Raw genomic sequence first — 57,671 nt, 5'->3', positions numbered from 1 at the left:
CAAGACAATTTCACTTGTAATAGCGAATTATTATACCTATTGCATTAAACAGATGACCAGATATTGCAACAGATAAATGGCTTTGGGGCTGTTGATCTTTGAGATATGAATTTTTTAAATCAAGTGCTTTCATTATGTGAAATGAGTAATGCAGCATAATAGTTTATGTTCGCTGCGAATGACAAAGTAGTGGAGGCCTTTAGTTGAAGCTTTTGGGCAGCGGTATATAGTTATTTATTCTATGTGAGTCATTTAGCTCGCTAGAATGATCAATATTTTAATAATAATTGGTATTACTAACAGTTTGGTTATAAAAAAGCCCACACTAAAAAGTGCGGGCTTTTTAAACCAGATAGGTTTGTATTTATTTACGCAATTGACGGATAACACGTAGCTGAGCAATTGCCTCAGCTAACTGTGCAGCTGCAGCATAGTGATCAAGTTCACTTGCTCCACCAGATTCCATTTGTGCTTGCGCTTCGCGTTTAGACTGCTCAGCAGATTGCTCGTCCAAGTCTTCACCACGTAATGCAACGTCCGCAAGAACGGTTACAATATTGGGTTGAACTTCAAGTGTGCCACCTGCAACATAGATGATTTCTTCTTCACCATCTTGTTTTACTAAACGCACCATACCAGGTTTTAGGCCAGTCAATAATGGGGCGTGACCTGGGTGAATACCCAGCTCACCTTCACTACCGGTCACTTGGATAGTCGAAACAGCGCCAGAGAATAAGTTCTGCTCTGCACTTACTACGTCAAGATGTACTGTCGAAGCCATATCAACCCCCTAAATTACATGTTTTTAGCTTTATCAACTGCTTCGTCGATAGAACCAACCATGTAGAAAGCCTGCTCTGGCAATTCATCAAAGTCACCATTTAAGATGCCTTTGAAGCCTGAGATAGTGTCTTTCAGTGAAACGTATTTACCAGATGCACCTGTGAATACTTCAGCTACGAAGAACGGCTGAGATAGGAAACGCTGGATTTTACGTGCACGAGATACAACTTGCTTATCTTCATCAGAAAGCTCGTCCATACCTAAGATTGCAATGATGTCTTTAAGCTCTTTATAACGCTGAAGAACTGTTTGAACGCCACGTGCAGTGTCATAGTGTTCTTGACCAATTACTTGAGGATCAAGTTGACGAGATGATGAATCTAATGGGTCTACCGCAGGGTAAATACCTAAAGATGCGATATCACGTGATAGTACAACTGTTGCATCTAAGTGAGCAAAGGTTGTAGCAGGAGATGGATCCGTCAAGTCATCCGCAGGTACGTATACCGCTTGGATTGAAGTGATTGAACCAGCTTTAGTAGACGCGATACGCTCCTGAAGTACACCCATTTCTTCAGCTAGTGTAGGCTGGTAACCTACCGCTGATGGCATACGACCTAGCAGTGCTGATACTTCTGTACCTGCAAGTGTATAACGGTAAATGTTATCTACGAAGAAAAGTACGTCACGACCTTCGTCACGGAACTTCTCTGCCATAGTAAGACCCGTCAAAGCAACACGTAAACGGTTACCTGGAGGCTCATTCATCTGACCGTAAACAAGCGATACTTTATCAAGTACGTTTGAATCGTTCATTTCATGATAGAAGTCGTTACCCTCACGAGTACGCTCACCAACACCTGCGAATACTGAGTAACCACTGTGCTCGATTGCGATGTTACGGATAAGCTCCATCATGTTTACGGTTTTACCTACACCGGCACCACCGAATAGTCCAACTTTACCACCTTTAGCGAACGGGCATACAAGGTCGATTACCTTGATACCTGTTTCTAGTAGTTCGATTGAACTTGATTGATCTTCATAAGAAGGCGCTGCACGGTGAATTGACATACGCTCGTCTTCACCAATTGGACCTGCTTCATCGATTGGCTGACCCAATACATCCATGATACGACCTAGGGTCTTTGTACCTACTGGAACTTTGATTGGCTCGCCAGTACCTTCGACTGCAGTGCTACGACGCAAACCGTCAGTAGTACCTAGTGCGATTGCACGAACAACGCCGCCACCTAGTTGTTGTTGAACTTCTAGAGTCAAACCAACTAAGTCGCCTTCTGTAATTTTTACTGCTTCATATACAGCTGGCACGCTATCTTGTGGGAACTCGATGTCCACAACGGCGCCGATAATTTGGACGACCTTACCTAAACTCATGTCTATTCCTCTCGTTAAACTTTGCCGAAGCGTTATACCGCAGCCGAACCACTCACAATCTCACTGATCTCTTGTGTGATTGCAGCTTGACGTGCTTTGTTGTAAACAAGTTGCAGCTCATCAATTAGGTCACCGGCATTATCAGTTGCGGCTTTCATCGCAACCATACGGGCAGCCTGTTCAGAGGCAGCATTCTCAACTACACCTTGATACACTTGTGATTCAATGAAGCGTACTAACAAAGTCTCTAAAATAGACTCTGGGTTTGGCTCATACAAGTAGTCCCAAGCGTGAGCTGATACTTCTTCTTCAGCTTTTGGCAAAGGTAATAACTGATCGATTACTGGCTCTTGCTTCATGGTATTAACAAAATTGTTGTATACCACAAATAAACGGTCAATTTTGCCTTCTTCGTATGCTTCTAACATCACTTTTACAGGACCAATTACATCCTGAACAGAAGGCGTATCTCCAAGACCTGCTTTTTTAGCAAGTAGTTGACCACCAAAACGTTTAAAGAAAGCAGCAGATTTACCGCCTAAGGTTGCAAATTCTGCAGTTACACCTTTTTCTTTCCACGCTTGTACGTCTTGTGTCACTTTTTTGAACTCATTGGTGTTCAAACCGCCACACAGACCACGGTCAGTAGAGATAACAATATAACCAACTCGCTTCACATCACGCTCAACTAAGAACGGATGGTTGAAGTCAAGATTAGCTTGAGCAATACGACCGATCACTTTGCGTAAGTTCTCAGCGTATGGACGGCTTGACGCTACGCGCTCTTGTGCTTTCTTCATTTTAGAAGCAGCTACCATTTCCATCGCGCTGGTGATCTTTTGAGTATTTTTAATACTCCCGATCTTGCTTTTAATCTCTTTTCCGCTGGCCATGACTCTCTCTCCGAATCAAGGTGAGTGTTAGCGATAACACCCACCATGCATAACTAAATTACCAAGTTTGCGTTGACTTGAACTTCTCAAGAAGTTCTTTCAACTGCGCTTCGATCTCGGCGTTATAGTTACCTGTTTCATTGATTTGAGCCATTAGCTCTGCGTATGTGCTATTCGCGTAACCGATAAGACCTTCTTCGAAATCACCGATTTTCGCGATTTCAACATCTTTCAAGAAGCCTTTTTCAGCAGCAAATAACGACAGAGACATTTCAGCAACAGACATTGGTGCATACTGTTTCTGTTTCATTAGCTCTGTTACGCGCTCACCGTGCTCAAGCTGAGCTCGAGTTGCATCGTCAAGGTCTGAAGCGAACTGAGAGAACGCCGCTAGTTCACGATATTGAGCTAGCGCTAGACGGATACCACCACCTAGTTTCTTAACGATTTTAGTTTGCGCAGCACCACCTACACGAGATACCGAAATACCAGCATTTACTGCCGGACGGATACCTGCGTTAAATAAGTCAGTTTCTAAGAAAATCTGACCATCGGTGATTGAGATAACGTTAGTAGGTACGAATGCAGAAACATCACCACCTTGAGTTTCAATGATTGGCAATGCCGTCAATGAACCTGTTTTACCTTTCACTTCACCATTAGTGAACTTCTCTACGTAATCAGCGTTTACACGTGATGCACGCTCTAAAAGACGCGAGTGAAGGTAGAATACGTCACCTGGGTATGCTTCACGACCTGGTGGACGCTTAAGTAGCAATGAAATTTGACGATAAGCAACAGCTTGCTTAGACAAATCATCATATACGATTAGCGCATCTTCACCGCGGTCGCGGAAGTATTCACCCATAGTACAACCAGCAAATGGCGCTAAGAATTGAAGCGCAGCTGATTCAGAAGCAGATGCAACAACAACGATTGTGTTTTCAAGTGCACCGTGCTCTTCAAGTTTACGTACTACGTTCGCAATAGTAGATGCTTTTTGACCAACCGCTACGTACACACATTTAACGCCTGTACCTTTTTGGTTGATGATAGCATCGATTGCTAGTGCAGTTTTACCAGTCTGACGGTCACCGATGACAAGCTCACGCTGGCCACGACCAACTGGTATCATTGCATCGATAGACTTATAACCAGTTTGTACTGGCTCATCTACTGATTGACGTTCAATTACGCCTGGTGCAATTTTCTCAACTGGTTCAAAGCCGTCATTATCTAGTGCACCTTTACCATCGATAGGCTGACCAAGTGTGTTTACAACACGACCTAATAGACCACGACCAACAGGTACTTCTAAGATACGACCAGTAGATTGTACTTTTACGCCTTCTTTAAGGTCTGCGTAAGGACCCATAACTACTGCACCTACTGAGTCACGCTCAAGGTTTAGTGCAATAGCATAACGGTTGCCAGGAAGCTCAATCATCTCACCTTGCATACAGTCAGCTAGACCATGGATGCGGATGATACCGTCAGTAACAGATACAATAGTACCTTCGTTACGTGCTTCACTTACAACTTCAAACTGCTCAATACGTTGTTTGATCAGCGCAGAAATTTCTGTGGAATTAAGTTGCATGCTCTTTTTCCCAATTACGATTGTAGCGAAACCGCTAAGCGGTCAAGTTTGCCTCGGACAGAGCCGTCAATAACGGTGTCACCAGCTTTAATAACTAGGCCGCTAACTACGGCTTCGTCAATGCTACAATTCAGCTTAACTTTGCGTGCGAAACGTTTTTCAAGTGCCGCGACCAATTTGTCTTGTTGCTCAGCAACAAGCTCAGTTGCAGAAACCACATCAACATCGATTTCTTTGTCATATTCTGCTTTAAAATCAGCAAAAATATCAGCAACTGCTGGAATCGCGGCTAAACGCTTATTTTCGGCCATCAGCTTGATAAGATTCTGACCCTGTTCGTTGAGTTGCTCAGCACACACTTTCAATAAAATGTCAGTTTGTTCTGATGCAGTCGGCATACTTGAAAGCAAGGCTGACACTTGTTCATCGCTGGCCACTTGACCGGCGAAGAACAACATCTCATTCCAAGCTTCAACACTACCTTTTTCAACGGCAAGTTCAAAAGCCGCTTTAGCGTATGGGCGAGCGATAGTAGTCAATTCAGACATGCTCATACCCTCCTAATTACAGCTCAGCGACAAGTTTTTCAACGATGTCACTGTGTGCGGCTTGATTGATTTCACGCTCTAAAATCTTCTCAGCGCCAACCACTGCCAGAGTAGCAACCTGCTTACGCAAATCCTCTGTCACACGGCTACGCTCTGAATCAATTTCAGAGTGTCCTTGAGCAATAATTTTTTCACGCTCTTGCTGACCACGAGTTGTCTCTTCGTCAACAATTAACGCTGCACGCTTTTTAGCTTGTTCAATGATATCGGCCGCTTGAGATTTTGCTTCTGTCAACTGCTCTGCAGCTTCTAGGCGCACACGCTCAAGTTCTTGTTCGGCTTTATCAGAGGCAGCTAAACCATCTTCGATTTTTTTCTGGCGAGCTTCAATTGCACCATTTAGTGGTGGCCATACGTACTTCATACAGAATAATACGAAGACCGTAAATGCAATTAATTCACCGATAAGAGTGGCGTTTAAGTTCACAACCGCTCCTCCTTAAATAGTAAGCTGTTCAAAAAATAAAATTAAAGTACGAACAACAATACCATCGCGATACCAACACCAATCATTGCTACCGCATCGATTAGACCAGCTAGGATAAACATCTTAACCTGTAGTGAAGGTGCAAGCTCAGGTTGACGCGCACATGCTTCTAAAAATTTACCACCCATGTTACCGAAGCCAATCGCAGTACCGATAGCGCCGAAACCGATAAGTAAAGCTACAGCGATGTACTTAAGACCTAATACTAGTTCCATTTTTTTCTCCAAAGTTTCAATTGTAAATTAAAGTTAAAAAGTTAAATTATAAATATAAAAATTAGTGGCTATTATTTGAGCTTGCCATGCTTAGGTATACCACTGTAAGCATCATAAATACGAATGCTTGAAGCCAGATAACCAACAAGTGCAAACATGCCCAGATAAAGTGCAACGGCAATTGCATTAAACCTACAGCGCCAATCAAGATGAAAATCAATTCACCAGCGTACAAGTTACCGAATAAACGTAGCGCTAATGAGAAAGGCTTGGTAACAAGTGCAATCGTTTCAAGTAACAAGTTAAACGGGATCAATAAAATTTGAACCATCTTATTGTTTGAACTAAACGGATGCAAAGTAAGCTCAGCAATAAAACCGCCGATACCTTTCATTTTAATCGAATAACCGATCATCAATATGAACACACCAATTGCAAGCGCAGCTGTTAAGTTAATATCAGTGGTAGGTACAATTTTCATGTACACATCATGTGAATCCATACCGAATGCGCTCTCGCCGACAAAACCAGCAAACGCAGGTAAAAAGTCAACAGGGATCAAATCCATTAGGTTCATTAAGAACACCCAAACAAATATTGTTAGGGCTAACGGTGCAATTAACTTGCTATTGCCGTGGTATGTGTCACGTACGTTGTCACCAACGGACTCAACTATCATTTCAATAAAGCACTGAAATTTACCAGGCACACCGGTGGTTGATTTTGAAGCGGCACTTCGGAAGATCCATAAAAATACTAGACCTAAGCCGATTGACCATGCGAGGGTATCTATATGCCATGTCCAGAAACCACTGTCCGCACATGCTTTGTTGAAGGCCAAACCGGTATCGGTCGAACACATCTTAGCATTGGTCAAGTGGTGCTGAATATGGCTTGATAGAGTAACTTCTTCTGCAGCCATGTTTTATCCCAAAAGTTAATGATTAAAAAAAATCGGTGCAAACCATTGTGTGAACAACACCAGTATGTAGCAGCAAAAAAATGGCACAGCCATGACTGAAAAATACTTAAATACCAGTGTAAACAAACACACAGAAAGCAAAAACTTTAATCCATTGCCTCGTTTTATCGAGTCAAATACTTGTTCTGCTTTACTTGCGCCCATATACCGAAACGCATACAAAGCAAAAACAAAATTAGGAAGTACCGAAACAAGCCCACCAGCAAATGCTGAAGCGCCAGCTTGTACTCCCCAACCAACAAAAACGGTTACTGCTGCGACTACTGTCACGATTCCCTGAAGCATTATGCCTTTTAATGCGGCCCGGCGATATGGGCTGGCTAACGATTGAGTCACTTTATATTAACCTTTATGGCACTGTATTGCATCAGGGCATGAAAAACTGGCGAAATTATACTTATTTTTGGTGATTTTGCAACTTGAAGGGGACAAATGAAGCGCTTTTTCGGCGCTACATTTGCGTATTTTTCACACTTTAGGAAGGTTGTTGCATATCAGATTGAATACGACCCAATATACCGTCTAATTCATCCAAATTTGCATATGAAATAACTAATTTGCCCTTGCCTTTTTGGTTGTAATTTATTTCTACCTTTGCCCCCAGGTTTTCGGCCAGCTGTTGTTCTAACAGTTTGACATCTGGATCTTTTTCTTTTGCTTGTTTTTTATCCACCGGTTCTAAAATAGCACGCACTAGCTTTTCAGTCTCTCTTACCGTCAACGCTTTGGCAACTGCCGTTCTTGCAGCTTCTGATTGCGGTTCTCCGGAGAGTGCTAATAAGCAACGCGCATGGCCCATTTCGATATCACCGTGCTCCAACAAAATTTTAACATCATCATTAAGATTATTGAGTCTAAGTAAATTGGTGACCGTAGTACGAGATTTACCGACAGCCTCAGCAACTTGCTGATGGGTCAATTCAAATTCATGTAGTAACCTATCCAATGCAACGGCTTCTTCCATGGCATTTAAATCTTCTCGCTGAATATTTTCAATTAAAGCAATAGCGACCGCGGCTTCATCTGCTACATCTTTTAAGATACACGGTACGACATCAAGTTCAGCTATTTGTGCTGCACGCCAACGACGCTCACCCGCAATAATTTCAAATTGATTTTTAGTTACACAGCGCACAACGATAGGTTGAAGCACGCCTTGAGCTCGAATTGAACTGGCTAGCTCTTCTAATGCCTGCTCAGACATATCTTTACGCGGTTGGTACTTGCCCGGCTGTAAAAACTCTATAGGGACATGCTGTAATTGCCCATCACTAAATCGCTCTACTGTAGTATCAAGTTCTTTACTATCGTGATGAACCGCAACAGGCTCTTTATCTGGAGCTGGCTTTGATGAACTGAGTAGGGCGTCCAAGCCTCGGCCTAAACCACGTTTTTTTACCGACATGTTATTATTATCCTCTTAGGCAACCGCTGCGGATTGTTTTTCTTTACGACGTAACATTTCGCCTGCCAAAGCTAAATAGGCTTTTGCACCACTTGATGCCCGGTCATAATACATTGCTGGCGCACCAAAACTTGGAGCTTCCGCTAAACGCACATTACGCGGGATCACCGTGCGGTATACCTTATCTCCAAAGTGCTGTTTTAGCTGCTCAGACACATCATTCGCTAAACGATTTCGTGGATCATACATGGTGCGCAAAATACCCTCTATCTGCAATTGAGGGTTCACTAGCTTAGCCAGTTGAGTGATAGTATCCATTAAGGCCGTTAGCCCTTCCAGTGCATAATATTCACATTGCATAGGAACTAATATTGAATCAGCCGCAGCCATCGCATTGACAGTCAGCATATTCAGCGAAGGGGGGCAATCTATAAAAATAAATTCATATTTATCTTGAATAGTATCCAATGCATTACGCAAACGCACTTCACGGGCAAACAACTCCATCAACTTTACTTCTGCTGCAGTAACGTCTCCATTTGCTGCAATAAGATGATATTCACCAGACGTTTCTTTACAGATGACATCATCTAATGATTGCTCTTCTATTAATAAATCATAAATGGTTGCGACATCACCATACTTGTCGACACCACTGCCCATCGTCGCATTACCTTGCGGGTCTAGGTCAATTAATAATACCTTGCGCTTAGTTGCCGCCATCGATGCTGCTAAGTTAACAGCCGTCGTGGTTTTGCCAACGCCACCTTTTTGGTTTGCAATTGCAATGACTTTTGCCACGTTGCCCTCGAATACTAATCTTTAGAAAGAATAATTAAATGACGCTCAGCATCTAACTCTGGCACGTTAAGATGAATATCTTGCTGCAATTTTACGCCTGCAGGCAATTGTTCAAGTTCTTGCGCCGGGAATTGCCCTTTAAGTGCCAAATAATTTCCAGACGGGTCTATTAGGTGTCCACACCAATCAACCATATCTTGCAATGATGCAAAAGCACGACTAAGTACCCCATCTAATTTAACACTTGGTTGATATTCTTCAACACGAGACTGCACAGGAGTTACATTATCTAGTCCAAGTGCATGTTTTACTTGCGTTAAAAAACGTACACGTTTACCTAAACTATCCAATAATACAAATTGCGTATTAGGCAGTGCAATCGCCAATACAATACCCGGTAACCCAGGGCCTGTACCAACATCAATATAGTGTTGACCGTCTAGATGAGGCGCAACCATTAAAGAATCCATGATGTGCTTAACCATCATTTCCTTAGGACTGCGTACTGAGGTTAAATTGTAAGCCTTATTCCATTTGTCTAATAACTCAACATATTGCACTAATTGCTGTTGTTGATGTTCACTTAGCGCAATGTCCGTTTGCGCTAATAAAGAAGTTAGTTGTTGCTGTAACACAGTATTCCTATGCTACTACGCAGACTTGCGTAGTAGCCCTTGCTTTTTCAGATACACTAATAATAACGAAATAGCGGCCGGGGTGATACCAGAAATACGCGAAGCTTGGCCTATAGTCTGTGGACGCACATCCGTTAACTTGGCGACAACTTCGTTAGATAAGCCACTTACTTGTGAATAATCATAATCTGTTGGCAATAGGCTTTCTTCGTGACGAAGCTGTTTATTTATCTCGTCTTGTTGACGTGCAATATAACCGGCATATTTAGTTTGGATTTCAACTTGCTCAAGTGCTTGAATATTAGTTGAATCAGATGCAAAACCATCGATAGCCATTAGATCATGATAAGCAACTTCAGGGCGACGAATAAGATCTTCTAAACTCGCTTCGCGGGCTAAAGGCGTTTTAAGTAAATTGTTAACTTGATCAATTGCATGATGATCTTTGTGGATCCAAGTTGATTTAAGTCGTTGAGATTCAAGTTCCATCACCTCTAACTTATCGTTATAGGCCGCCCAACGATTATCATCAACAAGGCCAAGTTCTCGACCTTTTTCAGTTAAGCGCAGATCAGCATTATCTTCACGTAATAATAAACGATATTCAGCACGACTAGTAAACATACGGTACGGTTCTTTTGTACCAAGTGTTGCTAGGTCATCGATCAATACACCGGTATAAGCTTGGTCTCGACGCGGTGTCCAAGCATCTAAACCTTTTACTTGCAGTGCCGCATTCATACCTGCAATTAAGCCTTGTGCAGCCGCTTCTTCGTAGCCTGTTGTGCCATTAATTTGACCCGCAAAAAACAATCCATTAATAAATTTAGTTTCTAAAGATTGCTTTAAATCACGAGGGTCAAAAAAGTCATACTCTATGGCATAACCAGGACGACAAATATGTGCATTTTCAAAGCCTTTTATTGATTGAACTATTTGTAATTGCACATCAAACGGTAAACTGGTAGAAATACCATTTGGATATAATTCATAAGATGTCAGCCCTTCTGGCTCTACAAATATTTGATGCTTATCTTTGTCTGCAAAACGTACAATTTTATCTTCAATGGAAGGGCAGTAACGTGGACCAATGCCTTCTATTACACCTGCATACATAGGAGAACGGTGTAAATTTTCCCGAATCACATCATGCGTTTGTTCATTTGTATAAGTGATATAACATGGGATCTGTTGTGGATGATCTGATTGTTTGCCCATAAATGAAAATACCGGCGTGGGTGTATCACCTGGTTGTTCTTGCATCACGGAAAAATCAACAGTACGTGCATCAATACGAGGAGGAGTACCTGTTTTTAAACGATCCACTCTAAACGGTAATTCACGTAGACGTTTTGCCAGTGCAATTGAAGGTGGATCACCTGCACGACCCCCTTTAAAGTTTTCCATGCCAATATGAATTTGACCACCTAAGAAAGTACCAACGGTTAAAACAACCGAATTGGCAGAGAAACGTAGTCCCATTTGAGTTACTACGCCTTTTACTTGATCTTGTTCAACAATCAAATCATCACAAGATTGTTGGAATATTTTTAAATTTTCTTGTTTTTGCAAGATATTTTGAATAGCTGCTTTGTAAAGCACTCTATCAGCTTGTGCTCTAGTGGCTCGCACCGCAGGGCCTTTAGATGAATTAAGAGTTCTAAATTGAATACCGCCTTGGTCGATGGCTTTCGCCATAGCTCCACCTAGTGCATCAATTTCTTTTACTAAATGACCTTTGCCAATACCACCAATGGCAGGATTACATGACATCTGACCTAAGGTGTCCATATTGTGAGTTAACAATAATGTGTTCATGCCCATACGAGCTGAAGCCAATGCTGCCTCGGTGCCTGCATGTCCACCACCTACTACAATTACGTCAAAATGTTCATGATAAATCATTTACGGGATCCTACTTAAAAACAACCAGCAAATTCTGAGAGGGAGCGTATTCTACCTAGAAATGCGAAGAAGTGAAATGTTTAAATAATGAGCAACACATAAAAAGGTTAAATTAGATCTCTAATAATATATAAGGATCTTTTTAAAGATCTTTTATTAGATCTTATTATTAGTGATCCCATTATCTGTGGGTAAGGCTGTATTTACAATACAAATCAATCATTTATAGCTGATCAATAGGTGTGAATTAGATCGGATCAAAGGGCAAATAAGCTCTGATCAAAACGGCTACTTATACACAAGGGGAGATCCGAAGATATTTATCCCATGGATAACTATGTTTAGATCACCCTTTAGATCAAGTGTTATCCACAATTAGAAATTATATAAAGTAAAATTGTGCATAACTTATTGACAAGATCTTTATTTACCTTGTGGTAACACTGTAACAAGCTGAGGAAGCCAAGCTAATGCAGTATCTTCTGGCAATGCTTCATCTAACACATTGATCTCTAAACTTGGTAATAGCTGTTTAGCACCCTTATTGCTAAGCAATTGTTCGCAATTTCTAGCTGCATGGTTATAGGTGTCGTAGCTTGTGTCACCCAGACCGACAATTGCAAACTGAATGTGATCTAAATTATCTTGCTGATCTAGTTGGCTAATAAAAGGTAATAGATTTTCTGGGTAATCACCTGCTCCGTATGTTGAGGTAACCACCAGCCAAACTGGCTGGGTGATATCATTCAACATCGGTGTTTCGTGTAGAACTGCATTAATATCTTGATCTTGCAGTACTTCTTTAAGCTGCTCTGCGACATATTCAGCCGAACCCATTTGACTACCAATGATGATCTCTAAATGTTGCATGCGTTAAACACCTTCGTTGCGAATGTCGACATCATAAAGACCTTGTGGAAGAAGTAAAGAGGCGTCAATTCTAATTGGATAAAAAATAACGGTCAAAAAACCTTCTAAATTGGTTTTTTATATGTAACTATATGAAAAATAAAGGGTGTAATAATTTATTCTTACGTGGTTTTGGGTAAGAAATTTGTGGATAAGCTGCCTGTATGTTCTCTATAAAATTATCACTTCACCTTATATTTCTGAAAGAATTAAACGTACTCTAGCTTAAACTTGTGTATATAAAGATTAAAAGTGGCTATGTGGACAGTCTGAGTGTGTATAAACTTTAAGTTGATAAATATGATCACGTTTTTAGATCTATTTAATTTGATCTATATAAGAAAACAATCTAAAAAAAGTATAAAAAAGATCGTTTCTCAAGGTTTGTTTATAAGAGATCGCTTACTTAAAGTGCTTTTTAACTTTATTTATATAAGATGCGTGTCAATTTTCGGCACTAAAAAAGCACTGTTAAGCGTTTTAAAATGGCAACTGGAGCGGTTGATGTTGAAATAGCGCACTATGATCTTGGTCATTGAGTGCAGCAACTGTCATTTTTTGTATTAAATCTATACAGTTATCTGACAGAGTATTACCAAAAGATAGCCGTTTTACGCCCCAATTATGCAATTGTTCGTTGTGGTTACAATACGGTAATGCCAATATATTTAATGGAATATGGAGTTGCCGACTTAGTACTTTTATATCGTTTCTGTTAATGATACCGGGTACAAATACACCATCGACTCCGCTATTTTCATAGGCTTTTGCGCGAGAAAGAGTGTCTGTAAAATGACGAACAGGTGATAAGTGTGTATCGATACGCGCATTTATAAATACCTGTGAGAAACCAGCGCTGTGTAAAGTGCGTTTGATAGCCCTCAAAATTTCACTTTGTTGGTCCAGATCACGTAATTGGCCGGTTACTTTGGAGCTATCTTCAATGTTAATGCCCACAGCACCTAGCTCTACGATAGCTAAAACATGCTCACAGATGGCTTGGATGTCATCAGAAAACCCTGATTCGATATCAACGCTTACACCGATGTCTACCGCATTAATGATCTGTTTGGTTTGCATTAAAAAAGTATTAAAAGCACATGATTCACCATCATTTTGTGTTCGTTCATTAGCCATTCCCCGGCTAGTTGTCCCAATTGCTTGGCAACCTCCTTGCTGTAGTAATACTGCAGAGAGTGGGTCCCATGCATTAAGTAATTTAAATAGTGTTGTTTGACTGTGAAGCTGATGAAAGTGATGGTATTTATTCATAGTTACGAGTTCCTTATAATTGTTTAACGACAATATAAAGAGCCGTTTGTATGTGTGCTGGCTGTAATTGGAACTGAACCATAACCATATAGCTCAATAGTAGAAAGGGTCAGCAAGGTTGCGCTTGTCATTTATTAGCGCTAGGCTTGTTTTTAGACACATAAACCAAGGATAAAAAATGGCCGAGCAATCAATAAGCTGCAAGCGTTCTAGTTGCAGTAATTGTGATAATGCAGATTCGCTTGGATTTGATTTTACCATGGCATTTCAGCCAATTATCGATGCTGAAAAACAACAGGTATTTGGCTATGAAGCGTTAGTTAGGGGTATAAATAATGAATCTGCTTGGTCTGTTATATCGCAAATCAATAACGATAATAGATATACCTTTGATCAACTATGCCGAGTTAAAGCCATTGCCCTTGCTGCAAAACTAGACATAAAGAGCTACCTCAGCATTAACTTTTTACCTAATGCTATTTATAAACCCGAGCGTTGTATTCGCACCACATTAGAAGCTGCAAATAAGTATAACTTTCCAACCAATCGCATTATGTTTGAATTTACTGAAGTTGAAAAAGTTGAAGATTCTCAACATGTTAAACTGGTCGTAAAATATTATCAGTCATTGGGTTTTTTAACTGCTACTGATGACTTTGGTGCTGGCTATTCGGGGCTAAATTTATTAGCGGATTTTCAAACCAATATCGTTAAATTAGACATGGCACTGGTGAGAAATATTGATAAAGATAGTGTACGCCAAGTGATTGTTAAAAATTGCTTGAATATGTTTAATGAACTCAACATTACCGCTTTGGCAGAAGGCATTGAAACGTTAGGAGAATATCAATGGCTACGCGATGCGGGAATCGTCTTAATGCAGGGCTATTTGTTTGCCAAACCCGGATTTGAATGCTTGCCTGAGGTAGATTTTTCGACTCTTTAGCTGCAATACACCGAAAAATATATCAGTGCCAGTTTAATGCGAGGCTGGACAGCCTCGCATGTAAGTTGAATTAACTTTATTATTTACCGATACAAAACGAGCTAAAGATTTTACCCAATAAATCATCTGAACTAAATTCACCTGTGATCTCATTAAGGTGTTGTTGAGTGAGACGCAACTCTTCTGCCAAAATTTCACCGGCCATGTGCATCTCTAATTGGGTCTGACCAATGTCTAAATGTTCAGCGGCGCGCGCTAGTGCATCTAGATGACGGCGACGGGCCATAAAGCCGCCTTCAGTAGCACCTTGAAAACCAATACATGCCTTAAGGTGCTCTCTAAGTAAATCAATACCTTGAGTATCTTTGGCACTTAAGCGAATAAGCGTATGTTCATCAGCGTTATCAATCCCGACAGTTTCACCGCTTAAGTCTACTTTATTGCGGATCACGGTAATATCCATACCTTGCGGTAGCTTGTTAATAAAATCGGGCCAGATTTTGGTGGGATCAGTTTCTTGGGTGTCTGTACCATCAACCATAAATAGTACGTGATCAGCTTGGCGAATTTCATCCCATGCACGTTCAATGCCTATTTGTTCTACTTTATCAGGGCTTTCTCGTAACCCAGCAGTGTCGATAATATGTAACGGCATGCCATCTATATGAATGTGCTCACGTAGTACATCACGCGTAGTACCTGCAATATCGGTAACAATAGCCGCTTCTCGACCAGCTAATGCATTGAGTAAACTTGATTTACCTGCATTAGGGCGACCTGCTATTACTACCCGCATACCTTCACGTATAATACTGCCTTGTTTGGCTTGTTTACGTACCTCAGCCAATTGTTCAATAATGGTATTTAAGTCACCACTGACTTTACCATCAGATAAAAAGTCGATTTCTTCATCGGGAAAGTCAATGGCGGCTTCTACATACATACGTAGGTGAATAACTTTTTCAACCAGTGTATTAATATGCTTTGAAAAGTCACCTTGTAGTGAGTGCAGGGCACTTTTTGCAGCTTGCTCACTGGTAGCGTTAATTAAATCAGCAATAGCTTCTGCTTGTGTTAAATCCATTTTATCGTTGATAAACGCGCGCTCAGAAAATTCCCCAGGTTGCGCTAAACGGACCTTTTCTATTTGGCAAATTTCTTTTAGCAACATGTCAATCACCACTGGACCACCGTGGCCTTGCAGCTCTAATACATCTTCACCTGTAAATGAGTTTGGGCCTTGGAAAAATAGCGCAATACCTTGGTCGAGCTGTTCACCTTGTAAGGTATTAAATGATAAATATTCGGCATAACGGGTTTTTGGGCATTTTCCCACTATTTGCTCTGCCACGTTGCGTGCTAGAGTGCCTGAAACGCGAATAATACCTACACCGCCACGCCCTGGAGCGGTAGCTTGTGCGACTATGGTGTCTTGTGAATTCATGGTGATATAAGATTTGCAGTTATTATTGAGCAAATTGTACAGCAAAGCGACAGGCTCAGCCATGCGCTAAGGTTGTTTATCTTTATACTATGTACTGTGTTGGTGTGCAAACATGACAGCAGAGCTCGGTTTTTGTATATTAGTGGGTAGGATAAACCCTGATTAGCCAAGGAATGCCACGTTAGTGTATCAATTCAAGCAGTTTCAATTTAACCCCCAGTTAGAGACACTGAAATGGGATGATCAAAGCCGTATATTACGGCCAAAAGTTGCCCAGCTATTGGCTTTTTTTTTAGCAAACCCGAATCAGTTGCTTACCAGAGAACATCTTCTCAGTAGTCTTTGGCTACATGGTGAATATCGAGATGCGGCGTTGACACAAAGTATTCAAGAATTAAGAAAGATATTGTGCGATAACGCGCAGCAACCAGAGTTTATTAAAACGGTGCCGCAAAAAGGCTATATGTGGGTTGCCCCAGTAAAAAGTGTGCTATTGCCTGCGGAACAAAATAACACTAAGTTTTGGAAAATAAAATATAGTCTGTTGGTATTGGGTTTTATTTCGGTGATCGGGATTGCAATTGGGTCGGTGTATTACACTAAGCAGCAAGCACCAATAGCATCTTCTGAGCAGCAGTTACCGCGATTATTGGTTGCATCAGTTGAAAATTTAACCGGGCAAACGCAACTGGATTGGTGGGGATATGCTTTGCAGCAGCAGCTTAAACAAGCCGCTCATCCGTATTTTTCGGTACTCGATGAAGTTAGTTTTTCTGATCAATCTTTGCTTGATGTGATGCGTCATAATGCAGATATCGGTTTTAGCGCCAAGCTTACTCAACAGCAGCAGCGTTATGTTCTACATTATCAAATTAACCGTCGTGAACAACCACCACAAAAAGGCCAGCTGATAAGTGAAGACTTACATACACCTATTAATGAAATTGTAAATCAATTGGTGGCTATTTTAAGTGGCCACACCGAATCGGTATGGACTGAGTCAGTCTCTGATGTTAGACAATCGCGACAAAATTACTTAGCGGGACTCCATGCGTTAACGTACCAAGGAGTAGGGGCTGCATTACCATATTTTAAGGCAGCTTTGGCGCATGATGAAAATAATCATGCGGCACAGCTTGAACTGGCTAATGGGTTATGGAAAGTAGGAAGCTGGCAAGCGGCGCTGGCGCACTTTGAAAACATTGATAACTTAGAGCCAAATAGTTACTTATTTATTCGTTATCATCTTTACCTTGGCCGCTATTGGTTATATCGAGGAGATTTTGCGCAGGTAGAAGTTTCACTAAAGCATGCCATGGCAACAGCCCAAGCATTAAACCACCAGCGGTTACTCGCACGTAGTTATCAACTTCAGGCGGACTTAGGCTGGTTACAGCTTAATTGGCAAAAACACAGTAAAGCGATGCACAGTGCTAAAGTTTTACTGGGCGCTGGTGCTTTTAGCAATTCGGAGTCGCAGCGTGCTTTTTATCTAGCGAATCCACCTCAAGCGGGGTTAGAGCAAAGTGCAGAGCTAGATATGGTAGATAATTTAAAGGTAGTTACAAAGGCGATCACTTATTATCACCAACAAGGTCAACAGGCGTCATTAATGTTGAGTTATTTTGCATTAGGGCAGAATTACTTGGCAACCCTGTCTGTACGAGAAGATGCACTAGCTCAGGCATTGGATATGGCGATACAACAAAATAATCAGTACATTAAAAATAGTATTTTATTGTATATGGCATTTTATGCTATTCAGCTGCACCAAGGGGAGCGTGCATTAGCCTACTTGGCTAGGCTCTCGCTTGATGAACAAGCTAATGCGCAATTGTTAGTACAACAGCAGTTTTTAAATGCGATGGCTAATATGGATATTGCTCTGAGTTCAACCATGGTTGAACAAGAGGCTTGGCATCGAGCAACTACTGCCTTTGAACTTTTATTATTGAGGTCGCAGCTTGACCCAATAACACGTGCAAATACACAGCTTATGCTTGCGTGGTTATTGATTGCTAAGCAAGACTACGCACGAGCACTGAAGTTAATTACGGCAGCTCGTTTAGCATATAAACAATATGAATTAACCGATAGCCGTGCTTTTACACGTTATACGCAAATGTATATACAAGTTGCGCAAAGTAATTACCTGCATGCCATTGCAATGATGGGTGTTGAGCCCGAACAAAAGCTTGAGGCCCTTTATGGTAGTTATGCATATGCTCAGTTAGGGCAGACTGATAAAGCCTTTACTTTACTTCGTAACACTAAGCGACAATTTAGCCGACAGTGGCAACCGCAAGACGAGGCATTAGCTGATAAAATAGCGATTAGGCTGAATAATGGCGGTGGCAGATCGTTAACTCTAGCACAATTGCCGCCACCATATAGTGTGTATTGTCAGTCTGAATGGGTGTTGGAGTAGGGTGCTAGTAAACGTTTACTGGGTGCCGACGCGCCTCGATATAGTACCTCATTGTTTTTATCGAGTAACAACCAGTAAGGTAAACTAGTGATATTAAAGCGTCTAAACAGTGCATTATATGTATCAAGTAATACGGGGTGCTTTACATTGAAACGTTGTTGATAGGCTTTTAAATCAGCCAATGATATGTAAAACGGTTTGATCACGGTGAGTTTTTGTATTGTATTTAGTGGTGCAATACTATTGTGTATCTCGGCTTTTTGCTCGCAATGGGGTAAATGCCGAGCAGGGCACAATGCATCAGCAAATAATATTAACTGTTTTGTTAAGCTGGCATTGCTAAAGTTATGTGGTTTAGAGTCTAAATCGTATAATTGTAGATGCTGTGCTTTTATTTCTATGTGCTCTTTTGGGGGCATACTTGGTGGTTCACTTAATCGCTGTTTATCTACGACTTTCCCTTGTTCGATACGGATAATAGTGGGGGTATTACGCACACCAAAGCGCATCCCCAATGTATTTTCTTTATCAATTTTCAGCGATTTATATTGTGGGTAAGCAGTCACGAATTTGGCAATATCAGCAGGCGTTACATTCATATCTGGTTGTAGAAATTGCCTTGGATAATCACTCGTTGGCAACGTATTTAGCTGAGCATATTCACTCCAAATATCGATAAATACCAGCTCTTTGGTGTTATTTAACTGAACTTGTAAGGCAAAAACAGTGTGGTTATACAAACATAGTAGTAACAATAGCATAGCTTTAGTCATGATTGTTCTCCTTGGGTAAATAAGCCGATAGTGCGCTGTTTAGTTCATCATTTATTAATGCAGTGCGGTAGATTTCTTGTCCTTGCTCATCAAGCAAAATATGAGTGGGGGTACCAATGACGTTAAATTTTTTACTCAAGCTGCCATCATGATCAAAGGCTGTGGTAGTGTGATAGTCGTGCTTGTCTAAAAACCGCTTTACCAGCTCTGGCGATTGGTTTAACCCTATATTCACTGATACCACATTCAATTTTGCTGATCGGGTTTTAAATGTTTGCTCTAGATGTGGCATTTCTTCAATACAGTAGCGACACCAAGTTGCCCAAAACTTTAAATAGGTTACTTTACCTAAGGTGCTAATCTTCTCGCCTTGTAGCGTGGTTGTTTGTATTTGTAGCGGTTCAGCTTGGCAGCTCAGATTGTATAGACCAATTAGCAAAGCTATGAGTGGGTAGTGAAGTTTCATCGTTCTCTCCTGATATAAATAGTTAAAAGTAAATACTTTGTCCGGCCTTAATGAGGTAAAACTGTGCCACCAGCACCAGCATTATGGCGAATAAATTAGGGGCTAAGGTGAGCCATTTACCTGATTTTGGTAAGTGCTTAAGTAAGTGACTCGATACGCCAATAGCGAACAGCAAAGCGCTCATACCCAAGGCGAAAGAAAATAATAACCCTGCACCTAGCCAAGCTTGTTGTTGTTCGGCTGCAAAGAGTAGAAGCGCTGCTAATACTGGAGATGTACAGGGGGCTGCAACCAAGCCACTGACAGCGCCCATTAAAAAAGTATGATGCTGGTGGTTAGACTGCTCAAAAGGCAGTGAAGGCAATCGTGCCCAGCCTTTGATGACGAGTGCCATATATAAGAGTAAATTTGCAAAGCCAATTTGCAGCCACGGATTACTGGCAACCTGTCCAAATAGCTGACCAGTTAACGCTGCGAGTAACCCTAATGATGCGTATAACAGCGCAAAGCCAAGACAATAATAAGCGGCGTTGCGTATATGCTTTGCTTGGCTGTGACCTTTTGGTGCGAGTGAAGCTACAGTGATTGGAATTAAGGGGTAAACACAAGGTGATAGGCTGGCTAACAGGCCTGCAAAAAAAGCGCCGATTAATAGCCACCAGCTATGATCCATAGATTGTAATTGTGCTAATAAAAAGCCGTTATATTCGTCAAACATACTTAACTTAGAAATAAAAATTAGGAATGACGAGTATTCAAAAAAGTCCGCAGTGGCACCATCAAAAGGGTATAAAATCGAGATAAAAAAACATCAAATGATTGATATATATAGTTTTTAAATGAAGAGTATTTTTGACAGAAGGTGAGTTAGTAGAGGTCAGAGAAATAAAAACGCCCGCAAAGCGGGCGTTCATAAAAAGTGCTAAAAGGTTATCTTACTTTTAAGCCTTTTTTCTCCATACCACGGTAGATAATCAGCATTTGTGCGATAGTGATTAAGTTAGATACTAACCAGTACAACACTAAGCCTGATGGGAATGGGAAAATAATAAAGAAGAAGGTAAACACCAATGGCATATACGTCATCATCTTTTGCTGCATAGGATCTGTGACCGTCATTGGTTGCAGCTTTTGCGTTAGGAACATACTAGCACCAAATAATAATGGCAGCACATAGTATGGGTCTTTTGCAGATAAGTCGGTTAACCACAGCATAAACTCAGCATGGCGTAATTCTGTTGATTCTAAGAATACATAAAATAAAGCCAAGAAAATTGGCATTTGTAATAATAGGGGTAAACAACCACCCATAGGGTTTACTTTTTCTTTGCGATATAGCTCCATAGTTGCTTGACCAAACTTCTGACGGTCATCACCATAGCGCTCTTTTAATGCTTGCATCTTAGGTTGTAGCATACGCATTTTAGCCATTGAGGTGTATTGCGCTTTGGTAAGTGGGTATAAAGCAGATTTAACTAAAATGGTGATTGCAATAATAGCCACACCCCAGTTACCTACAACACCATAGATTAGTTTAAGCAGTACAAACAAAGGCTGCGAAATAAAGAATAACCAACCATAGTCGACTGTTAAGTCTAAGTCAGCATGGATAGCTTCTAGTGCATCATTGTCTTTTGGTCCCATATAATAAGTAGAAGTGATTATGCTGTTGCTACCTGCTGCGATAGTCATCGGTTCGTTCTTAATACCAACAATACCTTGGCCATTACGCAGTAAGGTATAAATGGTGTTATTAGTCGTTTGATTTGGCACCCAAGCACTTACAAAATAGTGCTGGATAAAGGCAATGTAGCCTCCTTGGGTACTTTTATTTAGCTTTGCATCGCTCATATCATCAAAGCTGTATTTTTCATACGGCTCTTCTGATGTACCATAAGCCGCACCTAAATAAGTTTGATCTACCATACTGCCTTTATTTTCAATAGTGCGCTTTACTTGAGTATATAGCTGTACTTGAATAGGGTCAGTTGAGGTATTGTTTACATCATACTCTAGCGCAACATCGTATTTGCCAGCTTTAAATACATACGTTTTAGTAAAGGTAACCCCTTTGTTATCAACAAAGGTCAGTGGTACGCGCAGCTCATCACCATTTAATGTATAAGCAGTTTGTGCACTTTGATAAACAGGACGGCCATCACGAGAAGCATCAGGTCCATTTTGGCCAATCAAACCACTTTGTGAAATGTACTGTTTGTTTTTAAATTCGCCCAGTAATAAGTAAGGTTCCTCGCTGCCGTGGGTTTCAGCATGCTGGAGAAGTTTAGCCTCAACAATATCACCGCCCTTAGTATCAATTTTTACTTCAAACACATCTGTGATCACTGATACGGTTGAACGAATGGCCTTAGTTGCTGCAACAGGCACGTCTCCTTGGGTTGAAGCCGGGACGTCATCCGATACAGGGGGTGATGAAGGGGTGGTCACTTGCGTGGTGGCACTGGTATCGACTATTGGTTGGTTGTAAGTATTGTTCCATTCTTGAAACAACAAATACGATACAAGCAATAAACCGATAAATAAAAACGTGCGTTGTGATTCCATAACAGCTCTTATTTCTCGTGTTGGTGTTTAACTTGGGTTGATTTATCAGGCACGGGATCACTCCCACCTGCGCTTAAAGGGTGACATTTTAATATGCGTTTAACCGCTAACCAACACCCTTTTCGCAATCCATGACAATTAATTGCCTCAATTGCATAACTAGAGCAGGTTGGGTTAAATCGACAGTGTGGGCCCAACATAGGGCTAATAAAGCGTTGATAAACCTTAATGATAAAAACTAAGGCAGTTTTTGGTAACGCAATTAATTGTGTATACCAACACTGAAACACTTTATTTGTCATTGCCACATTAACTATGTTCAAAAGGTGAGCTAAAGATACCTTAAATACCGTTTTAAAGCTATGAACTGGGGGGATTATCGCGCTTTTGCTGTTTATTTGCAGGCGATTTATTTGCTTTGGTATTGTTTGCTGGACGCTTTTTGAACGGTTTAGGTTTTGGTGCACCAGGTTTACAACGCTCATTGATTTTTCGCCACAGTTTATCAAGTTGCTTAGTTAGCTCTTCATTACTTTGTTCGGCAATACCACTTTTAACCATTAAAACAATATCAATGTTATCAAGTTGGTGTTGGCTTAAACGAAAACTTTCGCGAGCAAGTCGTTTAATGCGATTACGTTGACAGGCGAGTTTGCAGCGTTTTTTAGCCACAGTTAAGCCTAGACGAGTACGTCCAACATCATTAGGTTTTGCAAGTAAAGTAAAAAAAGGAGTTGCTGCGCGAGCAGGTTCTTGAAATATTCGAGAGTAATGCGAGGGAGTTAACAGACGTAACTCCCTGCCAAAGCTAAAGCTTTCCACTTATATTAAGCAGAAAGTACTTTGCGGCCTTTAGCACGACGACGTGCTAGTACTTTACGGCCATTTACAGTTGCCATGCGAGCACGAAAGCCGTGAGCACGTTTGCGTTTAAGAACGCTAGGTTGAAAAGTTCTTTTCATAACATTTCCGTCCGATCGGTTAAGTTTAAAACATCCTATGCAGGTCGCGATCCTGGCACAGGTGCCATTGCGAGCGCGAGATAGTAATGCCGACAGGCCCTAAAGTCAATCATAATCTTACGCGCTGGTGGTTTTTTACTCTGCACGCACAAATAAGCCTGTTAGTTAGGGTTGCCACTATTATATAGCAAGATCTTGCAACTCACCTAACAGATCGTGATCGATCTGATCTAATTGAAGTTTTCCACAGGCCTTGGGCGAAATATGGCACAAAGCTATGGAAAACTAAAATAGATCGTAAATTACAGGTGAGATCTTGATGGATTTTTGCTATGATCTACTTCTTGGATCTAAAATAAAATTGATATAAAAACAATAGCTTGTATTTTTTTATCAACAAGATCCTCATTTTTAAAAAAGTCAATATTGATGTTGTGGATAAGATCACTTCATAATACTCGGCTTCCACGAATAATTTTATGATAATAAACGGTAATTCCTGATTATATTGATGCCTTTAAGGTGTCCGGGAATATTAACTGCTTTTGGAGTTCAGAGTGTATCTGTCGGTTTGGCAAAGTTGTTTATATGTATTGCAAGATGAATTACCATCACAGCAATTTAGTATGTGGGTTAGACCACTACAGGCAGAAAGTACCGAAGATACCTTAACGATTTATGCGCCTAATCGTTTTGTATTAGACTGGGTCCGTGAGAAGTATCTTAATCGTATTAACGAGTTACTGATAGAAATTTGTGGTAATGAAGCGCCAGAGTTGCGCTTTGATGTGGGTAGTAAGCCTATTTTAGGGCAAGCAGTATCTAGTGATAAGCCTGCACAAGTGCAAACTGCAGTACATCATGCAGGTCATGCCCCTACGCAGCCTAGAGCACCTGAAAAGGTAGAGCCTGCGCCAAAATCAGCTTATAAACCGAATATCAAAGAAAATTACACATTTGATAGTTTTGTTGAGGGTAAATCTAACCAGCTTGCAAAAGCGGCTGCAACACAAGTTGCTGATAACCCCGGCTCAGCATTTAACCCTGTTTTTATATATGGTGGTACGGGTTTGGGTAAAACCCACCTTTTGCATGCGGTCGGCAACGGTATTTTAGATAAAAAGCCTGATGCAAAGATTGTTTATATGCATTCAGAGCGCTTTGTGCAAGACATGGTAAAGGCATTACAAAATAATGCTATTGAAGAGTTCAAGCGCTATTACCGAAGCGTGGATGCATTGATGATTGATGACATTCAATTCTTTGCTAATAAAGAACGCTCGCAAGAAGAGTTTTTTCATACCTTTAATGCTTTGTTAGAGGGAAATCAACAAATTATTTTAACTTCGGACCGTTATCCTAAAGAGATAGAAGGTGTTGAAGACAGATTAAAATCACGTTTTGGTTGGGGGCTAACCATTGCGATTGAGCCACCAGAGCTTGAGACACGTGTTGCCATATTAATGAAAAAGGCGCAGCAGAGTAATATTAATTTACCACATGAAGTGGCATTTTTTATAGCTAAAAAATTGCGATCTAACGTGCGGGAACTTGAAGGTGCACTCAATCGAGTGATCGCCAATGCCAATTTTACTGGTCGCCCAATTTCGATTGATTTTGTTAAAGAAGCGCTACGTGATTTATTGGCATTACAAGATAAGCTGGTTACGATTGATAATATTCAACGTACCGTTGCAGAATATTATCGTATTCGAGTTTCTGACTTATTATCTAAACGGCGTAGCCGCTCTGTTGCCAGGCCTCGTCAGGTTGCAATGGCATTATCAAAAGAACTGACTAACCATAGTTTGCCAGAAATAGGCGATGCGTTTGGTGGTAGAGACCACACCACAGTCTTACATGCTTGCCGTAAAGTAAAATCACTTCGTGATGAGTCTCACGAAGTAAAAGAAGATTATCAAAACCTGATCAGAACATTGTCATCCTAAGGGCTGTTTAAGTTATGCAAATTACCATTTCAAGAGAGCTGTTTTTAAAACCGCTTATGCAAGTGTCTGGCGCAATAGAGCGTAAGCACACGCTTCCTATTTTATCTAATGTTTTGTTAGAGATAAAAGATGGCACCTTGGCAATGACAGGTACTGACTTAGAAATTGAGTTGGTTGCAACGATTAACTTAGAGCAACCGTGCAGTGATGCTAAAATTACTTTGCCTGCGAAAAAGTTACTCGATATTTGTAAGAGCTTACCCGATGGTAGTGAGCTAAAACTTGAAAGCCAAGAACATCAATTACTGTTAACCAGTGGTAAGAGTCGCTTTTCACTAACAACTTTAGCAGCTGAAGACTTTCCTAACCTGGAACAATGGGATGGTGAAGTTGAATTTCAGTGCTCTCGTTTAGAACTTAGAAAGTTATTAGAAAGTACGCATTTTTCGATGGCGAATCAAGATGTGCGTTATTACCTCAATGGCATGTCGTTTGAAGTTGATAATAGTGAAATAAAAACGGTTGCAACTGATGGTCACCGCTTAGCTATTGCACAAAAAACGTTGAGTGCATCTGTAAATACCCAACGTCAATTAATCATTCCAAGAAAAGGTGTGCAAGAGATTATGCGCTTGTTGCCTGCTGATGATGAAAGCGTGACGATTCAATTTGGGGCGAATCATGTTCGCTTGATTGATACAGAGTTTACTTTTACCAGTAAATTAGTTGATGGTCGCTTTCCTGATTACCGCCGCGTACTACCTCGAGGTGGGGATAAGTTAGTACATGCAAATCGTGAGTGGTTGCGCAATGCATTTCAACGGGTTTCAATTTTATCGAACGAAAAGTTCAGAGGTGTACGTTTAAACTTATCCAATGGCTTTTTAAAGATCAGCGCGAATAACCCTGAGCAAGAGCAAGCTGAAGAAGTCGTTGAAGTAGGTTATCAAGGAGATGATTTAGAAATTGGTTTTAACGTCTCTTATGTGCTAGATGTGTTGAACACATTGAAAACTGAAGATGTACAATTTACTTTGCTTGATTCAAACAGCAGTGCTTTAATTGAAGGTGTTGGTGACGAAGAGGCAACTTATGTTGTAATGCCAATGCGTTTGTAATATGAGCTTAACGCATTTAAGTCTCGGTGATTTTCGTAACATCGAGACGCTGGCTTTTGAACCCAACCCCGACATCAATATTATTTATGGGGCTAATGGCAGTGGTAAAACATCATTACTTGAAGCTATCTATTTTCTATCTCACGGTAAATCTTTTCGTACTAACAAGCATAAAATCCTGATCCGCCATGAACAAGCTCACTGTATTGTTCATGCTAAAAAACAAATACATAACTTGTCTATACCTGTTGGCATTAGTAAAAATAATAGTGGTGAGACAAAGCTTAAGATCCAAGGTCAATCCAGTAGGAAAATTTCTGAATTAGCACAACTTATTCCCGTTCAAGTAATTACACCAGAGAGCTACGAATTATTTTTTGGTGGGCCAAAGGAGCGACGTAAGTTTTTAGATTTAGGAGTGTTCCACGTGGAACATGCTTTTTTTAATACATGGCGAAACTTTAATAAAATACTTAAGCAACGTAACGCTCTTCTTAAATCAAGGCCTGTAAATTATGCTGAGCAGGTTCAATATTGGGACAAGGAGTTTGTTAGCCTTGCTGAACAAATAAATAACTACAGAAAAGCGTATATAAGTAGGTTTGAGGCGCTATTTTTTGATAAAATGGTACGTCAAATACCCGTGTTTTCTGGGTTAGAATTACGTTATGATGCAGGATGGAAAGATTGTCTAGCAACACAACTGAAGCAACAATTTGAACGCGACACCAAGCTTGGCTATACAAGTCGAGGACCTCATAAAGCTGACTTTAGTTTTTATAGTAAAGGTTATGGTGTGGAAAATATTTTGTCTCGTGGTCAGCTTAAATTACTTTTGTATGCACTTAAAGTGACTCAAAATAATTTGATAGCATCACAGACAGATAAGCAGTCAATACTGCTTATTGATGACTTACCTTCAGAGTTAGGTGAAGAAACGATGCAGAGTGTTTCTGCTTTATTGGCACAATGTCAGTCACAACTGTTCATTACAGCCATCACCGCTGAAAGTATTTCTGCTGTTGTGGAACCGATGCAAAGAGCATGTAGTATGTTCCACGTGAAACATGGCAGCTTAATAACAAAATAATTGGAAGAAACCATGTCTGAAAATTACGATTCGTCCAGTATTAAAGTACTGAAAGGATTGGATGCAGTTAGAAAGCGTCCAGGAATGTATATAGGGGATACCGATGATGGGACTGGTCTACATCATATGGTATTCGAAGTTGTTGATAACTCAATCGATGAAGCATTAGCTGGCCACTGTGACGATATCTTTGTCACAATTCATACCGATGGCTCTGTTTCTGTACGCGATAATGGGCGTGGTATTCCTACTTCAATTCATGAAGAAGAAGGTGTCTCTGCAGCAGAAGTTATCATGACTGTTTTACACGCGGGTGGTAAGTTTGATGACAACTCTTATAAAGTATCAGGTGGTCTACACGGTGTAGGTGTATCGGTTGTAAACGCACTTTCTGAAAAACTACAATTAACAATTCGCCGTGAAGGCAAAGTGCATCAACAAAAATACTCTATGGGTGTGCCGGATGCGCCATTGGCAGCAATTGGAGAATCAGATACTACGGGTACTGAACTTCGTTTTTGGCCAAGTGGTGAAACATTCACAGACTTGAACTTCCATTACGATATTCTAGCTAAGCGATTAAGAGAATTATCATTTTTGAACTCGGGTGTGAGCATCATTTTAAATGATGAACGAGAAGAGAATAAGCAAGACCACTTTAAATATGAAGGTGGTATTCAAGCATTCGTAGAGTACTTAAACCGTAAGAAAACACCTGTACATCAAAGTGTATTCCACTTTACTACGGAACGTGAAGATGGGATCAGTGTTGAAGTGTCAATGCAGTGGAATGATGGTTTCCAAGAAAATATTTACTGCTTCACAAATAATATTCCTCAACGTGATGGCGGTACACACTTAGCTGGTTTCCGTGCTGCGCTAACGCGTACATTGAACACTTACATGGAAAAAGAAGGGTTCAATAAAAAAGCAAAAACAACCAGTAATGCGACAGGTGATGATGCCCGTGAAGGTTTGACTGCCGTTGTTAGTGTTAAAGTACCTGACCCGAAATTCTCTTCACAAACCAAAGATAAATTGGTTTCAAGTGAAGTTAAATCGGCCGTTGAACAAGCAATGGCTGAGAAGCTTACTGAGTATTTACTTGAGCACCCTGCGGATGCCAAAACGGTTGTCGGTAAAATAATTGATGCAGCACGTGCTCGAGAAGCTGCTCGTAAAGCACGTGAAATGACTCGCCGCAAAGGTGCAATGGATTTAGCCGGTTTACCGGGTAAATTGGCTGATTGCCAAGAGCGAGACCCAGCTCAATCTGAACTATATATAGTGGAGGGTGACTCAGCTGGCGGTTCTGCTAAGCAGGGTCGTAATCGTAAAAACCAAGCAATCTTACCGCTCAAAGGTAAAATTCTAAATGTTGAAAAAGCACGCTTCGATAAAATGTTATCATCACAAGAAGTTGCTACGCTCATTACTGCACTTGGTTGTGGTATTGGTCGTGATGAATATAACCCAGAAAAACTACGCTATCATCGTATCATTATTATGACCGATGCGGACGTCGATGGCTCTCACATTCGTACTTTGCTATTGACCTTCTTCTATCGCCAAATGCCTGAAATCATCGAGCGTGGTTATGTTTATATTGCTCAGCCACCATTGTATAAAGTGAAAAAAGGTAAGCAAGAGCAATACATTAAAGATGATGCCGCATTGACTGTTTACCTTACCGCTTTAGCATTGAATAATGCGGCACTGTACCCAAGTGAAGGGGCTGCTGCGGTTGAAGGGGATGCTTTAGCTGAAATCGTTAATGACTATCAAAATACCGTTAAAATTATTGAGCGACTTAACCGTAAATATCCAGCTTCAGTGACGAATCGTTTAATTTATCAGGCTGAACTCACAGAATCTGACTTATCTGATCAAGAAAAAGTAAAAGCATGGACAGATGCATTGATTAATGACTTAGTTGATTGCGATGAAGATGCCACTATTTTTAGCTCAGATGTTAGCTTTGATGATGAGCGTCGTATGTACTATCCGGTGGTGAAAATACGCCAGCACGGTGTTGATAAGGCTTATACATTAGATTATAACTTTATTACTTCTAAAGATTATGTTCGTATTGCGCATACGGGTAAGAATATCAGTAACTTGTTTAATGAGGGTGGCTATATCCAACGTGGAGAAAAAACCTATCCAGTTGATAACTTTGTAGATGCACTTGAATGGTTGATTGGTGAATCAAAACGTGGCTTGTATACACAACGTTATAAAGGATTGGGTGAGATGAACCCAAGTCAACTTTGGGAAACTACCATGGACCCATCAGCACGAAGAATGCTAAAAGTTACCATTGAAGATGCGATTGCTACTGACCAACTATTTGCAACGCTTATGGGTGACCAAGTTGAACCGCGTCGTGAGTTTATTGAAACTAATGCATTACGCGTTGTTAATCTAGACGTATAAAGCAGATTATTAATATTAAAAAAGCAGCGATTAGCTGCTTTTTTATTTTCAGCACAAAAAATCACTTATAAAGTGAGTGAGCTAAATTCATTAGTAGATTTTAATAATGAAGTCTTAAAGTTTCCTACGCTCTAATCAATAAAAACAGTGTAAAAGAGGTGTATTTAATGGCTTTTTTGCACTTTAGCGCTTAAAACGTGACACTGCTCGCGGTATACTGAGCATAATTTTCAATCATTATTTATTCCTTGCTGGCGCGTATTTACATATCGCCTGTAGTAAGGGCAATAAAGATCCTAATTATAATTAAGCCAACTATGCAAAAATATGACGTAAAAACCTTTCAAGGGTTGATCCTGGCTTTACAGGATTATTGGGCACAGCAAGGTTGTGTAATTGCACAGCCTTTAGATATGGAAGTTGGAGCAGGGACATTTCACCCTCTGACATTCTTAAAGTCGATTGGTCCAGAACCAATGTCGAGTGCGTATGTTCAACCATGTCGTCGCCCTACAGATGGTCGCTACGGCGAAAACCCTAACCGCTTGCAGCAGTACTACCAGTTTCAAGTTGTTCTTAAGCCATCACCAGAGAATATTCAAGAGCTTTACCTTGGCTCTTTGGCGGCTATGGGTATTGATACCTTAACGCATGAAGTGCGTTTTGTTGAAGATAACTGGGAATCGCCAACTCTGGGTGCTTGGGGTTTGGGCTGGGAAGTGTGGCTTAATGGCATGGAGATAACGCAGTTTACCTACTTTCAGCAGGTTGGTGGCTTAGAGTGTGCGCCAGTAACCGGTGAGATCACCTATGGACTAGAACGTTTAGCCATGTATATACAAGGTGTAGATAGTATCTATGACTTAATATGGACGGATGGTCCTATGGGACGGGTGACATACGGTGACGTGTTCCATCAAAACGAAGTAGAGCAATCGACTTACAACTTCGAGCATGCTGATGTAGATGCATTATTTTTGCAGTTTGACCAATGCGAAAAAGAAAGCCAAAAGCTAATAGAGGCCAGCTTACCTCTTCCAGCCTATGAGCAAGTAATGAAAGCATCACATGCCTTTAATTTACTCGATGCGCGACATGCTATCTCAGTAACTGAACGCCAGCGCTATATTTTACGTGTACGTGCATTATCTAAAGCTTGTGCACAGGCATATTATGATGCTCGTGAAGCCCTTGGTTTCCCGCTTTGTAAGGATTAAGCATGTTGACTGAAAACCTATTAGTAGAAATTGGTACTGAAGAGTTACCACCAAAAGCTTTACGAAAACTTGCTGAGGCATTTGCCGATAATATGGCTAATGAGCTTGCGGGTTTAGAATTGAGTTATCAAGCCATTAAATGGTATGCCTCGCCACGTCGTTTAGGGTTAACGGTAAAGGCGCTTGAAACACAGCAGCAAGATAAAGTTGTTGAAAAAAGAGGCCCCGCAACGAAAGCTGCATTTGACGCAGATGGCAACCCGACCAAAGCGGCTCAGGGTTGGGCGCGTGGTTGTGGTATTGAGGTATCTCAAGCACAAACCTTAGAAACAGATAAAGGTGCATGGTTGATGCATCGCGCTACGGTTAAAGGTCAGCAAGCAAGTGAACTACTTGGCGAAGTGATAAATAAGGCTTTGGCAAAATTACCTATTCCTAAGCCAATGCGCTGGGGTGCAAATAAAACACAATTTATTCGCCCAGTTCACACCGTGGCGGCATTACTTGGCAGCCTGCAGATTTCAGGTGAGGTGTTAGGCAAACAGATCGGCAACCAACTGCAAGGTCATCGCTTTCATCATCCAGAGCGTGTTACTGTAGCACATGCTGATGAAGTGTTTGAGGTGCTAAAAGGTGCCTATGTTATTGCTGATTACGAAGTACGTAAGCAACTAATTAGAGAACAAATTGAAGCCGCTGCAGCAAAAGTAAATGCAAAAGTTGCCATGGATGAAGACTTACTTGAAGAGGTAACTTCATTGGTTGAATGGCCTGTGACGTTAACGGCATCATTTGAAGAAGCGTTTTTGGACGTGCCAGATGAAGCGCTTATTTACACAATGAAAGACGACCAAAAATACTTTCCATTGCTGGATGAAAAAGGCAACTTGATCAACAAGTTTTTGTTTGTTTCTAACATTGAAAGTAAAGATCCAAGCGTGGTTATCTCTGGTAACGAAAAAGTTGTACGCCCTCGTTTAGCGGATGCACAGTTCTTCTTTGAAACAGATAAGAAGAAAACGCTGGAAAGTCGTTTAGCATCACTAGAGTCGGTACTATTCCAAAAGCAACTGGGTACACTCAAAGACAAATCTGAGCGTATTGCGGCATTGGCAGGTTACATTGCTGAGCAAGTTGGTGCAGATAAAGTGTTGGCTGAGCGTGCAGGTTTACTCAGTAAAACCGATTTGATGACTGAAATGGTAATGGAGTTTACTGATGTACAGGGTGTAATGGGGATGCATTATGCACGCATCGATGGTGAAGCTGAAGATGTGGCATTGGCACAAAATGAGCAGTATATGCCACGTTTTGCTGGTGATGACTTACCTTCAAATCCAATTAGCTATGCAGTTGCACTGGCTGATAAGTTTGATTCCTTAGTCGGCATTTTTGGTATTGGCCAAGCGCCAAAAGGCGATAAAGACCCATTTGCTTTACGTCGTGCAGCGATCGGTGCATTACGTATTATGGTTGAAAAAAAGCTAGCATTGGATATCAATGATATTGTTGCTAAAGCGCAAAGTTTATTTGCTGATAAGATCAGTAATGACAAGGTCGCTGATGATGTACTGGAGTTTATGCTTGGTCGTTTTCGAGCTTGGTATCAAGATGAAGGTATTAGCGTTGACGTTATTCAAGCGGTGCTTGCTCGTCGTCCAACTTCACCGGTAGATTTTGATCGTCGCGTAAAAGCGGTGAGTCACTTCCGCTCGTTACCACAAGCAGATGCATTAGCTGCAGCAAATAAACGTGTTAATAATATTCTTGCTAAGAACAATGTCACATCTGATGACTCACAAGTTAATCAAGCATTATTAAGCGAAGAGGCTGAAAAGGTATTGGCGGAGCAGGTTGCTCAGCTAAGCGCTGAATTAGCGCCAATCTATGCCAAAGGTGACTATCAGCAAGCACTAACACGATTGGCTAGTTTACGAGATGCAGTTGATAGTTTCTTTGATAATGTAATGGTAATGGCTGATGACGAAGCGGTGAAACAAAATCGTTTAGCATTATTAAGTCAACTCAGTAGTTTGTTTTTGAATACGGCTGATATTTCAGTATTACAGAAATAATTAAAACTCGATGTAATAAAGCCAGCATCATGCTGGCTTTTTTTGTTTAGCTAAGCGACTTATTAACTACGTTAAAAATTACTCAAGTAGAATAATTACATACCGTAATTTTTGCTTAGCTACTAAGCCATTTATCTATCGAAATTGGTATTATTTATTTCATCTGGAATTTGGTATAAGTGATTTATGGCAGGCCAATAAGGTTTATTGCGTAAGCAAGTATTCACTAATTAAAATATAGTCTGGGTTGATATTTTTGGAGTAGCGATTATGAAAAAGCACATTATGGCTGTGTTGTCAGTACTATGTTTGTCAGCTTGCTCAAGTCAGGTGAGTGTAAAAAGCGGCTCAGGCAGTGAAGTTATCAATCTAGGCACTCTTGAGCGTACTATGTATTTACGCGGTGACTTTACATTATGGGACTTTGAACCTCATTATATATTAAAGGAGCAGAGTGCGGGGATTTATACCGTAAAAGCTAAATTTATGACGCCGGGCAAAGTGTATGAATTTAAAATTGCTGATGAGCAATGGAGTAAGGGATATAACTGTGGTTACAAAGTACAAGGAGCATTAAAACTTGGTCAAGCCCAATTGGCCGATTGTAATGCCCTCTATAATTACTTTACTTTTATGCCAAATAAAAAAGGCTGGTACGTTATTACTTTTGATTATAGAGATAATCAGTCACCGACAGTAACAATTAACATGAGCTACTAATCAACGGCCTTTTTTCAATACATATCGAAAAGGGGCCTGTGCGATTTCTTTAGCTAATAGTGTGTGATCCATAAATTCACAGAAACTTGGAATGTCGCGAGTGGTCGATGGGTCATCTGCAATAATGAGCAGCGTTTCTCCTTGCTCCATCTTACGGACCATACCACGGATCATCATAACAGGCTCTGGGCAGCGTAGCCCAAGTGCATCGAGTGTATGATCAGGATTAGAAAATGGCATACCTTGGTCACTTCACATTAAGTTGATAAATTAGTTTGCTATTTTAACCACAGTAACGATACAAATAAACCGATGCTGAAAAAAACACAAGAAAAAAGGTAAAGCGACTAATCACTTTACCTTTGTCACCAAGTTGAATTGGGTTACAAGGGGGTGTTAACTATCAACGCGCTCAAATACGGTTGCAATACCTTGGCCTAAACCAATGCACATTGTTGCTAAACCATAGCGTGCGTTTTTCTCTTCCATAATATGAATTAAAGAAGTACTAATACGTGAACCAGAGCATCCTAGCGGATGACCCAATGCAATCGCACCACCATTTAAGTTTACTTTTTCATCTGCTACTTCAAGTAAACCTAAGTCTTTTAGTACTGGTAAAGATTGTGCTGCAAATGCTTCGTTAAGCTCTGCCACATCAATATCATCAATGCTAATACCAGCTTGCTGTAGTGCTTTTTTACTCGCAGGCACAGGACCATAGCCCATGATAGATGGATCGCAACCGGCAACGGCCATTGACTTAATACGCGCACGAATTGGCAGACCAAGTTCTTTTGCTTTACTTTCGCTCATTACTAGCATGGCAGAAGCACCATCAGATAGCGCTGAAGATGTACCCGCTGTTACCGTACCTGAAGCCGGGTTAAATACAGGGCGTAACTGGCTTAAGCCTTCTACGGTGGTTTCTGGGCGAATTACTTCGTCGTGCTCTACGAGCACTGGTACGCCGTCGTCATCATGACCTTCCATAGGTAAGATTTCTTTCGCAAAACGACCTTCAACGGTTGCAGCATGTGCGCGTTGATGTGAACGATAAGCGAAGTTATCTTGTTGCTCTCGGCTAATGCCGTGTATGGTTGCAAGGTATTCTGCCGTTAAGCCCATAACACCAGCAGCTTGCGCTATTGACGTTGAAAGGCCAGGGTGGAAGTCAACACCATGAGTCATAGGTACATGTCCCATATGCTCAACACCACCAATCAGATAAGTATCGCCTGCACCGGTCATAATAGCGCGTGCTGCGTCATGCAAAGCTTGCATTGAAGAGCCACATAAGCGGTTGACAGTAACAGCCGGAACAGAGTGCGGAATACCTGCTAATAATGCGGCATTACGCGCTACGTTAAAGCCTTGTTCAAGTGTTTGTTGTACACAGCCCCAATAGATATCATCGATAGATGCTGGGTCTACATTTGGGTTACGATCTAACAAACCTTTCATTAAATGTGCGCTTAAGTCTTCAGCACGGCGATGTTTAAATACGCCGTTTTTAGAGCGACCCATCGGGGTGCGAAGACAATCTACGATTACCGCTTGTTGCATTGCTGACATGTTACTGGCCCTCCACTGAATAGAACACTTTACCTTCGTTTGCCCATACACGAGTTTGCTCTGAAACTTGATAAATTGCCCCAAGGTGCGCGTATTTATCTGCCATTGCGACAAAGTTAGCTAGGCCAATTTGGTCGAGATATCTAAATGCGCCGCCTCTAAATGGTGGGAACCCGATGCCATAAATGAGTGCCATATCCGCTTCTTGTGCAGATGCAACGATGTCTTCTTGTAAACAAAGTAGCACTTCATTGAGCATAGGTACCATACAACGCTCGATGATTGTTTGCTTATCAAACTCTTTGCTTGATTCGCAAATAGAACTAAGTAGTTCAACTGACGCAGCATCTTTTGATTTTTTCAAGCGACCTTTTCTATCTGGCGCATATTGGTAGAAGCCTTGTTTGTTTTTCTGACCAAAACGCTCAGCGTTTGCAAGTACTGCAACTGGGTCTTTTTCTTGACGTGCCATACGTTCAGGGAAGCCATCAGCCATAACACCAGTACAATGGTTAGCCGTATCAATACCTACAACATCAAGTAGGTATGCCGGACCCATCGGCCAGCCAAAGACATTTTCCATTACTTTATCAATTTTAGTAAAGTCCGCACCTTCAACCACTAACTGGCTAAAGCCTGCAAAGTAAGGGAACAATACTCGGTTTACGAAAAAGCCTGGGCAGTCGTTTACAACGATGGGTGATTTACCCAATTTTAATGCGTAATCTACGACCGCATTTATGGTTGCTTCAGATGTTTTTTCACCACGAATTATTTCAACGAGTGGCATTTTTGGCACAGGGTTGAAAAAATGCATACCACAGAAGTGTTCAGGGTTTTTCAACGCTGACGCGAGTTCATCAATACGAATTGTTGAAGTGTTTGAGGTTAAGATTGTGCCTTCAGGTAGCTGCGCTTCAAGTGCTGCTAATACGGTTTGTTTAACCTTAGGATGTTCAACAACGGCTTCAACAACAATATCCGTGTTCTCTAAGTCACGCTCTTCAAGGGTTGGTTTAATTTTACCAAGGGTTGCGACCATTTTATCCATGGCCATATGACCACGCTGTACTTTTTTACCTAAAATGGTGGCAGCTTCATTCATACCTAAATCAAGTGCTGCTTGGTTGATGTCTTTCATCACAATAGGTGTGCCTTTATAGGCTGATTGGTATGCAATACCGCCACCCATAATGCCCGCACCTAATACCGCAGCTTGTTTGATTTCAAGCGACGATGCTTTAGCTTGCTTTTTAGCAACCCCTTTAATGTACTGATCAGCTAGGAAAATACCCGTTTGCGCAGCAGCTTCTTTGGTTTTAGCAAGCTTAGCGAAATTGGCATTTTCAATCGCCATGGCTTCAGTGCGGCTTGCATTTGCAGCTGCTTGAATGGTTTTTACTGCCATCACAGGAGCTGGATAGTGGCCTTTGGTTTTACTCATAACCATGCCTTCGGCCATCGCAAAGCTCATGCCTTGCTCAACAGGATTCATTTTTAATGGGCTAAGCTTTACTTGTCGCTTGGCACGCCAATCAAGCTTACCGGCAACAGCTTGCTCTAGCATACTGATTGCACCATCTAACAGCTTGCTTGGGGCAACGACACCGTCTACTGCACCAACTTTTAGGGCTTCTTCAGCGCGGTGCTCTTTGCCTGTCGTGATCCACGTCATAGCATTGTCAGCGCCGATTAAGCGAGGTAAGCGTACTGTGCCACCAAAGCCTGGCATAATACCAAGTTTAACTTCAGGTAAACCAATTTTTGCTGTGTTACTTGCTAAACGGTAGTCGCATGCCAGTAACCATTCGCAGCCACCGCCTAGTGCTAAGCCGTGAATTGCAGATGCCGTTGGAAAAGGAAGGTCTTCAATCGCATCAAATACATCGGTTGCGTTTTTTATCCAACCGACTAATTCTTCTTCTGGACGTTGGAAAGTTGGTAGAAATTCAAAAATATCAGCACCAATAATAAAGTGTTCTTTATCACTGGTGAATACCATTGCGTCGATATCGTCGCGTTGGCTTAATGCTTGGAATGCTTGCGCGCACTCTTGAAGGGTTTGCTGAGATAGTTTGTTAACCGAACCTGGCATACAAAACTTAAATTCAGCGATTTTGCCTTTGCAAAAATCAACAACAAAGGACTCGCTCTTATATAACATGCTTGTTCTCCCGTGTAATTACACTGGTACGATGAGTTGCTATTTCACCCAGTTTGGCTGCTTTAAATGAAAAATGCAATGAAAAATTTACTCAGCGTTTACCCATATCTTAAAAATTGTCCGCTTTGGTGATATGGTGGCTAAGTCTCTTTTTATAAACTTACAGCCTAGCCAGTGTTTGCGGGTTTTGCTTGGTAAGTTGGGTTGTAAGGGTAGGCGTATTTTAAACGCCCGTCTTGCACGTTTTAAGACAATTAACGATTTGAAGGTCATTATGAAGTCATGGATCTTAAAGGTTGCTGTAACTGGTTTAACAGCGATAAGTTGCTTTTCTTTTGCAAACAGTGACCTCGACGCATTTAAAAAAGCAGAGAGAATAGCTTGGTCGGGTAATTATAATGCCTTTACTGCGGCACTTAATCAGTTAGATCACCCGCTAAAACCCTACGTTGAAATGGCGTTTTTTGAACGCCACCCAAGGTTGAAGTATCAGCAACAAATTGCGCATTTTTTAACGGTATATGAAAGTACTCCATTAGAGTGGCCAGTGCGTGAAAGTTGGCTTAAGTACCTAAAGCGCAGAGGTAAAAAAGCGCTATTTATTGATTACTATCAAGATAGCAACGATGCTGCATTGCATTGCACGTATTTACAATACCAACTTGAGCTAGGTGCGCCTAAAAAAGCCATTTTAGAGCAAGTGTCTGATTTATGGGTAGTAGGTAAGTCGCAACCAAGAGCGTGTAACACTATTTTTAATAAATGGCAGCAAGCTGGATATTTAACCTCAGACCGACTCTGGTCGCGTATCACCAAAGCTGCGCAAGGGGGACAGGTGTCGTTACTGCGTTATTTAAAAACGCTATTACCTAAAAGCGATGCTTATTTAGCCGATCTATATACCACTGTTCGGCGTGATCCCAGTGCATCAGCTGGTTTATATCGCTATAAAAAGCGCAATGAAAAAGAGGCGCAAATTGCGGTGTATGGTGTGCGCAGGCTCATATGGCGAGACCAAAAGCTCGCATTGCGGGCTTGGGATAAGCTGCAGGGGATGTTTGATTTTACCGAGCAACAAAAAGACAGCGTAGCCTATCGTTTTGCGTTAGCTTTGGCGTCCAAAGGTCATTCTGATGCTCGGTTTTGGTTAAATAAAGTGAAGCCAGAGCAACAAGACGCTAAGCTGCGTCAATGGATGATGAGCAATATGCTCAAAGAACAGGATTGGTCAGGTATTGCAGCATTATTCACGGGAATGACAAATCTAAGTCATGGGCAAACCTATTGGCTAGCTTATAGTTATGCGCAACGTGGTGAGGAAGATAGAGCCAATAAGTTGTGGCAAGACATTGCCAGTGAGCGAGATTATTACGGCTTCTTGGCAGCTGGGCGCTTGGGGTTGGATGTCTCTTTAAATACTAAGTCGCTAGATGTTCAGCCAAGTTTATTGACTAAAGTCTCGCAAGCGCCAGGTTTTAAACGTGCCAAGGCGCTTTACGAGTTAGGCCGCTTCACTTCTGCACGTCGTGAATGGAACTATTTGACTAATACGTCGAGTGTGGCCGAAAAACTGGCTGCTTCTATTCTTGCCGCCGAGCTAGATTGGTACGACAGTACCATTTATACCTTAGCGCAAATTAAAGCGTGGGATTACGTTGAGTTACGTTTTCCGATTGCCTTTGAAAAGTACTTTAGCCGCTATAGTAAACGCAATCACGTTGATATGGCTTGGAGCATTGCAATTGCACGTCGAGAAAGTTCATTTGCACCCGATGCACGCTCTCATGCAAATGCATATGGCTTGATGCAGTTGTTACCTAGCACTGCCCGTTATATTTCTAAGCAGCGTGTTTCAAAACGAAACTTGTTGCAGCCTGCGACTAACATTCGCTTAGGTACAGACTACTTAGAGTATTTAAAAAAGAAAAATCAGGGTAATGAAATGCTCGCAACTGCTTCATATAATGCCGGATATCATCGAATTAAAAAGTGGCTACCTGATGAAGCGATACCCGCAGAGTTATGGATTGAGCTGATCCCTTATCGAGAAACCCGAGATTATGTGAAAAATGTGTTTGCATATCGTCAGGTATATCACACCCGATTAGGTCGAGAAGGCAATATTGTGGCCCCATTGTTAGAAATGCGCATTGGTGGCTAAGGGGATGTGTATTCGATAGTGCACAGCTTGACACAAAGGTGTGGGGTAATCTGGCGACTTCGCTGGATTGCATTTTCAAGCCTGTGTTAGACTCAAAATCATCGCAACTAATAAAACGGTTAACCATGGAACAATTAGCACAATATTACGCTGGACACATTGCTACTTTGCAACAGCGCACTAAAACCATTCTTGAGCAAGAAGGGCTTGAGGGTCTAGTGATCCATTCAGGTCAAGCAAAGCGCCAATTCTTAGATGATATGTATTATCCATTTAAAGTTAACCCGCAATTTAAAGCTTGGTTACCAGTGATAGATAATCCGCATTGTTGGTTAGTTGTGAACGGGTTAGATAAACCTAAGTTGATATTTTATCGCCCTGTAGATTTTTGGCACAAAGTGCCTGATGAGCCAAGTGACTTCTGGGCGGATTATTTTGATATTGAATTGCTGGTTCAGCCAGATCAAGTTGAGAAGTTTCTGCCTTATGACAAAGCCAACTTTGCGTATGTTGGTGAGTATTTAGAGGTTGCACAAGCGCTGGGTTTTACCAATGTAAATCCTGAAGCGGTAATGAACTATTTGCACTATCATCGTGCGTATAAAACACAGTATGAATTGAGCTGTTTACGTGAGGCAAACCGTTTAGCAGTGACTGGCCACAAAGCCGCGCGTGACATGTTTTATGCAGGGGGCTCTGAGTTCGCTATTCAGCAAGCGTATTTAAATGCCACTGAGCATATGGAAAATGACACACCCTATGGCAATATCGTTGCGCTGAACAATAATTGTGCTATTTTGCATTACACGCATTTTGAGCGTCAGGCGCCTAAGCAACATCGCTCGTTTTTAATTGATGCAGGTGCAAACTTCCATGGTTATGCGTCTGATATTACACGTACGTATGATTTTGCCAAACAAGGTGAGTTTGCTGAGTTAGTAAACGTGATGAATGATCATCAAATTCAGTTGGGTAAACAGCTCAGTCCGGGCAAGCTTTATGGTGAATTACATATTGATTGCCACACCCGAATTGCCCAAGTGTTAGCTGACTTTGATATCGTAAAATTGCCAGCGCAAGACATCGTTGCCAGAGGCATTACGTCTACTTTCTTTCCACATGGCTTGGGCCATCACCTTGGATTGCAGGTACACGATATGGGTGGTTTTATGGCGGATGCGTCAGGTTCTCATCAAGCGCCTCCTGAGGGGCATCCATTCTTACGCTGCACGCGAAAGATTGAAGCTAAGCAAGTATTTACAATTGAACCAGGACTTTATTTTATTGATTCGTTACTTGGCGACCTTGCGCAAACGAATAATAAGCAATACATAAATTGGGATAAGGTGGAAGAATTTAAGCCATACGGTGGTATTCGTATAGAAGACAATATTATTGTCCACGAAGACAGATTAGAAAATATGACGCGTGATTTAGACTTGAGCTAAGCTCTCGGTGTATGATTGAGGGGAGCATAAGGCTCCCTTTTTTGTTTGTAAGGTGTTAAATGATTCATGTCTGAATACCAAATCCCCGCTGCATCTGTGAGCTACCACGAAGAAATAAAAAAAAGCACCTTCATCGTTCATCTGGCCCATACGCCGAATATTGAGGATGCTAAAGCTTTTATTAAACATGTTAATGACCAATACCCAGACGCAAGACATAATTGTTGGGCGCATGTTGCTGGGCAACCAGGTGGTAGTCATGTCTATGGCTTTTCGGACGATGGAGAGCCAAATGGTACGGCAGGTAAACCAATGTTAAATGTATTGGTAGGTTCCGGGCTTGGAGAGGTAACGGCAGTCACTACACGCTACTTTGGTGGCATCAAACTGGGCACTGGTGGTTTAGTACGTGCATATGGCGGTACGCTTAATAATGCTCTGGCACAATTACAGACGAGTTTGAAAATTCCCGCAACCTACCTAGTTGGCAATTCAGACTACGCTCTACAAGGGGTGATTGAGCAGCACCTCAATACCCACTTTACGGTGCTAAATTTGGATAAACAGTACGGGGCATGTATAGATTGGCGCATTGAAATTGATCTTCGGCAAGCTGAACAAGCATGCCAAGAAATTTTAGATTTAACGCACGGTGTGGTTGAGTTAAAAATCAAAGCGTAAGACAATCAACATTCTATAACTTTAAATGACTGATAAGCGAAAAGCGGCATGCAATTTCGTACCATAATAAAAATACTTGGCCAATTGGTCGCACTATTTAGTATCACCATGGTGCCTCCGGCGTTGGTGTCTTTAATTTATAAAGATGGTGGCGGGGTGCCATTTGTTTTGGCTTTTGTGTTTAGCATCATAATTGGCTTAATGGCTTATTATCCAAACCGAAAAGAAAATGGAGATCTCAAAGCCAGAGAAGGCTTTTTGATTGTGGTTTTATTTTGGTTAGTACTGGGTTTTTTTGCTGCGGTACCTCTTATTTTTTTACAATCACCTAATTTATCTCTTGCAGATGCCGTATTTGAGGCTTTTTCTGGGCTCACCACAACTGGGGCAACCGTGTTAACGGGTATTGAGTATTTACCTAAATCGGTCTTATTCTATCGCCAACAGTTGCAATGGTTAGGTGGTATGGGGATCATCGTTTTGGCGGTGGCGGTGCTACCGATGCTCGGTGTCGGTGGTATGCAGTTATATCGTGCTGAAACACCTGGGCCCGTTAAAGATTCTAAAATGACGCCGCGAATAGCCGATACAGCAAAGCATCTATGGTATATCTATGTATCGTTAACTGCTACTTGTTCGATTGCTTATTGGATAGCAGGTATGGGCTGGTTTGATGCGATATGCCATGCCTTTTCGACGATTGCGATTGGTGGGTTTTCTACCTATGATGCTTCTATGGGGCACTTTGATAGCCCTGCGATTAATTTTATATGTGTGTTGTTTTTATTAATTGCCGGCATTAACTTTTCTTTGCATTACGCTGCGGTATCAAGTCGTAACGTCAGAGCATACCTTCGAGATCCAGAGTTTAAAGTGTTTTTACTTATTCAGCTGGCGCTAGTGGTGATTTGTTTTGCGGTGCTCTCTTCCAATCAGGTTTACAGCAATGGCGATGAGACCTTAGATCAAGCCTTATTTCAATCTGTTTCAATTAGCACGACCGCAGGGTTTGCCACTGATAACTTCTCTGCTTGGCCATTGTTTTTACCTATCTTACTTATTTTTTCAAGTTTTATAGGTGGATGTGCTGGCTCAACAGGTGGGGGAATGAAGGTCGTTAGGGTCTTTTTACTTTATTTGCAAGGCGTTCGAGAGCTTAATCGCTTGGTCCACCCTCGTGCAATTTATTCCATTAAGCTTGGCCGAAAAGCATTGCCTGATAGAGTAGTGGAAGCAGTTTGGGGGTTCTTTTCAGCCTATGCGTTGGTATTTGTTATTATCATGATAGCTTTACTGGGCACAGGGCTTGATAATATTACCGCGTTTTCTGCCACTGCGGCATGCTTAAATAATTTAGGGCCTGGTCTGGGCGCCGTGGCAGCGCATTATGGTGATATTACTGATGCTGCTAAGTGGATTTTAACTTTAGCGATGGTCTTTGGTCGGTTAGAAATATTCACACTTTTAGTACTGTTTACCCCTACATTTTGGCGTGGCTAAGTGGTAGTCTAATTATTGATATTGCCGTATTTAGTGTTTTTAAATGCGGCTATAATCAATAATTACAATTCTTAATCTGTTCTAAGCTTAATCTGCTATAGCCTAGACATGTATAGGTTATCTCTATGTTTAAAAATAAGTCCTCTTCTGGTTATCAAAAAATTGAGCTGATTTCGGTGGGCAATGTTGTTGATCTTGAAATTCTCATGGCCGCGAATTCTAAGCGAGTAAAAACGGAGTTTATCGGCTATCTGGAGGGGCAGTATATAATTTTAAATTATCCAAACCAAAAGCTGTTGGGTAAAGCGGCTGAACATGTCAAAGAAGGGGCTTCTGTGATTGTGCGTGCTGTGGCTGATCATAGCGATGGGCAAATTATTGCGTTTAAAACGGATGTTAAAGCCGTCGCCTATACTCCAACGAAGTTGATTTTTCTTTACCCCCCACAACAAGTTCAAAGTCAAAGCTTACGACATCAAATACGTATACCTACCTTGATCCCCGCCACTTTAGCAACCGATAACACTAACCTTGATGGCGTAATTAAAGATATATCTCATACGGGCTTATTGTTTAGTGTTTTGGGCTCTAAGGTTGACTTACCAAAACTCAATGGTCAATCATGTCATGTGGTCATTGCTGATAAGAAAAAACAAGAGACTCGCCTTCAGGGAGAAATATGTAGCACGACTTATCAAGATGATGCGTTATTACTTGGCATTAAGCTAATTGCTGATGAAGGTAAAGTAGAGGCTCTGATGCAGCAGTGCCTCATTGATTTGTCGGCACTGCATGACAAGTAGGCTATTAAACAAAAAGGGCGCTTACTTGGAATAACTTTTCGACCACACTGATGTGGCGTTTATCAATCAAAAACATGATAACGTGATCGCCCGACAGTATCGATGTATCGTCATGTGCAATTAACACTTCATCATCACGTACAATGGCTCCGATTGTGGTACCGACGGGGAGTTTGATTTCGCCGATGGTGCGTCCGACCACTTTTGAGGTGTTTTCGTCGCCATGGGCAACTGCCTCAATAGCTTCTGCAGCCCCTTTACGAAGTGAATATACATTCACTATATCGCCTCGGCGTACATGCGTTAACAGTGCAGAAATTGTGGCTTGCTGGGGAGATATTGCAATGTCTATTTCTCCTCCTTGGACTAGGTCAACATAGGCACCACGCTGAATAAGTACCATGGTTTTTTGCGCGCCCATACGTTTAGCTAGCATCGCAGCCATAATGTTGGCTTCATCATCATTGGTGACCGCAATAAAGACATCAACTTGCTCGATGTGCTCTTCTGACAAGAGCTCTTGATCTGACGCATCACCACAAAACACTACGGTGTTATCGAGCATTTCAGACAGCTGTGAGGCACGTTGCTGGTTACGTTCAATTAACTTAACGCTATGATTGCGCTCTAAAGACCGTGCTAAGCCCGCACCAATGTTACCGCCACCGGCTATCATAATTTTTTTGTATGAACGCTCAAGTTTTTGTAGCTCATTCATAACTGCTCGAATGTGCTTGGTTGCAGCGATGAAGAAAATTTCATCATCGGCCTCAATCACGGTGGTCCCGAGAGGTTTAATGGCTTTACCTTGGCGGTAAATAGCTGCAACTCGAGTATCTACATTGGGAATGTGTTCTTTAAGCGCCGAGAGTGCATACCCGACTAATAACCCGCCATAGTAGGCTTTTACCGCCACCAGCGACAGCATGCCTTCAGCAAACTGTAATACCTGTAAAGCACCGGGGTAGTCTATTAATCGACGAATATACTTGGTGACCAATTGCTCTGGGGCAATATAATGATCAACAGGTAAATCATCATTTTGAAACAGCTTCTCTTTGTACTTTAAATATTGCTCTGAGCGAATTCTGGCTATTTTAGTGGGCGTATTAAAAATACTATAAGCCACTTGGCAGGCTATCATATTCACTTCATCAGAGCTGGTTACCGCGATAATCATATCCGCATCTTCAGCACCGGCTTGTCGAAGTACATCTGGATGGGCACTATGGCCAGTAACACCTTGTAGATCGTACTTATCTTGCAGTTCACGCAGCCTATCTCCGTCAATATCGACAACGGTGATTTCATTTTGTTCACCGACTAAGTTTTCTGCTAGTGTTCCCCCGACTTGGCCGGCACCTAGGATGATGATTTTCATAGTGGTAACTTATTGTTGTTTTGTTATTTTTGCATAGTAAAAGCCATCACTAAGCCCAGGAAGTAGTTGCAACCCCGGTGTTGTTGGCGTGTCACTTTCGTGTAGCGGCTGGTGTATTGCATCAGTGGTGCAGTCTAAAAAGTTTGCTACTTGTTCACTATTTTCGGCGGGTAGGACCGAACAGGTGGCGTATATCAATGTGCCGCCCGGCTTTAACAGTGGCCAGATGTTTTCTAAGATTTTCTTCTGCAACACTGCTAAGTCGTCAATATCAGAGTTGCGTCTTAGCCATTTTATATCTGGGTGACGGCGAATAACACCAGTAGCTGAGCAAGGTACATCTAACAATATACGATCATAGGCTTGTCCATCCCACCATTCATTGGGCGTTGACGCATCGGCATGAATGCAGTTTGCTTTAAGTTCCAGACGCTGTAAATTATCTTCAACTCTAAGTAATCGCTCACTATCAGCATCAAGTGCGTCAACATTTGCTTTGGCAAGTTCTAAAATATGACAAGTTTTTCCCCCAGGCGCTGCGCAAGCATCTAAAATACGCTCATTATCTTGTGGGTCTAAGTAGCGTGCAGCAAGCTGAGCGGCAGCATCTTGTACAGAGCATGCTCCTTCTCGAAAGCCTGGTAAGCTATAAACATCACACGGCTTATCTAACACAATGCCATCTTCAAAACGAGGCTCTAGGCTATGCTCAATACCGGCGTCATCTAGTAATTCGCTGTATTCATTTACGCTGTAGTGGGCACGATTGACGCGTAACCACATTGGGGCTTGTTCTTGGTTCGCCGCTAAAATATCTTGCCAATGCTCTGGGTAAGCTGCTTGTAGTTTTTTCATAAACCAGCCCGGGTGGTTATATTGGCATACTGAGACTCGAGCTGCGCTTTCTTGTAATTCACTAAATTGGCGCTGAAAAGTACGTAAGATCGCATTGACTAGGCCTTTTAGGCCCGGAGCACGCATGCTTTGTAATGCATTGACTGTTTCGGCAACTGCAGCGTGTTCTGGCGTGCGCATATACTGAAGTTGATACATACCCACATAGAGTAAAAATTGGAATACGCGGCGTTTGCCCTTTAATGGCTGATCTAATAATTGTTGGCAATAATGCTCTAAAGTGGGTAAGTACCTAAGTACGCCGTAACAAATTTGCTGTAATAATGCTTTGTCTTTTGGGCTTAGCTTTTGCGCGGCATAAGGCAGCTGAGCACTTAGAGATTGTCCTTTATCGACAACTTGAAATAGGGTTTCTGCTGCAAGCGCACGAACGTTCGTCATTAGTGACCTACCTTAGAGCCCGGAGTTACCCAATCGGCACGGCCATTTAAAAAATCTTGTGCTGACATAGGTTTCTTACCTTGTGGTTGTAGTTGTGTTACTTTGAGTGCTTGCTCGGAACAGGCTATAACAATGCCATTTTTATCACTGCTCAATATTGTTGCAGGCTCGCCTTGAACATCAACAACCTCAGCTTGCCAAATTTTAACGGTTTGCTGTTGCATGGTGGTAAAGCATACAGGCCATGGATTGAAAGCGCGTATGTTTAATGAAATTTGAGAGGCACTCATTTGCCAATCAATATCGGCTTCTTCTTTGCGCAGCTTTTTAGCATAATTCGCTTGGGCATTATCTTGCACTGTAGCGACCGCCGTACCGTTACTTATTTGTGCTAAGGTTTTAAGTAATGCGACAGGACCTAGCTCAGCTAACTTAGCGTATAAACTTGCGCTGGTGTCTTGGTCGGTGATGGAACAAGTAGCAATATGTAGCATATCGCCTGTATCTAAGCCTTCATCCATTTGCATGATAGTAACACCGGTTTGCTTATCGCCTGCCCACAATGCACGTTGAATTGGTGCAGCACCTCGCCAGCGTGGCAAGATAGAGCCATGCACATTTAAACAACCCATCTTTGGCGTATCTAAAATAGCTTTTGGCAATAAGACACCATAGGCTACCACCACCATAATATCTGCATTAAGTTCAGCTAACTGGGTTTGAGCTTCAGGCGTTTTTAATGACTCTGGTTGGTAAACTGGTAAATCATGCTCAAGGGCAAGGGTTTTAACTTCGCTTGCTTTGAGCTTTTTACCACGACCAGCAGGGCGGTCTGGGGTGCTGTAAACGCCAACAACATCATGTGGCGAATTAATAAGTGCGCTTAAATGACGCGCAGCAAAATCTGGCGTACCGGCAAAAACAATGCGTAATGGCTTGGTCACTGAACTATCCAAAATAAATGTATGAGGTTAGGGGGAAGTGTTTGCTGCTAGCGAGCAGCAAACTTGGCTTCTTTTTCAAGTTTTTTCCGAATACGCTGACGCTTCAAAGGCGACAAGTAGTCGATGAACAACTTACCCATTAGGTGATCCAGTTCATGTTGTGTACATATTGCAAGTAGGCCATCGGCCTCATAGCTGAATTCTTCGCCTTGCTCATTTAACGCTTTCACGGTAATTTTTTCAGCGCGGTCTACTTTAGCCCAAGAATGAGGCACAGATAAGCAGCCTTCTTCGCTGGTCGTAGAGCCGTCTTTTTTGACTATTTCAGGGTTAATTATAACCAGTGGTTCGTTGCGCTCTTCAGATACATCTATCACCACAATACGTTGGTGAACGTTAACCTGAGTTGCGGCTAAACCAATGCCATTTTCGTCATACATGGTTTCTAACATATCTTTGACGATTTGACGTACTTCATCGTTTACTTCAGTGACAGGTTTTGCGACTGTGCGCAGACGCTCATCTGGAAATCTAAGTACTTCTAACTTTGCCATGGTTACCTTTTATCGTTAAGCTTAAGTGCAAAATATTATATGTTCTTATTTTAGCCATTCGCGTTCCCCTTTAACAGGTTTTGGTTGATAATATCGAAAAATAACTCAAGGAAGCCGTAATGAAACTCTCATTTGCAGCTATTATCGTGGCAATTTGTATTGCTGTTCCTGTTTTTGCTCAGGATAAGCTTAATGTTAAAGCTGATGCACCGACGCAATATGTCGTTAAAGAAGGTGATACATTATGGGATATTTCTAGACTGTATTTATCGTCTCCTTGGCAATGGCAAACATTATGGCAGCAAAATCCACAATTGGATGACCCTCATTTAATTTATCCTGGTGATGTCTTATCGTTGCAGTTTGATATACAAGGACAGCCCATGCTTTCTTTAGAAAAGAGCATAATTAAACTCTCACCAACGGCGCGAGTTAATGTCCAAAAAAGTACCGCTATACCAACTTTACCAATGTCCTTGATAGAGCCATTAATTTCATATGAGCAAGCGCTTAGCGAAAGTGACCTAAGTGACCATCCTTATATCCTAGGTGCTAACTATAATGTGAAGCTCGCCACCCAAGGGCATGTGTTGTACGTAAAAGGGAGCCTCACACAATATACTCACTACGGTATTTATCATGTTGGTAGTGCGTATGTAGACCCAGTAACGAATGAGACGCTGGCTTATGAAGTGCGTCTTGTTGGTACCGGTCGGGTATTATACAAAGGTGATCTTACGCAAGGTAAACCTGCAAAAGTACGAGTAGAAACCGCTAAGCAGGAGATTAAAGCTCGAGATATTTTGATGCCTATCTCTAAAGGGCATAGTTTCTCTGTGCAATTTAATATGCTAAGGCCATCGCATGCACTGGAAGGAGAAATTATTGCTAGTGAAAATAAACTCAGCGAGTTTGGTTCGACCTCTGTTGTGATATTAAATTTAGGCCGTGATCAACAACTTAAAGAAGGTCATATACTTGATATTAATAAACGTTCACCTACAGTTATTGAAGGCAATCAAGGGCCACGCTATGTCGAAGATGCGAACAGCTTAGAGAAATTTTCAAAAAAAGTGAGAGAAGCATTTGGGTTAGAGAATAGCCAAAATAGTGTGGTTTGGAATATGCCAGAAGAAAAAGTCGGCGAACTGATGGTATTTAAGGTCTACGACAAAGTTAGCTATGCACTAGTGACTCGCGCACTGCAACCAATACGAATTGGAGATAGTGTTAGTGTAAACTAGTTGCTTTAATGCTCTAAGGAGGGAGCATGAAAAACTTAACGGCACTACAGTGCCTAGCATTGCACGCCTGCAAAGGGCTTGGTATGGCGACTATAAACGCCCTACAAGCAAAGTGTGAACTTTCATCACTATTTCGCTTGTCATTTAACGAATTGAAACTATTGGGTTTAAATGATGCTTTAGCACTGCAACTACGCAGTATCGATTGGGATAATTTACAGCGTATAGAAGTGCGTTGTGCGCAATTAAACATCACTATCGTTAGCTATTTTGATAAACACTACCCCACGTTACTTAAAGAAATTGTCAGTGCGCCATTCGTTTTATTTTGTAAAGGGAATATACAGCTACTCGGTAAGCCTCAAATTGCAATTGTTGGGAGTCGCAGTGCCAGTGGCACGGGGCTTGAAATTGCAGCAGACTTTGCTTATCACTTAAATCAAGCAGGGTTAGTTGTTACCTCAGGCCTTGCTCGAGGTATCGATGGAGCTGCACATAAAGGTGCATTGGCTCAAAGTGGTGCAACAATTGCTGTATTGGGCACCGGGGTTGATATTGTTTATCCAAAGCGCCATAACTTGTTATATGAGCAAATATTAGCGCAAGGGTTATTGGTGAGTGAATTTTTCCCCGGTAGTGGCCCTTGTGCCAATCACTTCCCACGGCGCAATCGTATTATTTCTGGTTTGTCTCTTGGGGTGGTATTAGTGGAAGCGCAAATAAAAAGTGGTTCTTTAATTACAGCGCGGTATGCGCTTGAGCAAAACCGAGAGGTTTTTGCAGTCCCAGGATCAATAAAAAGCCCTTTGTCACAAGGCTGTCATTACCTGCTAAAACAAGGGGCAATATTAACTGAATGCGTAGAAGATATCATTGAAGATGTGAGCTTTTTGTCCCAAAACGGTCTATATAGTATAGAGAGCGTGATAAAAAGTGATGCACCACAGGAGGACTGCCCAGTATTGCAAAACCTTGGCTTTGAGGTTACCTCGATAGATACCTTAACGCAAAGGACCCAGTGGCCAGTAGAACGTGTAATAGCACGTTTATTGGACCTAGAGCTTGAAGATAAAGTAGAACGCGTCCTAGACGGCTACATTAAATTAGCGAGGGGTTAATCATGTTTGATATCTTAATGTATCTATTTGAGAACTATATCCATAATGAATCGGATATCTTTGTTGAGCAAAATGAGTTAACGGATGAGCTACTTAGGGCAGGGTTTAACCAAGAAGAAATTTATAAAGCCTTAGACTGGCTAGAGCAGCTCGCTGATTTACAACACAGCGACGAAATTCCTTATTTAAACAGTAAAGCAGACAGTGCCATTCGTATTTATACGGAACAAGAGTGTCAAATGTTAGATGTTGAATGCCGAGGCTTTTTAATGTTTGTTGAGCAAGTTGGTGTGATTGATTCGGTTACCCGAGAAATGGTGATAGACCGTTTGTTTGCGCTGGAGAAATCCGCTATAGGATTAGAAGATTTGAAATGGGTAATTCTTATGGTGCTATTCAATGTGCCGGGCAAAGAGCAGGCCTATGCGCAAATGGAAGATCTTATTTTTGATGAGCCGGGTGGTTATTTGCATTGATAATTTTAGGGTTGGCCCTTGACCCTAAAATTATGGCAGTTATATTAGGCGCAAAATTGTGCACTGGCTAAGGTATTATGAGTAAAATTGATCATTCTTTATTTGATGCGAGTCGTCATGCGTTAGAAGAAGAGTATGAGATTTGCCCCGACTGCGGTGCTGAGCTAGTGATGAAGCATAGCAAAAATGGTCCATTTATTGGATGTGCAAATTACCCTGCGTGTGAACACATTCGTCCATTGGCCAGCCACGATAATCATGATATCAAAGTGCTGGATGACTCACCTTGCCCTGATTGTGGGCATTCATTAGTTATTCGCAATGGTCGTTATGGTATGTTTATTGGTTGTACTGCCTACCCTGTATGTCATTATATTGTGCATGATGAACTTGAGCCTGATCAGGAGCAAGCGGTTGGTTGCCCTAAGTGTCAAAAAGGGTTATTTACTAAACGGAAAAACAAGTATGGTAAATTCTTTCATTCTTGTGATCGATACCCTAAATGCAAGTATAGCCTAAATCAGCAGCCCGTTGCCCATACCTGCCCAGAGTGTGGTTGGGGTGTTATGTTGCAAAAGCAACGTGCAGGTAAAGCTATGTTACAATGCCCACAAAAAGCCTGTCAGCACAAAGTTGAGAACCAAAGTGAATAACATTAATTTGGATGCAGCCCTAGAAGCAATGATTGCTGGTGGCATAATTTGTTACCCTACCGAGGCCGTCTTCGGCCTAGGGTGTGACCCAGATAATGAAAAGAGTGTTACTCAGTTGCTTAATGTAAAGCAAAGAGATATTAGCAAAGGGCTGATTTTGATTGCTGATAATTATGGGCAATGTTTATCTTATGTAGATGATGCAAAAATCCCGATGGATAAACGGGCCGATATTTTTTCTTCTTGGCCGGGGCCAGTCACTTGGTTACTGCCTGCTAAAGCTAGCACGCCAAAGTGGTTAACAGGGAGGAATGACACAATAGCGATACGTATTAGTGCGCACCCTGTAGTTAAAGCGTTGTGTCAAAAGTTAGGCAAACCACTGGTTTCAACCAGTGCTAATATTTCTGGTCAAGAGCCAGTACACTCTCTTTTGCAAGCTCGTCAAACCTTTGGTGAGCAAATCGCTTGCTTCGTTGCAGGTGACTTAGGCGGCAATTCTGCTCCAAGCCAAATCAAACATGCACTCAGCGGTGCAACTATCCGAGGAAATGAATAGCAAATATGAGCAAGGTTAATCTGGACACGGTTAAAACATTTCTATTGTCATTACAAGATTCTATCTGTGCAGGCTTAGAGCAGGCTGATGGCAAAGGTAAATTTGTAGAAGAAATTTGGCAGCGTGAGGAAGGGGGCGGTGGTCGTACCCGTGTTATCCGTGATGGTGCAGTGATAGAGCAAGGTGGTGTGAACTACTCCCATGTATTTGGCAACTCAATGCCCGCATCAGCAACCGCACATAGGCCTGAACTTGCAGGTAGGAGCTTTCATGCTTGTGGTGTGTCTTTAGTTATTCACCCTAAAAACCCACATATTCCGACTAGCCATGCCAATGTACGATTCTTTATCGCAGAAAAAGAGGGAGAAGCTCCTATTTGGTGGTTTGGTGGTGGTTTTGACTTAACCCCATTTTACCCTGTTATGGAAGACGTAAAGCATTGGCACCAAGTGGCAAGTGACTTATGCGCACCTTTTGGTGAACAAGTCTATATTGATTACAAAAAGTGGTGTGATGATTACTTTTATCTCAAACATAGAGATGAAACACGTGGTGTGGGTGGATTATTCTTTGACGATCTAAACCAGTGGGGTTTTGAAACAAGTTTCGCCTTTATACAAGCGGTAGGTAACGGTTTTTTAGATGCTTATTTACCGATTATCGCGCGTCGCAAGGATACGCCTTTTGGGGAGCATGAACGACAGTTCCAACTATATCGTCGTGGTCGTTATGTGGAGTTTAACTTAGTGTGGGACAGAGGTACGTTATTTGGCTTGCAAACAGGTGGGCGCACAGAGTCAATTCTTATGTCTATGCCACCGTTGGCTAGGTGGGAGTACAACTTTAGCCCCGAACCGGGTTCGGCGGAAGCAACGCTGTACGAGCACTTCTTAAAGCCACAAAACTGGCTAGCAAGTTAAAAAATAGAAAAGGCGCTCGCTGGGCGCCAAAATACAGCGTAATAAAGCTAATCTATTTTAAAGCTTCTTACCTGCTCATCTAAAGAGCGTGCAAGGTTTAGCAATTCCTCACTCACTTTTTTGCTGCCATGGGCATCAATTAATGATTGCTCTGCGTTATCTCGAATGGCTACCACACTTTGATTAATTTCTTCTGCTGCCAAATTTTGTTGTTCGGTGGCATCCGCTATTTGTAAGTTTAAGTCGTTTATTTCATGCATTTGATTGGAGATGTCTTTGAGTGCTTGTGCGACCTTTTTGACTTGAGCAGCTCTGTCGTCAGCTTCTTCGCATGATGCACTCATTGCTTGCACGGTTTGTTGTGCTTCTGTTTGTAATTTATCTATGGTGCGTTTGATTTCATCTGTGGAATCATGAGTACGTGTTGCTAGGGTTCTTACTTCATCAGCAACGACCGCAAAACCTCTACCAGCTTCTCCTGCACGTGCGGCCTCGATGGCTGCATTAAGGGCCAATAGGTTGGTTTGCTCGGCAATACTGCTGATCACTTCCAGTACTTTACCCACCTCTAATGTCTGTGCTTGCAGTTGACTCACTTGCCCAGCTGCTTGGCGGACATCATGCGCCAGTTGGTTAATACTTAGTTCCGTATGTTCGGCAACCGTCATGCTTTGCTCTGCGAGATGGTTGCTACTATCTGACTTTTCAGAGGCAAAATGCGTGGTATTCTTTACCTCACTTGATGAACTCTCCAATTCATTGATTGCAGCGGCTACAGAGTCAGTGCCTTGCTTTTGTTCTTGAATAGCTTGTTCTGTGGTATCAGCGGAAGTATAAATTGTCTCTGCCGATTGTATTAATATTTGCGAAGTATGTGACACTTGGCTGATGTTCTCTTTGAATGAAGCCATCATGTTATTAAAATTAATAGCTAACCGGCCGAGTTCATCATCGACGGTATCGTCAATGCTTAAACTTAAGTCTTTATTTTGCGATGCAAGACGCATAGTTCGTCCTAATGTTCTTAGGCGCTTTATGAATAGCTTACGAAATAAACTGCCAAGGCTCACAAAGGTAACCACAAAGATAGCGCTAAGCAGAACCGTGTTTAGCCATGTATTAGAAGAAACAGTGGCATCAATATCTTCTAAAGAGTAGCTAATTCTAACTGCCCCTAGCACATCGCCTTCTTTTGCTTGATGGCAGCCTAAGCAATTTGTACCTTTGTAGTCGCTGCTGGCAATCATCGGTTTGAGATATGTCATGATGCGTTTACCATCACGTTTTTCAATCATTACTGATTCAATACCCTTGAGCGCTTGTCGTTCGGCTTCACTGTTAGGTGATTGGTTTGCATTTCCTGCGCCATACAGTTTTACAACCTCTTTACCGCGGATGATGTGTGCATCGTCAATATTGGGGTGATTACGTAGTTTCTGACTTAATATCTCTCTATTGGCCATTGTACCTGTGAGCATCATGGTATTGATCGAGTCAAAATAGTTATCAGCCAACAAGTGAATATTATCAGATACGGTATCTTGGGCCAGCTTTTGTTGTTGGCTCGAGCTACTTATAATACTTGCTGTTAGGACTAAAATGCCGGTTAATGCAAGTAGGGCATAAATTTTATGTTGAATAGAGGTCACACGCATCGCACAGTTCTCCTTTTAAGGATGCGTATTATGTCTAAAGGTGTAAAAGTAAGTTTTGACTTAGCGCAAAAAGCCGACCGTTTTCGTGTGTTACGAATGATACCTAATGCTGATTTATCATGTGGCTGGCTAGCTGTGCTAATGATTGTCTTAACCCTTCTCTTAATAATGGGTTGTCTACTTCAAGGTCTAGCGCTTTATTCATGCAGTACATCCACTGGTCGCGCAGGTCTTTATTAATAGCAAAGGGCATGTGTCTTTGTCTAAGTCTTGGGTGGCCATATTTTTCCACAAATAAATCAGGGCCGCCTAACCAACCCGATAAAAATTCAAAAAACACTTCTCGTATTCTATCTAAAGGGAGTGGGTGCATATCATATAAAGGTTTGGCATAGGAGTCTGTGGCCATAATATCGTAGAATCGATCAGCCAGAGCGCGAGCTGCCGTTTCACCACCCATAATTTCATAGGGTGTTTTTTCAGGAGAAGGGGCCGCATCTGTCGATACTTTACTTGCATCTTTTTTAAAGATGCGTTTAATTAACTGCTTCATAATATTGAAAACTTCTTAGGCATAGTTATGGATAAGTACGCGGTGTTTGGACACCCCATAAAGCATTCTAAATCACCGATGATCCACCAAGCTTTTGCAACACAGTGCAAGCAGCAGATCAGCTACGAGGCGATTTTATCACCTTTAGATGGCTTTAAAGAATCAATAAAGCAGTTTTTTGCATCAGGTGGAAAGGGCGCGAATGTAACTTTGCCTTTTAAAGAAGAGGCGTTTGAGTTAGCCAATCAATTAACTCAAAGGGCGCAGCTTGCTGGGGCCGTAAATACACTTAAGTTATTAGATAATGGTTTAATATTAGGGGATAACACCGATGGTGCGGGGTTAGTTGCTGATCTGAAGCGCCAAGATGCAGAGCTTGATAATGCAACTTTACTATTATTGGGTTCTGGTGGTGCTGCGAGAGGTTGTATTTACCCTTTATTGCAGGCAGGAATAAAACAGATCGTGATTGCGAACCGTACTGCCAGTAAAGCGCAAACACTCGCACAGGAGTTTGCACAATTTGGTGATGTGGTTGGGGTTGGGTTAGATAGCATTAATCAACAACCTTATTCAATAATTGTAAACTCAACCTCTTCTAGCGTTACGGGGTCTGTGCCGGATATACCGTCTTCGGTACTTCAATCATGTCTGCTTGCATATGATATGTTTTATAGTGAACAGCAAACGAGTTTTCTGCAGTGGGTTGGCGAACATAATAAACAAACTACTTTAGTTGATGGAATGGGCATGTTAGTTGGTCAGGCAGCTGAAGCATTTGTGGTTTGGCGTAATACTAAACCTGATATTGAATCAGTCATAAGAGAAATGAAACAAGGAGTATAGCAGTGAATCAAGGCATCTTATTTAACGATGATGTTAATGCTAACGATAATAAATTGGTATTTACGGCTATGGTCAATGGCATGATGGTCAAGTGTGTATTAGCAGTACCCTTAATGAATAGTGAGACGGCAATAAAACACTTTCAAGACCATCAATTTGATTATGAGATGCAAGCTGAGCTTCTCATAGAAGATGAAATGTATGAATTAGATGGCAGTATATTACTTACACTCCTCTAAATATTCGTTTTTCAACTGAACGTAGTTTTGTGCTGATACTTTTAAAAAGGCAAGTTCGTTTTCATTTAGTGGACGCGCCTTTTTCGCTGGGCTACCCACATATAGGTGGCCTGACTCTAAGGTCTTATTGGGTGGAATAAGCGCACCACCGCCAATAATCACGTCATCTTCGACTGTCACGTTGTCCATAACAATAGCCCCCATACCGACAAGAATTCGGTTGCCAAGCGTGCAGCCATGAAGCATAACCTTGTGACCAACAGTAACATCGTCACCAATGATTAATGGGTAACCATTTGGGTTCATTTTGCTCGCGCGAGTTAAATGCAACACGGATCCATCTTGTACATTTGTTCTCTCACCTATCTTTATATAGTTAACGTCGCCTCTAGCGGCGACTAAAGGCCAAATGCTACTGTCTCTACCTATAGTAATATCGCCAACAAGTACTGATGACACGTCTACGTAAACGCCTTGCTCAAGTGTCGGGGTAATCCCTTTATAACTTCTAAGCATATATTCCTCTGCAAAACTGGTTTCTATTTGTCTAGTGTAGAGCTTCGTTTAAGAAGAAGCTACAGTGTATAAAGTCGCTTTTAGTATATAAAACTATCAAAAACAGCCATTTCGTTCAAAAATAGTGCGAACAACCTGTTTTTGTCACTTTTCTTAAAAAAAGCGCTTGCGCTTTTTATTCATCGCCCTATAATGCGACCCCACTGACACGGAGCGCTACGCACAATAAGCAAAGCAAAACGAGTCAGCGTCAAGTAAAACTTAAAATGACTTTTTAGTAAAACAAAAACTTCAAATTAAGTG

The 57,671-nt window shown here is 41.6% G+C and carries 55 protein-coding genes; 22 read left to right on the top strand and 33 right to left on the bottom strand.

Features of this window, described 5'->3' with window-relative positions; translation table 11 throughout:
* Window positions 1–364 precede the first annotated feature (364 nt).
* The 15 genes from OCI93_RS12655 to OCI93_RS12585 form a co-directional block, all read right to left on the bottom strand.
* The gene (locus OCI93_RS12655) at window positions 365–781 is read right to left on the bottom strand and encodes a F0F1 ATP synthase subunit epsilon (RefSeq protein ID WP_261594184.1); all 417 of its coding nucleotides are present in this window, start codon (window positions 779–781) and stop codon (window positions 365–367) included.
* A gap of 14 nt (window positions 782–795) precedes the next feature.
* A complete protein-coding gene (gene atpD, locus OCI93_RS12650; protein WP_261594183.1) occupies window positions 796–2,181 on the bottom strand; it encodes a F0F1 ATP synthase subunit beta in 1,386 nt (461 codons plus the stop codon).
* 32 nt (window positions 2,182–2,213) lie between these two features.
* Window positions 2,214–3,074 (bottom strand): F0F1 ATP synthase subunit gamma, encoded by an 861-nt coding sequence (atpG, locus tag OCI93_RS12645; protein ID WP_261594182.1) that lies wholly within the window; start codon window positions 3,072–3,074, stop codon window positions 2,214–2,216.
* Window positions 3,075–3,132: 58 nt separating this feature from the next.
* Complete coding sequence (atpA, locus tag OCI93_RS12640; protein ID WP_261594181.1) at window positions 3,133–4,674, bottom strand: F0F1 ATP synthase subunit alpha; 1,542 nt, start codon at window positions 4,672–4,674, stop codon at window positions 3,133–3,135.
* 14 nt (window positions 4,675–4,688) lie between these two features.
* Window positions 4,689–5,222 (bottom strand): F0F1 ATP synthase subunit delta, encoded by a 534-nt coding sequence (gene atpH / locus OCI93_RS12635; RefSeq protein WP_261594180.1) that lies wholly within the window; start codon window positions 5,220–5,222, stop codon window positions 4,689–4,691.
* A 16-nt stretch (window positions 5,223–5,238) separates the two neighbouring features.
* On the bottom strand, window positions 5,239–5,709 hold the full coding sequence (atpF, locus tag OCI93_RS12630; RefSeq protein WP_261594179.1) for a F0F1 ATP synthase subunit B: 471 nt from the start codon (window positions 5,707–5,709) through the stop codon (window positions 5,239–5,241).
* A gap of 41 nt (window positions 5,710–5,750) precedes the next feature.
* Window positions 5,751–5,984, bottom strand: coding sequence for a F0F1 ATP synthase subunit C (gene atpE / locus OCI93_RS12625; protein ID WP_004335261.1), 234 nt, complete (start codon window positions 5,982–5,984; stop codon window positions 5,751–5,753).
* 61 nt (window positions 5,985–6,045) lie between these two features.
* A complete protein-coding gene (atpB, locus tag OCI93_RS12620; protein WP_261594178.1) occupies window positions 6,046–6,906 on the bottom strand; it encodes a F0F1 ATP synthase subunit A in 861 nt (286 codons plus the stop codon).
* Between the two features lie 15 nt (window positions 6,907–6,921).
* A complete protein-coding gene (locus tag OCI93_RS12615; RefSeq protein ID WP_261594177.1) occupies window positions 6,922–7,302 on the bottom strand; it encodes an ATP synthase subunit I in 381 nt (126 codons plus the stop codon).
* A gap of 139 nt (window positions 7,303–7,441) precedes the next feature.
* Window positions 7,442–8,371, bottom strand: a complete 930-nt coding sequence (locus tag OCI93_RS12610) for a ParB/RepB/Spo0J family partition protein (protein ID WP_261594176.1) — start codon at window positions 8,369–8,371, stop codon at window positions 7,442–7,444.
* 15 nt (window positions 8,372–8,386) lie between these two features.
* Window positions 8,387–9,172 (bottom strand): ParA family protein, encoded by a 786-nt coding sequence (locus OCI93_RS12605; RefSeq protein WP_261594175.1) that lies wholly within the window; start codon window positions 9,170–9,172, stop codon window positions 8,387–8,389.
* Window positions 9,173–9,186: 14 nt separating this feature from the next.
* Window positions 9,187–9,807 carry a 16S rRNA (guanine(527)-N(7))-methyltransferase RsmG gene (gene rsmG, locus OCI93_RS12600; RefSeq protein WP_261594174.1) on the bottom strand — a complete coding sequence of 207 codons (621 nt, stop codon included), beginning with the start codon at window positions 9,805–9,807 and terminating at the stop codon, window positions 9,187–9,189.
* 15 nt (window positions 9,808–9,822) lie between these two features.
* A complete protein-coding gene (gene mnmG, locus OCI93_RS12595; protein WP_261626533.1) occupies window positions 9,823–11,712 on the bottom strand; it encodes a tRNA uridine-5-carboxymethylaminomethyl(34) synthesis enzyme MnmG in 1,890 nt (629 codons plus the stop codon).
* Between the two features lie 423 nt (window positions 11,713–12,135).
* Window positions 12,136–12,582 carry an FMN-binding protein MioC gene (mioC, locus tag OCI93_RS12590; protein WP_261594172.1) on the bottom strand — a complete coding sequence of 149 codons (447 nt, stop codon included), beginning with the start codon at window positions 12,580–12,582 and terminating at the stop codon, window positions 12,136–12,138.
* Window positions 12,583–13,101: 519 nt separating this feature from the next.
* Window positions 13,102–13,893 carry an isocitrate lyase/PEP mutase family protein gene (locus OCI93_RS12585; RefSeq protein ID WP_261626532.1) on the bottom strand — a complete coding sequence of 264 codons (792 nt, stop codon included), beginning with the start codon at window positions 13,891–13,893 and terminating at the stop codon, window positions 13,102–13,104.
* A gap of 178 nt (window positions 13,894–14,071) precedes the next feature.
* On the opposite strand from OCI93_RS12585, the gene OCI93_RS12580 reads away from it, so the two are divergent.
* A complete protein-coding gene (locus tag OCI93_RS12580; RefSeq protein ID WP_261626531.1) occupies window positions 14,072–14,839 on the top strand; it encodes an EAL domain-containing protein in 768 nt (255 codons plus the stop codon).
* A gap of 79 nt (window positions 14,840–14,918) precedes the next feature.
* On the opposite strand, the gene mnmE is transcribed toward OCI93_RS12580, so the two are convergent.
* Window positions 14,919–16,283 (bottom strand): tRNA uridine-5-carboxymethylaminomethyl(34) synthesis GTPase MnmE, encoded by a 1,365-nt coding sequence (gene mnmE / locus OCI93_RS12575; protein ID WP_261594169.1) that lies wholly within the window; start codon window positions 16,281–16,283, stop codon window positions 14,919–14,921.
* 184 nt (window positions 16,284–16,467) lie between these two features.
* Between mnmE and OCI93_RS12570 the strand changes: the two genes are divergently transcribed.
* Entirely contained in the window at window positions 16,468–18,711 is a 2,244-nt protein-coding gene (locus OCI93_RS12570; protein ID WP_261626530.1) for a winged helix-turn-helix domain-containing protein, read from the top strand.
* Here OCI93_RS12570 and OCI93_RS12565 read toward each other — a convergent pair.
* The 7 genes from OCI93_RS12565 to rpmH form a co-directional block, all read right to left on the bottom strand.
* Entirely contained in the window at window positions 18,687–19,484 is a 798-nt protein-coding gene (locus OCI93_RS12565; RefSeq protein ID WP_261594167.1) for a thioredoxin family protein, read from the bottom strand. The two genes, OCI93_RS12570 and OCI93_RS12565, sit on opposite strands and share 25 nt — an antisense overlap.
* Window positions 19,477–19,950 (bottom strand): TlpA disulfide reductase family protein, encoded by a 474-nt coding sequence (locus OCI93_RS12560; RefSeq protein WP_261626529.1) that lies wholly within the window; start codon window positions 19,948–19,950, stop codon window positions 19,477–19,479. The genes OCI93_RS12565 and OCI93_RS12560 overlap by 8 nt, the downstream gene beginning before the upstream one ends.
* A 22-nt stretch (window positions 19,951–19,972) precedes the next feature.
* Window positions 19,973–20,668, bottom strand: coding sequence for a cytochrome c biogenesis protein CcdA (locus tag OCI93_RS12555; RefSeq protein WP_261594165.1), 696 nt, complete (start codon window positions 20,666–20,668; stop codon window positions 19,973–19,975).
* 212 nt (window positions 20,669–20,880) lie between these two features.
* Window positions 20,881–22,515: a membrane protein insertase YidC gene (gene yidC / locus OCI93_RS12550; RefSeq protein ID WP_261626528.1), complete on the bottom strand. Its 1,635-nt coding sequence runs from the start codon at window positions 22,513–22,515 to the stop codon at window positions 20,881–20,883.
* 8 nt (window positions 22,516–22,523) lie between these two features.
* A complete protein-coding gene (gene yidD, locus OCI93_RS12545) occupies window positions 22,524–22,817 on the bottom strand; it encodes a membrane protein insertion efficiency factor YidD (RefSeq protein WP_261594163.1) in 294 nt (97 codons plus the stop codon).
* Between the two features lie 58 nt (window positions 22,818–22,875).
* A complete protein-coding gene (gene rnpA, locus OCI93_RS12540; protein ID WP_261594162.1) occupies window positions 22,876–23,337 on the bottom strand; it encodes a ribonuclease P protein component in 462 nt (153 codons plus the stop codon).
* Window positions 23,338–23,342: 5 nt separating this feature from the next.
* Window positions 23,343–23,477, bottom strand: a complete 135-nt coding sequence (rpmH, locus tag OCI93_RS12535) for a 50S ribosomal protein L34 (protein ID WP_004335215.1) — start codon at window positions 23,475–23,477, stop codon at window positions 23,343–23,345.
* Between the two features lie 557 nt (window positions 23,478–24,034).
* Here rpmH and dnaA point away from each other — a divergent pair.
* From dnaA to OCI93_RS12500, 7 genes are all read left to right on the top strand, one after another.
* The gene (gene dnaA / locus OCI93_RS12530; protein WP_261594161.1) at window positions 24,035–25,426 is read left to right on the top strand and encodes a chromosomal replication initiator protein DnaA; all 1,392 of its coding nucleotides are present in this window, start codon (window positions 24,035–24,037) and stop codon (window positions 25,424–25,426) included.
* Between the two features lie 14 nt (window positions 25,427–25,440).
* Entirely contained in the window at window positions 25,441–26,544 is a 1,104-nt protein-coding gene (dnaN, locus tag OCI93_RS12525) for a DNA polymerase III subunit beta (RefSeq protein ID WP_261594160.1), read from the top strand.
* A gap of 1 nt (window position 26,545) precedes the next feature.
* A complete protein-coding gene (recF, locus tag OCI93_RS12520) occupies window positions 26,546–27,634 on the top strand; it encodes a DNA replication/repair protein RecF (RefSeq protein ID WP_261626527.1) in 1,089 nt (362 codons plus the stop codon).
* Between the two features lie 12 nt (window positions 27,635–27,646).
* Window positions 27,647–30,070 carry a DNA topoisomerase (ATP-hydrolyzing) subunit B gene (gene gyrB / locus OCI93_RS12515; protein ID WP_261594158.1) on the top strand — a complete coding sequence of 808 codons (2,424 nt, stop codon included), beginning with the start codon at window positions 27,647–27,649 and terminating at the stop codon, window positions 30,068–30,070.
* A 317-nt stretch (window positions 30,071–30,387) separates the two neighbouring features.
* Window positions 30,388–31,287, top strand: coding sequence for a glycine--tRNA ligase subunit alpha (glyQ, locus tag OCI93_RS12510; protein ID WP_261594157.1), 900 nt, complete (start codon window positions 30,388–30,390; stop codon window positions 31,285–31,287).
* Between the two features lie 2 nt (window positions 31,288–31,289).
* Entirely contained in the window at window positions 31,290–33,362 is a 2,073-nt protein-coding gene (gene glyS / locus OCI93_RS12505; protein ID WP_261594156.1) for a glycine--tRNA ligase subunit beta, read from the top strand.
* 270 nt (window positions 33,363–33,632) lie between these two features.
* Entirely contained in the window at window positions 33,633–34,082 is a 450-nt protein-coding gene (locus OCI93_RS12500) for an early set domain-containing protein (protein ID WP_261626526.1), read from the top strand.
* Here the strand turns inward: OCI93_RS12500 and tusA are convergent, their stop codons facing one another.
* The 3 genes from tusA to fadB all read right to left on the bottom strand — a co-directional run bounded on the left by tusA (window position 34,083) and on the right by fadB (window position 37,821).
* Window positions 34,083–34,322, bottom strand: a complete 240-nt coding sequence (tusA, locus tag OCI93_RS12495) for a sulfurtransferase TusA (RefSeq protein WP_261626525.1) — start codon at window positions 34,320–34,322, stop codon at window positions 34,083–34,085.
* Window positions 34,323–34,478: 156 nt separating this feature from the next.
* Entirely contained in the window at window positions 34,479–35,648 is a 1,170-nt protein-coding gene (fadA, locus tag OCI93_RS12490) for an acetyl-CoA C-acyltransferase FadA (protein ID WP_261594222.1), read from the bottom strand.
* Window positions 35,649–35,658: 10 nt separating this feature from the next.
* Window positions 35,659–37,821, bottom strand: coding sequence for a fatty acid oxidation complex subunit alpha FadB (fadB, locus tag OCI93_RS12485; RefSeq protein WP_261626524.1), 2,163 nt, complete (start codon window positions 37,819–37,821; stop codon window positions 35,659–35,661).
* 274 nt (window positions 37,822–38,095) lie between these two features.
* Between fadB and OCI93_RS12480 the strand changes: the two genes are divergently transcribed.
* From OCI93_RS12480 to OCI93_RS12460, 5 genes are all read left to right on the top strand, one after another.
* A complete protein-coding gene (locus OCI93_RS12480; RefSeq protein ID WP_261626523.1) occupies window positions 38,096–39,982 on the top strand; it encodes a transglycosylase SLT domain-containing protein in 1,887 nt (628 codons plus the stop codon).
* Between the two features lie 125 nt (window positions 39,983–40,107).
* Entirely contained in the window at window positions 40,108–41,430 is a 1,323-nt protein-coding gene (gene pepQ / locus OCI93_RS12475) for a Xaa-Pro dipeptidase (protein ID WP_261626522.1), read from the top strand.
* A gap of 66 nt (window positions 41,431–41,496) precedes the next feature.
* Window positions 41,497–42,111 (top strand): YigZ family protein, encoded by a 615-nt coding sequence (locus OCI93_RS12470; protein WP_261594150.1) that lies wholly within the window; start codon window positions 41,497–41,499, stop codon window positions 42,109–42,111.
* Between the two features lie 48 nt (window positions 42,112–42,159).
* The gene (locus OCI93_RS12465; RefSeq protein WP_261626521.1) at window positions 42,160–43,611 is read left to right on the top strand and encodes a TrkH family potassium uptake protein; all 1,452 of its coding nucleotides are present in this window, start codon (window positions 42,160–42,162) and stop codon (window positions 43,609–43,611) included.
* 125 nt (window positions 43,612–43,736) lie between these two features.
* The gene (locus tag OCI93_RS12460; protein WP_261594148.1) at window positions 43,737–44,414 is read left to right on the top strand and encodes a flagellar brake protein; all 678 of its coding nucleotides are present in this window, start codon (window positions 43,737–43,739) and stop codon (window positions 44,412–44,414) included.
* Between the two features lie 4 nt (window positions 44,415–44,418).
* On the opposite strand, the gene trkA is transcribed toward OCI93_RS12460, so the two are convergent.
* Genes trkA through def form a run of 4 tightly spaced genes read right to left on the bottom strand, consistent with a single transcriptional unit; the run spans window position 44,419 to window position 48,589 of the window.
* On the bottom strand, window positions 44,419–45,795 hold the full coding sequence (gene trkA, locus OCI93_RS12455) for a Trk system potassium transporter TrkA (RefSeq protein ID WP_261594147.1): 1,377 nt from the start codon (window positions 45,793–45,795) through the stop codon (window positions 44,419–44,421).
* A 9-nt stretch (window positions 45,796–45,804) separates the two neighbouring features.
* Window positions 45,805–47,091, bottom strand: a complete 1,287-nt coding sequence (gene rsmB, locus OCI93_RS12450) for a 16S rRNA (cytosine(967)-C(5))-methyltransferase RsmB (protein WP_261626520.1) — start codon at window positions 47,089–47,091, stop codon at window positions 45,805–45,807.
* Window positions 47,091–48,035 carry a methionyl-tRNA formyltransferase gene (fmt, locus tag OCI93_RS12445; RefSeq protein ID WP_261594145.1) on the bottom strand — a complete coding sequence of 315 codons (945 nt, stop codon included), beginning with the start codon at window positions 48,033–48,035 and terminating at the stop codon, window positions 47,091–47,093. Before fmt ends, rsmB begins: the two co-directional genes overlap by 1 nt.
* 47 nt (window positions 48,036–48,082) lie before the next feature.
* A complete protein-coding gene (gene def / locus OCI93_RS12440) occupies window positions 48,083–48,589 on the bottom strand; it encodes a peptide deformylase (RefSeq protein ID WP_261594144.1) in 507 nt (168 codons plus the stop codon).
* A 119-nt stretch (window positions 48,590–48,708) separates the two neighbouring features.
* Here def and OCI93_RS12435 point away from each other — a divergent pair, with 119 nt between their 5' ends.
* The 6 genes from OCI93_RS12435 (at window position 48,709) to hemF (ending at window position 53,559) form a co-directional block, all read left to right on the top strand.
* On the top strand, window positions 48,709–49,833 hold the full coding sequence (locus tag OCI93_RS12435; protein ID WP_261594143.1) for a LysM peptidoglycan-binding domain-containing protein: 1,125 nt from the start codon (window positions 48,709–48,711) through the stop codon (window positions 49,831–49,833).
* A gap of 26 nt (window positions 49,834–49,859) precedes the next feature.
* On the top strand, window positions 49,860–50,951 hold the full coding sequence (dprA, locus tag OCI93_RS12430) for a DNA-processing protein DprA (RefSeq protein ID WP_261626519.1): 1,092 nt from the start codon (window positions 49,860–49,862) through the stop codon (window positions 50,949–50,951).
* 2 nt (window positions 50,952–50,953) lie between these two features.
* Window positions 50,954–51,427, top strand: a complete 474-nt coding sequence (locus OCI93_RS12425) for a DUF494 family protein (RefSeq protein ID WP_261594141.1) — start codon at window positions 50,954–50,956, stop codon at window positions 51,425–51,427.
* 77 nt (window positions 51,428–51,504) lie between these two features.
* Complete coding sequence (locus OCI93_RS12420) at window positions 51,505–52,080, top strand: DNA topoisomerase family protein (protein WP_261626518.1); 576 nt, start codon at window positions 51,505–51,507, stop codon at window positions 52,078–52,080.
* Between the two features lie 28 nt (window positions 52,081–52,108).
* Window positions 52,109–52,639, top strand: coding sequence for an L-threonylcarbamoyladenylate synthase type 1 TsaC (gene tsaC / locus OCI93_RS12415; RefSeq protein ID WP_410007634.1), 531 nt, complete (start codon window positions 52,109–52,111; stop codon window positions 52,637–52,639).
* Window positions 52,640–52,644: 5 nt separating this feature from the next.
* Window positions 52,645–53,559 (top strand): oxygen-dependent coproporphyrinogen oxidase, encoded by a 915-nt coding sequence (hemF, locus tag OCI93_RS12410; protein ID WP_261626517.1) that lies wholly within the window; start codon window positions 52,645–52,647, stop codon window positions 53,557–53,559.
* Between the two features lie 47 nt (window positions 53,560–53,606).
* Here hemF and OCI93_RS12405 read toward each other — a convergent pair whose 3' ends face one another.
* The gene (locus OCI93_RS12405; protein WP_261626516.1) at window positions 53,607–55,214 is read right to left on the bottom strand and encodes a methyl-accepting chemotaxis protein; all 1,608 of its coding nucleotides are present in this window, start codon (window positions 55,212–55,214) and stop codon (window positions 53,607–53,609) included.
* Between the two features lie 103 nt (window positions 55,215–55,317).
* Entirely contained in the window at window positions 55,318–55,767 is a 450-nt protein-coding gene (locus tag OCI93_RS12400) for a group II truncated hemoglobin (protein WP_261626515.1), read from the bottom strand.
* Window positions 55,768–55,794: 27 nt separating this feature from the next.
* Between OCI93_RS12400 and aroE the strand changes: the two genes are divergently transcribed.
* The gene (gene aroE, locus OCI93_RS12395; RefSeq protein ID WP_261594135.1) at window positions 55,795–56,613 is read left to right on the top strand and encodes a shikimate dehydrogenase; all 819 of its coding nucleotides are present in this window, start codon (window positions 55,795–55,797) and stop codon (window positions 56,611–56,613) included.
* 2 nt (window positions 56,614–56,615) lie between these two features.
* On the top strand, window positions 56,616–56,852 hold the full coding sequence (locus OCI93_RS12390; protein WP_261594134.1) for a DUF1488 domain-containing protein: 237 nt from the start codon (window positions 56,616–56,618) through the stop codon (window positions 56,850–56,852).
* Here OCI93_RS12390 and OCI93_RS12385 read toward each other — a convergent pair.
* Window positions 56,835–57,368, bottom strand: coding sequence for a gamma carbonic anhydrase family protein (locus tag OCI93_RS12385; protein WP_261594133.1), 534 nt, complete (start codon window positions 57,366–57,368; stop codon window positions 56,835–56,837). The genes OCI93_RS12390 and OCI93_RS12385 overlap by 18 nt on opposite strands.
* Window positions 57,369–57,671: the final 303 nt, after the last annotated feature.

The sequence above is a fragment of the Pseudoalteromonas holothuriae genome (genome assembly GCF_945859825.1).
Classification (GTDB): Bacteria; Pseudomonadota; Gammaproteobacteria; order Enterobacterales; family Alteromonadaceae; genus Pseudoalteromonas; species Pseudoalteromonas holothuriae.
Note: the sequence above shows the minus strand (reverse complement) of the source record. Positions and strands in the feature narration are given on the sequence as shown.

Coding starts and splice junctions, on each gene's coding strand:
- fadA (WP_261594222.1), bottom strand. CDS start 35,648: ATGCAACAAGCGGTAATCGTAGATTGTCTTCGCACCCCGATGGGTCGC.
- def (WP_261594144.1), bottom strand. CDS start 48,589: ATGGCAAAGTTAGAAGTACTTAGATTTCCAGATGAGCGTCTGCGCACA.
- pepQ (WP_261626522.1), top strand. CDS start 40,108: ATGGAACAATTAGCACAATATTACGCTGGACACATTGCTACTTTGCAA.
- OCI93_RS12420 (WP_261626518.1), top strand. CDS start 51,505: ATGAGTAAAATTGATCATTCTTTATTTGATGCGAGTCGTCATGCGTTA.
- tusA (WP_261626525.1), bottom strand. CDS start 34,322: ATGCCATTTTCTAATCCTGATCATACACTCGATGCACTTGGGCTACGC.
- OCI93_RS12435 (WP_261594143.1), top strand. CDS start 48,709: ATGAAACTCTCATTTGCAGCTATTATCGTGGCAATTTGTATTGCTGTT.
- mioC (WP_261594172.1), bottom strand. CDS start 12,582: ATGCAACATTTAGAGATCATCATTGGTAGTCAAATGGGTTCGGCTGAA.
- trkA (WP_261594147.1), bottom strand. CDS start 45,795: ATGAAAATCATCATCCTAGGTGCCGGCCAAGTCGGGGGAACACTAGCA.
- gyrB (WP_261594158.1), top strand. CDS start 27,647: ATGTCTGAAAATTACGATTCGTCCAGTATTAAAGTACTGAAAGGATTG.
- atpD (WP_261594183.1), bottom strand. CDS start 2,181: ATGAGTTTAGGTAAGGTCGTCCAAATTATCGGCGCCGTTGTGGACATC.
- tsaC (WP_410007634.1), top strand. CDS start 52,109: ATGATTGCTGGTGGCATAATTTGTTACCCTACCGAGGCCGTCTTCGGC.
- OCI93_RS12585 (WP_261626532.1), bottom strand. CDS start 13,893: ATGAATAAATACCATCACTTTCATCAGCTTCACAGTCAAACAACACTA.
- OCI93_RS12580 (WP_261626531.1), top strand. CDS start 14,072: ATGGCCGAGCAATCAATAAGCTGCAAGCGTTCTAGTTGCAGTAATTGT.
- OCI93_RS12425 (WP_261594141.1), top strand. CDS start 50,954: ATGTTTGATATCTTAATGTATCTATTTGAGAACTATATCCATAATGAA.
- atpE (WP_004335261.1), bottom strand. CDS start 5,984: ATGGAACTAGTATTAGGTCTTAAGTACATCGCTGTAGCTTTACTTATC.
- dprA (WP_261626519.1), top strand. CDS start 49,860: ATGAAAAACTTAACGGCACTACAGTGCCTAGCATTGCACGCCTGCAAA.
- atpG (WP_261594182.1), bottom strand. CDS start 3,074: ATGGCCAGCGGAAAAGAGATTAAAAGCAAGATCGGGAGTATTAAAAAT.
- glyQ (WP_261594157.1), top strand. CDS start 30,388: ATGCAAAAATATGACGTAAAAACCTTTCAAGGGTTGATCCTGGCTTTA.
- rsmB (WP_261626520.1), bottom strand. CDS start 47,091: ATGACGAACGTTCGTGCGCTTGCAGCAGAAACCCTATTTCAAGTTGTC.
- rpmH (WP_004335215.1), bottom strand. CDS start 23,477: ATGAAAAGAACTTTTCAACCTAGCGTTCTTAAACGCAAACGTGCTCAC.
- OCI93_RS12565 (WP_261594167.1), bottom strand. CDS start 19,484: ATGACTAAAGCTATGCTATTGTTACTACTATGTTTGTATAACCACACT.
- OCI93_RS12560 (WP_261626529.1), bottom strand. CDS start 19,950: ATGAAACTTCACTACCCACTCATAGCTTTGCTAATTGGTCTATACAAT.
- yidD (WP_261594163.1), bottom strand. CDS start 22,817: ATGACAAATAAAGTGTTTCAGTGTTGGTATACACAATTAATTGCGTTA.
- hemF (WP_261626517.1), top strand. CDS start 52,645: ATGAGCAAGGTTAATCTGGACACGGTTAAAACATTTCTATTGTCATTA.
- OCI93_RS12460 (WP_261594148.1), top strand. CDS start 43,737: ATGTTTAAAAATAAGTCCTCTTCTGGTTATCAAAAAATTGAGCTGATT.
- atpA (WP_261594181.1), bottom strand. CDS start 4,674: ATGCAACTTAATTCCACAGAAATTTCTGCGCTGATCAAACAACGTATT.
- OCI93_RS12405 (WP_261626516.1), bottom strand. CDS start 55,214: ATGCGTGTGACCTCTATTCAACATAAAATTTATGCCCTACTTGCATTA.
- OCI93_RS12470 (WP_261594150.1), top strand. CDS start 41,497: ATGTCTGAATACCAAATCCCCGCTGCATCTGTGAGCTACCACGAAGAA.
- fadB (WP_261626524.1), bottom strand. CDS start 37,821: ATGTTATATAAGAGCGAGTCCTTTGTTGTTGATTTTTGCAAAGGCAAA.
- OCI93_RS12385 (WP_261594133.1), bottom strand. CDS start 57,368: ATGCTTAGAAGTTATAAAGGGATTACCCCGACACTTGAGCAAGGCGTT.
- yidC (WP_261626528.1), bottom strand. CDS start 22,515: ATGGAATCACAACGCACGTTTTTATTTATCGGTTTATTGCTTGTATCG.
- recF (WP_261626527.1), top strand. CDS start 26,546: ATGAGCTTAACGCATTTAAGTCTCGGTGATTTTCGTAACATCGAGACG.
- OCI93_RS12555 (WP_261594165.1), bottom strand. CDS start 20,668: ATGTTTGACGAATATAACGGCTTTTTATTAGCACAATTACAATCTATG.
- OCI93_RS12400 (WP_261626515.1), bottom strand. CDS start 55,767: ATGAAGCAGTTAATTAAACGCATCTTTAAAAAAGATGCAAGTAAAGTA.
- OCI93_RS12610 (WP_261594176.1), bottom strand. CDS start 8,371: ATGTCGGTAAAAAAACGTGGTTTAGGCCGAGGCTTGGACGCCCTACTC.
- atpH (WP_261594180.1), bottom strand. CDS start 5,222: ATGTCTGAATTGACTACTATCGCTCGCCCATACGCTAAAGCGGCTTTT.
- dnaN (WP_261594160.1), top strand. CDS start 25,441: ATGCAAATTACCATTTCAAGAGAGCTGTTTTTAAAACCGCTTATGCAA.
- OCI93_RS12655 (WP_261594184.1), bottom strand. CDS start 781: ATGGCTTCGACAGTACATCTTGACGTAGTAAGTGCAGAGCAGAACTTA.
- aroE (WP_261594135.1), top strand. CDS start 55,795: ATGGATAAGTACGCGGTGTTTGGACACCCCATAAAGCATTCTAAATCA.
- mnmE (WP_261594169.1), bottom strand. CDS start 16,283: ATGAATTCACAAGACACCATAGTCGCACAAGCTACCGCTCCAGGGCGT.
- OCI93_RS12500 (WP_261626526.1), top strand. CDS start 33,633: ATGAAAAAGCACATTATGGCTGTGTTGTCAGTACTATGTTTGTCAGCT.
- mnmG (WP_261626533.1), bottom strand. CDS start 11,712: ATGATTTATCATGAACATTTTGACGTAATTGTAGTAGGTGGTGGACAT.
- glyS (WP_261594156.1), top strand. CDS start 31,290: ATGTTGACTGAAAACCTATTAGTAGAAATTGGTACTGAAGAGTTACCA.
- OCI93_RS12480 (WP_261626523.1), top strand. CDS start 38,096: ATGAAGTCATGGATCTTAAAGGTTGCTGTAACTGGTTTAACAGCGATA.
- atpB (WP_261594178.1), bottom strand. CDS start 6,906: ATGGCTGCAGAAGAAGTTACTCTATCAAGCCATATTCAGCACCACTTG.
- OCI93_RS12465 (WP_261626521.1), top strand. CDS start 42,160: ATGCAATTTCGTACCATAATAAAAATACTTGGCCAATTGGTCGCACTA.